Origin of the sequence: Marinibaculum pumilum, assembly GCF_042646425.1 — a bacterium.
Classification (GTDB): Bacteria; Pseudomonadota; Alphaproteobacteria; order Ferrovibrionales; family Ferrovibrionaceae; genus Marinibaculum; species Marinibaculum pumilum.
On record NZ_JBHRTR010000004.1, the window covers coordinates 57322 to 111766 of the forward strand.

Sequence of the window (54445 nt, forward strand, 5' to 3'; positions counted from 1 at the left end):
GCATCCGGGCGGAGGTGATGGCCCCGGGCGACATCCTGCAGCAGGCGACGATCAACGCCGCCCGCCTGTTCAACCGGGAAGGCGATCTGGGCGAACTGGTGCCCGGCGCCCGCGCCGACATCCTGGCGATCGACGGCAACCCGCTGGAGGATCTGGGCCTGCTGGAGGGCCAGGGCCGCCACATGGCCCTGGTCATGAAGGACGGCGAAGCGGTGAAGAACGAGCTGAACTGAGCGCGGGTGATCGCGCCTACGTCATCCTCGCCCCCATCACATTCGTCACGCGCGGACTTGTTCCGCGCGTCCATGTTGCAGCCACTCAATCAGAGCCTGCCTTGATTGAGCCTGGCGGCACGGGGACCACCGCAACACGTGCGGTGGTGACGCGTTGGGGGAACATGACCGCATCCCGGTTCTGCATCGGCGATTGCCTCGCGAGCCCAACCGGCCCCTGGCATTCCGCCATTGTCAGCCATTCTGGACCTGACAGCCGTGAGTGAAGCCACAGAATGACCGGGCGCTTGGGGTGCGCGGCCCCTCAGTTCCCTGCCATCGCCCGGTGCATCGCCGCCCGCAGGCTGTCCTCGCTGATGCCGAGCTGGCGGGCGGCGGCGGCCAGGTCCGGCGGCGGCGGGCCGATGGCGCGGCGCAGGGTGTCGGCGGAAATCCCGAGCCCGGCCGCTGCGCGGGACAGGATTTCTTCGCCCCGTCCGCCCGGGCCACCCGGCCCCTGGAAGCCGGCCCGTCCCATGCCATCGCGCGGTCCCATGCCTTCACGGGGCTCCATGCCCTCCCGGGGCCCCATGCCCTCCCGGGGCCCCATGCCCGGCCGTCCCATGCCGTCGCGACCGCCGGCGCCCATGCCGGGTGGGCCGCGGCGCAGCAGCGCGGGGTCGACGCTGCCGCGGAAGCAGCCGATGGAATAGGGGTAATCCTCGGTGAAGTGATAGTGGTAGATCGCCCGCATCTGCCCGTCCCACAGCACCGGATGGCTGTGGCCGTGGCAGGCGTCGAGATCGGCGCTGCTCAGCTTCCGGCCATCCTCGCCATGCAGGCCGTAGAAGCCGAAGCCGTCCAGCGCATAGCCGACCAGGTTGCTATGGCCGCCGGCCGGGCCGGCGGTGTCGGTCAGGCAGGGGCTGTAGTTGTGGTAGTGGTACTGCCCCTGCTGCTGCGGATGGGCGTTGCAGGCATCCTGGATCTCATGCGCCGGCGCATCCTCGCCGCGCGCGTCGACCGCGTTGTAGATCGCGACCCCGGTCAGCGCGAAGCCGACCATGCCCATCGGCACGCAGGTCGGCATGCCCGCGACCTGCGGCACGGCGGGCAGGGTCAGCAGCACGTCCTGCCGGCGGATGCTGTTCGGGTTGCGGTCGTAGCGGAAGGCCTCCGAGCTGCGCGGGATCGGGAAGTCGCCGCTCGCATGCTTCGGCAGGTTGTTCGCCCGCACCACCCGGCGGTCTCCTTCAACCGTGACGCTGAGCCGCCAGTCCGGCCACTCGACCTGGCCGGGTACCACCGGCTTCAGCGCCGGGATCCAGGTGTCGCCCTGCAGCCAGTCGCCATAGGCCGACGCGCCCGGCGCGTTCGGGCTGAAGCGGGTCTGGCAGGACATCAGGTAACCCGCCTTCGGCGTCTCGCTGATGCGACCGTCGCCGAGGGGCAGCTTCTGGCGGCCGTGGTCATCGGTGCCGTGAGCCAGGACCGGGCCCGCCAGCAGCAGGAGGCCGAGGACAAACCCCGGCGCCGCGCCGAGGCCCCGGTACGGTCGAAGGAAGGACATAGCCGTCTCCGCATTCTCGATATCGCCGCCTGGCCCGGCACAAGGATAACACGCGAAGATGACGTTTCTTCCCGGCCGTCCCGGCGGTCGGCCGGTCAGCCGCGGCGGAGTGCGGCGGCGCGGCGGACGGCGCGCGGGCTCTGGTTGTAGCGCTGCCGGAAGGCGCGGGCGAAATGGCTGGAATCGCTGAAGCCGGAGTCCAGCGCGATCTCGGTGATCGGCCGGTCGGGCGCGGCCAGGATCGCCTGCAGGCTGCGTTCCAGCCGGCGGCGCAGCAGGTGGCGGCCGAAGCTCTCCCCCGAATGCGCGAACAGCTTGTGCAGGTGCCGGACCGAGATCCGGAAATGCGCTGCCACGGCATGCGGGGTCAGGCCGGGATCGCCGGCATGGGCCGCGACATGCTTCTGCAGCATGGCGAGATGCTCGTCCGCCAGCAGCGGCCGCCGCCCGCCCTCGCAGGCCAGCCGCAGCAGGTAGGCGAGGTGGCGGATGTCCGGCGCCTCCTGCCCGGCCAGCAGGGCCTGCAGCTGTTCCCTCAGCGCGGCGCCGAAAACGGTGTCGCCGTCGATCCGCCGCGCCAGCAGGCCGGCGCCGTCGAAGCGGCTTTCCTCGAACAGCTCCAGCGGCAGGTGCAGGCAGACCTGGCGGAACGGCCCTTCGAAACGCATGGCAAAGGGGCGGCGGGCATCCAGCAGGGTGAAGCTGCCGGGCTCCAGCCGGGTCTCGGTATCGCGCTGGCGGACCGTGCTGCGGCCCTCGACCTGCAGGTTGACGAACAGCGCGTCGCAGGGCTTCGCGGCGACATCGCGGGCGCGGCGGTGGACCAGCTGGCCGGTGGAGGTGATGCGGGAGATGGAGGCGCCGCCGGCGATCGGGCGCATGCGGATCTCGCCCGCGAAGGGGGTCTCGCCCAGGCGCTCCGGCGACAGCCGGGTATAGGTCTGGCAGACCACCTCGCGCCAGCGTTCGAAGCCCTCGTCGGCATGTCCGTCGGCGGCCGTCGCGGCGGACCAGGTCAACGACGCGCCTTCCGCCCCGGCCGCCCCGCCGCCACCCGCTGAGGGGGGCGCGAGGGCCGGGTCCGCTGCAGCACCGATATGCGCCTGACCGCCAAGCATCCGTGCAGCCTAGCACAGCCGGCCGGCGGGCGGCCTTCGGAGTGCACTCTCGGTCAAGTCCGTGCGGCCGCAGGCGCGACGGCAGCCGGGGGGCGGCGGAGACTGGCGGTTCCAGCAACACCCAACCCGGGAGGACAGGATGACCGTCTCGCTCGCCACCAGGCTGACCGAACGCTACGGCCTCGATACGCCGATCGCACAGGCCGGAATGGCCTTTGCCGGCATGACGCCGCCGCTCGGCGTGGCGGTCAGCGAGGCCGGCGCCATGGGCTCCATCGCCGGGGTCGGCATCATCCCGCCGGAAGGGGTCGAGCAGCTCGTCTCCGCCTTCCAGGCGGCCACGAAGCGGCCGTTCCACGTCAATTTCATCACCTGCTACACCACCGATGCGCATATCGAGGTTATGGCCCGGCTGAAGCCGGCCGCGGTCTCCTTCCACTGGGGGCATCCGGGCAAGGCCTGGATCGAGCAGCTCCACGGCGCCGGCATCGACGTCTGGGAGCAGGTCGGCTCTGTTGCCGATGCGCAGGCCGCCGCGGCCGGCGGGGTCGACGTGGTGGTCGCGCAGGGGGTGGATGCCGGCGGCCACAACTACGGCACCGCCGGCACCATGGCCCTGGTGCCGTCGATCGTCGACGCGGTCGGTGCCGGCACCATGGTCCTGGCCTCCGGCGGCATCGCCGACGGCCGCGGCCTGGCTGCGGCGCTGATGCTGGGCGCCGACGGTGCCTGGATCGGCACCCGCTTCGTCGCCACCCGCGAGGCATCGGTGGCGGACGAATACAAGGACCGGCTGGTCGCCGCCGGCGCCGGCGACACCCTGCGCACCCACCTGTTCGGCCGCCACCATCCGGAATTCAACCCGATCCGGGTGCTGCGCAACCGGGTCGTCTCGGAATGGGATGCGCGGGTGGCGGAGGTGCCGGCCGACAATTCCGGCGAGGCGCTGGTCGGCCAGATGGACCTGCTGGGCCAGCCGACGGAACTGCGGAAGTTCACGAACATGGTGCCGATGGCCGGCGCCACCGGCGATTTCGAGGAACTGCCCCTGCTGGCCGGCGAAGGGGTCGGGCTGATCCGCGACCTGCCTGGCGCGGCGGAGGTGGTCGCCCGCCTGACCGCGGAGGCGAAGGCCGCGATCGCGGCGCGGGCGGGCTGAGCGGGCCATGGCCCGGATCCTGGTCACCGGCGCCACCGGCCAGGTCGGCGCGGCGCTGCTGCCGCTGCTGGTCGGCCGCGGCGATGCGGTGCGGGCGCAGACCCGGCGGCCGGAGCGGGCGGCCGGCCTGGCCGCGCAGGGTGCGGAACCGGTGGTCGCCGATCTGCGGGCGCCGGAAAGCCTGACGGAACATCTGGCCTGGGCGGAGGCGCTGTTCCTGCTGACCGCCGATGCGCCCGACCAGGATGCCGTGGAGGCGGGGCTGATCGCCGCCGCCGCGGCCGCCGGCCGGCCGCATGTGGTGAAGCTGTCGGCACAGTCTGCCGGGCTGCAGCCGCCGCGCAGCTTCGGCATCCTGCACCGCCGGGCGGAACAGGCGCTGGCGGATTCCGGTCTGCCATGGACAATGCTGCGGCCGACCTTCTTCCAGCAGTCGCTGCTGCTGTTCGCCGGCGACATCGCCGCGAAGGGGAAGTTCGTCGCCCCCGCCGGGCGCGGGCGGATCGCCATGGTGGATGTGGCGGATATCGCCGCCGCCGCTGCGGCGGTGCTGGGCGTATCCGACCATCACGGCCGCATCCATATCCTGACCGGGCCGGTGGCGGTCAGCCTGCCGGAGGTGGCGGGCATGCTGTCCGCCATGCTGGGCCGGAAGATCGGCTTCACCAGCCCGCCGGCCTTCGTGGCGTGCCTGGTGCTGCCGCTCGTCACTGGCATGCCGCGCTGGCAGTCGAACCTGGTGGTCGACCTGTTCCAGGCGTTGAAGGCCGGCGCGCAGGCCGAGGTGCTGCCCGACCTGCCGGACCTGACCGGCCACCCGGCCGGCGACGTGGAGGGATTCCTGCGGCGGCACCTCGACCGTTTCGGCGGCGCGGCCGGCTAACCTCCGGGCGCTGCCGCCGCGGCCAGCACCGGGCGTTCGAATTCGGGGTTCCAGCGCCACTGCCGGGCCGTTCCGCCGGCCGGATCGGCCGCGGCGATCTCCACCCCGCCGACCCAGCGCTCGCGGGGGCCGCAAAGCAGCCAGTCGTTCCGCCCGTCCAGCAGGGCCTGCCCGGTTTCCGTCAGGGTCAGGCTGCGCTGCGGCCATGGCGTGCCTGCGGGCGCGGTCTGGCGGAACGGCGGGCGGGCGGCCGCCGACATCTGCGCCAGCATGTGCCAGAACATCAGGTCGCCCATGAAGGGCATCGGCTCCCGCCGGTTGTGGATCTCCCGGAACAGGGCCGCGCCGGAGCGCGGCCCGTCGGTCAGGACCTCCAGCACCAGCCGCTGGCTCAGGCTCAGGCCGTCTCCGGTCCAGGGCAGTTCCTGCAGATGGCGCAGGATCGCGCCGGCCATCTGCGGCAGTTCCGGTGTCCCGCCATGGGCCAAAGCATGCAGCCCCAGCGGCGAGGGCTCCTGCAATGCGGCCCAGACGGCACAGCCGAGGTCGATCATGTCCGCATCGACCGGCACCCGCTGCGGCCAGAGGCTGCGGAGCTGCGCCGGGTCGAGCTGCCCCAGGCCGACGAAGCGCTGCACGCCGGGAAAGCTGTCGATGCAGATCAGCGACAGTTCCGTCGCCGCGGGCAGTTCGGACAGTTCCGCCAGAATCCGGGCGAGAATCAGCTGGTCGTGACTGTCGTGTTCGAACCACAGCACGACGCGGGGGAATTCTCCCGCACGGCGCAGGCCCGTCAGTTCCTTGCGCAGGCGGTCCTGCAGGTCGGCCTCCGGATCGCCCGTGGCAGCGGCCAGGAAGGCGGCGCGCTGGTGCAGCAGGGAGCCGCTGTTGCGCACCGGACCCAGGCAGTAGGGATCGGAGAATTCGAGGAAGGCGCCGCCGAATCCGGCACGGCGCAGGCCGCCGCGGATGTCGGAGCCGCAGCGGATATGCAGGGTCCTGGTTCCGCCGTCAACGGTCCTGACCGGATTGGCGTCGGGCCGGTCGGTTTTCGACGCGGCGGGCCTGGGTTGGCCGGCGCCGTTCATGCCGGGTGGCCCCGGCGCCACGGTTGCGGAAACTGGCTATGCATCGGCAGGTCCTGTTCGATTTTGGTGCAGTGCAGCCACACACCGCCAAGCGAAGCAGAAACCGTGCCGCGTGTTCAGCCTTTGCCGTCGCCGGTGGCGACATGGTCGGCAACCCAGGCCTCGCGCCGTCCCATCGGCCGGTCGCGGCCGACCGTAGTGTCCTCCGCGGTCTCGAATTCCGCCTCCGCGTTCAGCGCGCCGCCCAGCAGCAGCGCATAGGCGCTGAGCCAGAACCAGGTGAGCAGCGCGGCGACGGCGCCGAGGGTGCCGTAGGTCTGGTTGTAGCTGCCGAAGAACGCCACATAGATCGAAAAGCCGAGCGAGAAGAGCAGCCACAGCAGGGTGGCGGCGAGGGCGCCGGGGCTGAGCCAGCGCATCTTGGCGCTGCGGCGGCTGGGGCCGAAGCGGTACAGCGCGCCGACGGCGAAGAGCACCACCGCCAGCAGCACCAGCCAGGGCAATACGGTGACCAGCAGCTCGCCCAGCCGGCCCAGCTGCAGCAGGTCGAGGACAATCGGTACGCCGACGATGACACCGAGGGAGAGCAGCCCGACCGCCATGACGCCGAGGGTGAACAGGATCGCCGTGCCGTAGAAGCGGATCAGCCCGCGCTTCTCCCGTTCGCGATAGGTCGCGTTCAGCGCCGACATGGTCGCGCGAAGGCCGGCCCCCGCGCTCCACAGGGCGATGGCCAGGGAGAGCAGGCCGCCGACCCCGAGGCTGGAATTCTGCGCCCCCGAGACCCGCTGCATGTGGCGCTCCAGCAGGGTCCAGCCCTCGTCCGGCAGGAACGGCTGCAGCAGCGCGGCATGCTGCTGCACGCCCCCGGGTTCGGCGATGATGCCGTAGAACGAGATGAACGCCGTCAGGGCCGGAAAGACCGACAGCATCGCGAAGAAGCCGATGCCGGCCGCCAGCACGGCAAGATTCTCGCGCTGGTTGGCGGCGACCAGCCGCCTCGCGATCCGCCACCAGCCGCCGATGGTGATCGCGGTGGGGCTGTCCGCCTGCTGCGACCTGTGGTCCCGCTGCGGCGCGGTTTCGACCTGGGGCTTGACGCTGGATGCGCTCATGGTCTCTGAAACACGGATGTTCCGCTGCGGTTCCGGTGACAGGGCGGCATGCGGAGGCGGCGGCATCCGGACGGAGATGGGCGGACGGAGATGGGCGGACGGAGATGGAAGGGCCATGGTGATCGGGCTACAGGCGGCGCAGGCCGGCCTGCAACAGGGCGAGGAGCTGCTGCGTCGTGGCCGCAACGCGGAAGCGGCCGACCTGGCGCGGCGCGCCGTGGTCGCCATGCCCGGCGAGCCGCGCGCCCACTACCTGCTGGGCATGTCCCTGGCGCGCCAAGCCGCCGGCCAGCCGGACCTGAGGGACGAGGCGGCGTCCGCCTTCCAGGCGGTGCTGGACCGCGCGCCCGGCCATCCCGGCACCCTGCTGCATCTGGGCCTGCTGCTGGCGGAGAACGGGCGGGAGGCCGACAGCCTGCCGGTGCTCGACCGCTTCCTGGCGGGCCAGCCGGCGCATCCGCGGGCGCGCGTGGCGCGGGCCAACGCGCTGCAGCATCTGGGCCGGGTCGCGGACAGCCTGCCCGACTACGAGGCGGCGCTGGCGCAGGACCCGAAGCTGCGGGCCGCCCGCTCCAACTACCTGCTGGCGCTGTTGAAGGCCCGCCGGGTCGAGCCGGCGATGGCGCAGGGCCGCATGCTGCTGGAGGGGCATCCCGGCGATATCCGCGCGCTGGCCCTCTATGCCACGGCCGCGAGCGCGGCCGGCGCGGCGGATGTCTACGAGCATCTGGTGCGTCCCGACGACTGGCCGCGGGCGGCGACCCCGTTCGGCGCGGCGGGGCCGGAGCGCGACGCGCTGCACGAGCAGCTGATCGCCGACATCCGCAACCATCCGACCTTTACCCGCGAATGGGACGAGAACCGCCGCGCGATCCGTGGCGGCGCGGTTGCGCTGGACCTGCTGCAATCGCCGACCGAGACGGTACTGCGCTTCGAGGCGGCGATCCGCGCGGCGGTGGACGGGCTGATCGACAGCCTGGCGACCGACCCGGCCGATCCCTGGCGGTTCCGGCGGCCGAAGAGCTACGACTTCGTGATGTGGGGCAATATCCTGGACGGCCCCAGCCACCAGAGCTCCCACATCCACAATCTGGGCTGGCTGAGCGGCGTCTACTACGTCGCGATTCCGGACAGCATCGCCGCGGCGGACCCGGACCATGGCGGCTGGATCGAGTTCGGCCGTCCGGGCTACGGCCTGCCGGAGGACCTGGTTGCGCCGGAGCATTACCGCCTGCACCTGCCGGAGGTCGGCCGCGCGTTCTTCTTCCCCTCCCACTACTGGCACGGCACCCGGCCCTATCGCGGCACGGGGGAGCGGATCAGCATCGCCTACGACGTGCATGTGACCGAATGGCAGTCGTGACCGAAGGCATCGCGGCCGGCATGGCCTGCGCGGCATGACGGCGAAGAGGCACGGCCCTGCGAAGGCGCCGCCGCTGCGGATCGTGCTGGCGCGTGCGGCTGCGGCCGAGCGCGCCGGACGCGTGGCGGAGGCGGTGACCCATCTGGCCGGGCTGTCGGACGAAGCGCGCCGCAGCGCGGATGCCGCGCCGGTGGCCGCCCGGGTGCTGGACCGCGCTGGCCGGACCCTCGAGGCGCTGGACTATCACTGTGCGGCCTGGCAGGCGGCGCCGCTGGACCGCCGGCTGCGCCAGGCCCTCGCGACGGCTCTGGGCCGGGTGCAGCCGCCCTTCCCGGCGCCGGAGCTGGAGGCCGCCCTGCTGGACCTGGCGGCGGCGCGCGATGTGGAGATCCCGGCCACCGCGCCCCTGGGCATGCTGCAGAGCCGCTCGCCCTGGCGGGCGGCGCTGTCCGCCGCGGCGGAAGGCCGGGACGCCGACCTGCTGCGACTGGCCGGCAGGCCGGCACCGGCCGGGTTCGCCGACGACGGTTTCGTCCTCGGCGTGATGGAGCATCTTTCGCTGCCGGGGGAAGGGGCCGAACGGCTGCTGACCGGGCTGCGCCGGGCCGCGCTGCTGGCGGCCGATGCGGCGGAGGAAGCGGCGGAGGAAGCGGCGCTGCCGCCGCTGCGCCTGCTGGCCGCGCTCGCCCTGCAGGCCTGGTGGGCGGAGTATTGCTGGGCCGAGACGCCCGTGGAACTGGCCGCGCTGGAGCGGCTCGGGGCCGGCACGGCCGGCGAAATGCCGCTGCGCGCCTGTCTGCGGGCGCTCTACCGGGTGCCGGAGGTTCTGCCCGCGGCGGCGGAAGACGACGAACTGGCGCTGCTCCGCCGCGCCTGCCTGGAGGAGCCGGCGGCGGAGGCGGCGCTGGCCGCCGGCCTGCCGTGCCTGACCGGGGTGGCGGACGCGACCTCCCGCGCGGTGCAGGCGCAGTACGAGGAGAATCCCTATCCGCGCTGGCAGGGCCTGCGCCGGCAGAAGGCGCGGCCGCTGGCCGATGTGGTGACCGGCCTGTTCCCCTGGGTGAAGCCGAAATCGCTGCCGCGGGGGGCGGAACGCCCGCGGATCCTGGTCGCCGGCTGCGGCACCGGTGCGCATGCCGCCAAGGTCGCGGCGCGCTACCGCCAGGCCGATGTCCTGGCGGTCGACCTCAGTGCGCGGGCGCTGGGCTATGGGGTGCGCCGGGCATCCGAACTCGGTGCCGGCAACCTGCGCTTCGCGGTCGCCGACATCCTGGAGCTGGGGGTGCTGGAAGAGCGCTTCCACCTGATCGAATGTTCGGGCGTGCTGCACCACCTGGCCGACCCGCTGGCGGGTTGGCGGGTGCTGCGGGGCCTGCTGCGGCCGCGCGGGCTGATGAAGATCGGCCTCTATGCGACCGCCGGCCGGCGGGAGATCCAGGCCGCGCGCGACTTCGTGGCCGCCGGCGGCTACCCGGCCGACGCCGCGGGGATGCGCCGTGCCCGCGCCGACCTGCTGGCCCTGCCGTCGGACGCCCCGGCGCGGCAGGTCGCGCGGGAGCTGGACTTCTATGCGGCCAGCACCTGCCGCGACCTCCTGTTCCACGTGCAGGAGGTCGCGATCGACATCCCGCAGCTGGCCGCCTGGCTGGCGGCGCTGGACCTGGAATTCATCGGCTTCGAGATCGCCGACCCCGCCTTGTCGCGGCGCTTCCGCCAGGCCTTCCCGGCCGCCGGGGCGGCCGGCGACCTGGAGGCCTGGCGGCGCTTCGAGGAGATCGAGCCCGCGGCTTTCCGCACCATGTACCAGTTCTGGTGCCGGCCGCGGGATGGCTGATCCCGGCGCCTATTCGGCTGCCGGCACGCAGCAGGCGCGGGGCACCCCCGCCGTTTCGCGGACCTCGTCCGGGCTGCGCATCGTCTCGGTCAGCAGGTCGTCGCCATAGACCGTGCTTTCGCCGCTGGTGAAGAAGGTCTCCCAGGCGATCCCCTGGGGGTCGAAGACCCAGCTTTTCTCCGACTTTGCATAGCAGCAGGTGGTCTCGCCCTGCGGCACCACGCGGCCGCCGGTCGTGTCGAGCCGGCCCTGCACGTCGCGCAGTTCCTCCCGGCTCTCGGCCTGGATGCCCAGATGGTCCAGGCCCGGCGCCCGGCCGCGGGCGGAGAGGGCGAAATTCACCCGCGGATCGTCCAGCATCCACTTCGCATAGTCGGGCTTGCGGACCGTCGGGTCGGCACCGAACAGTCCGGCATAGAAGGCAATGGAGGCATCGAGATCCTGGACGTCCAGGCTGATGTGAAGGCGCTTCATGATCTGTCTCCGCAGGCGGGTTGGCAGTGGGTGGTGCAGTCGGGGCGAAGGAAGCGGTCGAGCAGGGCGTTGCACTGCTCCGCCGGCCCGCCGCAGCAATCCTTCATCAGGAAGCCGAGCAGGGCGCGGATGCCGTCGAAATCGGGCGCGTAGATTACCGAGCGCCCTTCCCGCCGGGCACGGGTCAGCCCGGCCCGTGACAGCTGCCCCAGCTGGCTGGACAGCGTGTTGTGCGGCACGTCCATGCGGCGGGCGATCTCCCCCGCCGGCAGGCCGTCGGGGCCGCATGTGACCAGCAGCCGGAACAGCCGCAGGCGGCTTTCCTGCGACAGGGCGGCGAGGGCGTCGAGGGCATCTGTTTCGTCCATATGTCGAAGATCGTCGACATATGGACGAATGTCAAGTGGCCGCCGCCTGCCGCCGGCCCGGCCGCATCAGGACCAGCAGGGCGGCGCCGGCGTTCAACGCCATGCACAGCACCAGCCCGGGCTCGTAGGCGCCGGCCAGGTCGCGCAGCAGGCCCTGCAGGCCGGGTCCGAAGGCATAGGTGAACTGTGCGATGGCGGTGACCATGCCGACGACCAGGGCATAGGCGGCCGGCGGATATTCCACCTGTACGATCAGCGCCGGCAGGGTGATGATATTGCCGACGTTCAGGCCGTAGAGGATGCAGGCGCCATAGAGGGCGAGCGCATCGCCGCTGGCCAGCATGATGCCGAGCGCGGCGATCTGCAGGGCGAAGGAGGCGGCGGTGACGGCGCGCTTGTCGAGCCGGTCGATCACCAGGCCCAGGGCGAGCCGTCCGGCGACCGCGGAGCCGGTGGTCAGCGCCACCGCCAGCGCGACCTGCGCGGCGCCGATCCGCCCTTCCAGAAACGCCACCTGGTGGGTCAGGAAGCCGACCTGCTGCAACAGCACGATGGCGAAGGGGGCGGCGACGCTCCAGAAGGCGAGGCTGCGCAGAAGCGGACCGCGCGCCGGCGGCGACACGGGTCCGGCCGCCTGCCCGGACAGAGGCGGGATCTCGCCGTCATGCGCCGGCGGCAGGTCGGCATGGCCCTGACGCCCCGGCGCCAGGCTGACCCAGAGCAGCGGTACCAGCAGCAGTGCCATCGCACCGGCCACCGCAGGCACCGCGGTCGCGAAGCCGGCCTCCCGGCTGAGCAGCAGGAGGACGGGGGAGACCGCCACGCCGGCGAAGCTGGCACCGTTCAGCGCCAGCGACAGTGCCAGCCCGCGCCGCCGGTCGAAGCTGTGCGCCAGGATCGTGGCGATGCCGGTGGTGCTCATCACCGCCCAGCCGAAGGCCATCACCGCATAGGCCGCGAACAGCTGCCACAGCGCGGTGAGGAAGGGCAGGGCGCCGGCCCCGGCCGCCATGCAGGCCAGGCCTGCCAGCACCGGCAGGCGCAGTCCGAAGCGGGCGAAGGCGGTGCCCGCGAACCACATCAACCCCGCCCCGGCCAGGTAATAGAAGGTCGTGCCGGCGGAGATCGCGCCGGTGCTCCAGCCGGGATGCGCGGCCTTCAGCTGCGGCAGGAACACCGCCAGTCCGTAGAAGCCGAGCCCCCAGGCGAAGGTCGCCATCAGGAAGCAGACGAAGACGAGGAACCAGGGGTTGCGCAGGACGGTCTCCCTTCGGGGCGGCAGGGGGCGAGCATGACGCCGCGCGGTCGTGCGGCAAGCACGATCGCTTCGACGGCTGTCGCAGCCGGGTGCGCCAGGATAGTGGTGGCGCCGGTCGCGGCGCGCGGAATCCGGACCCGGTCAGGTCGCCGCCCTATCCGTTCCCGCCATCACTGTCATCACTGCCATCGCCACCCTTGCGCCGCCCCCAGGCGGCCCCGAGCGCCACGCCGAGCCCCAGGCCGATCGCCAGGCCTATGGGGATGTCGTCCATCGCCACGCCAAGGGCGCTGCCCAGCCCGGCGCCGATCGCAATGCCGATGCCGATCGAGCTTGAGTCGGTCCTCATCGTTGCCGCCTTCCGCTGCACGCCGGGCCCGGCGTTGGTGCACAGCGTTCCGGCAGGCGGCAAGCGGAGCGGGGCAGGATCGTCGGCCCTGCACCCGGGACCGGTGACGGTCGCCGCCGCATGCACCAACGTTCCGACCCGGCCGGCTCAACCGTCCAGCAGCCGCTGCCACCAGCCGACATCGTGCCAGCGGTCGAACTTGAAACCGACCTCGCGGTAGATGCCGACGGGGGTGAAGCCGACCGCCTCGTGCAGGGCGACGCTGCCGGGGTTCGGCAGGGCGATGCCGGCGAAGGCGGCATGGAAGCCGCGCTCCGCCAGAGCCGGGAGCAAGGCCCGGTAGAGCGCCTGCCCGACACCCTGTCGTCGCGCGTCCGCCGCCACATAGACGGTGACGTCGACCGAGCGGGCATAGGCGGCCCGGGTGCGATGCTGGCTGCCATAGGCGAAGCCGAGCGGCCGGCCCTCTGCCTCCGCCACCAGATAGGGATGGGTCGGCAGGAGGGTCTCGATCCGCCCGGTCATCTCCGACAGGGTCGGTGGCCGGGCCTCGAACGAGATCGCCGTCGTTTCGACGATCGGAGCATAGATATCGAGGAGACCGGCCGCATCGGCCGGCGTCGCGCTGCGGATGGCTGGCGGCGGTATCGACATGCCGTCAATCGTAGCGGAGTGCCGGGCCGAGGGCGATTCCCCGGCGCAGCGGCCCGGCCCTCAGCCCCCGCCGGGCCCGCTCTCGACCTCGCCCTGCCGGCTGCGCCAGGCGCCCATCGAGCCCAGGAAGACGTCGACATCCTCGAAGCCGTTGGCCTTCAGCCATCCGGCAGCCACCGTCGCCCGCGCGCCTGAGGCGCACATGGTGGTGATTCGCCGCTCGGGGTCGAGCCGATCCGCCTGATCCGGCAATCGGCCGACATAGGCATGGACCGCGCCGGGGATATGGCCCTCCGTCCATTCGTCGATGTCGCGCACGTCCAGCAGGGTCCAGTCGCCGGCATTGCGCCGCCGCCGGCGGGCGACCTCCGCGGCGCCCACCACCGGCAGGTGGCCGAAGGCCTGGCCGCCGGCAGTGGCCGTGACCAGCCCGTCGAAATAGCCGGCGACCCGGTCGAAGCCGATCCGGCCCAGCCGGCGCGTGGCTTCCGCCGCCTGGCCGCCATCGTCGGCCACCAGAACGATCTCCGCCTCCGCCTCCAGGTACCAGCCCGCGAAGGCCGACAGCATGCCGACCGGCAGGCAGAGGGAACCCGGCCAGTGCGCGCCCTGGAAGGCGTTGACCGGACGCACGTCCACCACCGGCCCGTCATGGGCGGCGACCGCCGCGGCGGTGCATGGCGCCGGTGTCCCGGCCGGTCCGCTGTCCGCGGCACCCGCGATGTTGATCCGCTCCATCGCCCGGAAATAGGGCGGGTACTGGTGGTGTTCGCTGGTCTTGGCGCGGACAAACGTCTGCCGGTCGAGCTGCAGGCGCGGATTGTTCAGGCGCTCATGGCCGATGGTGGAGAACTCGCGGTCGGCCATGCCGGAACCGCAGACCGATCCGGCGCCATGCGCCGGGTAGATGATCGCCTGGTCGCCGAGCGCCAGCAGCTTCTGCAGGGAATCGAACAGCAGGGCGGCGACCTTCTCCGCCTCGTCCGGGTAGAAGTCTGTGCGGCCGACATCGCCCACGAACAGGGCATCGCCGGTGAAGACGCCGACATGGCCGTGCGGGCTGTCGCGGTCCTCGATCGCATAGGCCATGTGGTCGTAGGTGTGGCCCGGTGTCTCGATCGCGTGCAGCCGCAACGGTCCGGCTTCCACCGCCTCGCCGTCGCGGATCGTTTGCGCCCAGGCGATCGGCGCCTCCGGGTTCGGGCCGTGATGGACGGTCGCGCCGGTCATCTTCGCCAGGACCGGCGCACCGCTGACCAGGTCCTCGTTCCGGTGCGTCTCCAGGATATGGACGATGCGCGCGCCGCGGGACCGGGCGATCTCGACATAGACCTCGCAGTCGCGGCGGGGGTCCACGACGACCGCCTCGCCATCGGCGCCCAGGATGTAGGACAGATGCGCAAGGCCTTCGGACTTGACGGTTTCCAGAAACATGGGGTGCCCTTTCGTTCGGCTTTCCCCTCCAACATCGCCGCCGTCCCGACGGTTCCGGATCAGGGCCTGCGCGAACGCAGCGGCGCGAAAGGCCAAGAACTGGCAGACTTCGTCCGGGCCGGCAGCGGCCGGCCCCAGATCAATCATTCGGGCGGATCGGCACCATGGCGCTTTCACTCTACGACATCAGCATCCCCTCCTACCTGCAGGGCCTGGGGGCGGTGGCCGGCTTCCTGGAAAAGGGCCGCGCCCACTGCACGGAGCAGGGCGAGGATTCCGAGGCGCTGGTGGCGACCGCGATCCATGACGACATGCTGCCGCTGCGCTTCCAGCTGGGCTCCGTGCGCCAGCATTCGCTGGGCACCATCGAGGGGATCCGTTCGGGCCGCTTCGCACCCTGGCCGATGTCCGCCATGCCGGACAGCTTCGCCGGCCTGCAGGAGATGATCGCCGAGGCGGCGGCGGCGCTGGAGGCCGTCGACCGTGCGGAGATCGACGCGCTGGAGGGCGGCCGCCTGGTGTTCGAGGTGCAGGGGCGGGAGCTGCCGTTCTCGGCGGAGAACTTCGTGCTCTCCTTCTCCCTGCCGAACTTCTATTTCCACGCCGCCACCGCCTACGACATCCTGCGGATGAAGGGTGTGCCGCTGGGCAAGCGCGACTTCATGGGCCGCATGCGCATGGGGTGAGCGGCAGGGGCGGGCGGGTCGAGGCCGCCCCGGCAAGAAGGAAACTGGAAGGGAGGAGGCGATGAACGCCCTGCTGGACGATCGAGCCGTGGCCGCGCGGGTGCTGGCCCATGTGGAAAAGCGCAGCACCGACCTGGGCGAAACGGTCTGGCGCGAGCCGGTGGAGAACTACCGCTCCGAGGCGCGGCTGCAGGCGGAGATGGCGCTGCTGCGCCGCCTGCCGGTGCCGTTCTGCCCCGCCGCCGCGCTGGGCGGGGAGGGCGCCTTCGTGGCGCGGCCGGCGGCCGGCGTGCCGATCGTCGCGGTGCGCGGTCGCGACGGGCAGGTTCGCGCCTTCCGCAATGCCTGCCGCCATCGCGGGATGCCGGTGGCCGACGGTCGCGGCTGCACAAAGACCTTCGTCTGCCGCTATCACGGCTGGGGCTACGGCCTGGATGGCAGCCTGCGACATGTGCCGCACGAGGAAGGCTTTCCCGGCCTGGACAGGGGCAGCCACGGCCTGGTGCCGGTGCATGCGGAGGAACGGTCCGGCCTTGTCTTCGTCACCCAGGACGGTGCGGAGGAAGCGCCGGCGGACCTGCCGCCGATCCTGGCGCCCGGCCAGATGCTGTTCGACAGCGCCGAGCGCGAGGTGGCGGCGAACTGGAAGATCTTCGCGGAGAGCTTCCTGGAGGGCTATCACATCCGCCCGACCCACCGGGAGAGCTTCTACCCCTACGGCTTCGACAACCTGAACGTGATCGAGGCGTTCGGCCGCAACAGCCGGGTCACCTTCCCGTTCCGCCGCATCGCCAGGCTGGCCGAGGTGCCGGAGGCGGAGCGCCGGATCGACGGCCTGCTGACCTATGTCTACCACCTGTTCCCGAACGTGCTGGTGGCGGTGCTGTCGCGGCACACCATGGTGGTGGTGCTGGAGCCGCTGTCGACGGACCGCACCCGCATGGTCACCTACGGCCTGACCAACCCGCCGGCGGAAGGCGAGGATGACGAGCCGGAGCGGCTGCGGGCGGAGGCGGCGCGCGACGCCGCCTTCGCCGATATCGGCGGGCAGGAGGATCGCGACGTCACCTGCGCCATCCAGCGCGGCCTGTCGAGCGGCGCCAACGACCATTTCACCTTCGGCCGCTTCGAAGGCGCGATCGTGCATTTCCACCGCGTGCTGGATGCGGCGCTGATGGGCTGAGCGGGCGTTTCACACCAGCGCCCGGCCTGCCGGCGAGGCGTCCACCGATCGCTCCCGCAGGACGGCGAGCTGGTCAATCGCCGCTTGCAGGCTCTCGACGGCGGGGCTGCCCAGGCAGATCCGCAGACCTGTGGTTGCCGTCGTGTCGTCACCTGCGGCCGTCATGCTGTCGGGATCGCCGAGCAGCAGGCCGGCCGTCATTGCCGCCTCCCGCAGCCGTCTGGCGGCCGGTGCCGGCATGGGCAGCCAGAGATGGAAGCCCGGCCGCGCCGGGGCCGGCAGGTCCAGCGCGGCGGCGGCCAGGCCGGTGCGGTGCGCCGCCTCCCGCCGGACGGCGGCGCAGACCCCGTCGGCGGTGCCGTCCAGCAGCCAACGCTCCATGATCAGGCAGGACAGGGGGGCCGCCATGGTGCAGCTGGCCTGGAGCGCGGCGAGGCAGGCGCCGAGCATCGGCTGCGGTGCAAGCAGCGCGCCGATGCGCAGGCCCGGGCTGAGGCATTTCGACAGGCCGGTGACGTGGAGCACCCGTTCCGGCGCCAGCGCCGCCAGCGGCGGCGGCGCGTCCGGCGCCAGGGCGCCATAGACATCGTCCTCGACGATCGTCAGGTCATGCCGGCGGCAGAGGACGGCGATCTCGCGCCGACGGGCGGCGCCCATCGTCGCGGCCGTCGGGTTGTGCAGGGTTGGGGTGAGATAGAGCACCGGCTTCGGACCGCGGCCTGCCAGCGCGGCGAGGCGGTCGCGCAGCCCGTCCGGGCGCAGGCCCTGGCCGTCCACCGGCAGGCCGTGCAGCGGCCAGCCGTTCAGCCGCGCCAGCAGGACGGCGCCGGGATAGGTCAACGCCTCGGTCAGCAGCGGCGTGCCCGGCGGGCAGGAGGCGGCGAGCGCGATCGACAGGGCGTGCTGTGCGCCGTTGCACAGCAGCAGCCGGTCAGCATCGACGGCGAACCGCCCGGCGCCCAGCCACCGCGCCAGGGCGGCGCGATGTCCTGCTGATCCGGCCGGCGGCATGTAGGTGCCGAACCGCGCTGCGTCCAGGCGCTTCGCCAGGTCGGTCAGGGTGGCCGACAACAGGCGGTCGCTCAGCGCCAGCGGCGGCACGTTGGTGGCGAGGTCGACCATCTCGCGCGCGTGCGGCGGCGCATCGGCGACGAAGGTCGCCCGGCCGCGCATGCTCGCGACCAGGCCGCGGCGCTCCAGCTGGCGATAGGCCTTGGTCACCGTGGCGACCGCGATGCCCAGCCGCCAGGCGAGGTCGCGGTGGGCGGGCAGCCGCGCACCGGCGGGCAGCCGGCCGGCGACGATATCTTCCTCCAGCGCCGCGACCAGCCGTTCCGAGGCGGAGCCGTCGATATCGGCGAGGCGGGCCGTCCAGGGCGAGGTCAGGCGCATTGCCAATCCGCAAAAGTGTCATAGGACGCAAACGGTATGGCTGATAAAGTGTCCTAATTCTATCGTGCGGGCAAATGCTGACGCTGGAGCCGCCGATGACCCCGGAACTGTTGCTGGCATTTGCCGGCTATGCCTTCGCCACCTCGATCACACCGGGACCGAACAACGTGATGCTGCTGGCGTCTGGTGCCAATTTCGGCCTGGACCGCAGCCTGCCGCATATGGCCGGGATCAACCTGGGCTTCGGCGCGATGGTGCTGGCGATCGGGCTTGGCGCGGAGGCGTTGTTCGCGGCTTTTCCGGCGCTGGATATCGTGCTGCGGCTGGCCGGCGGCGGATACCTGCTCTGGCTTGCCTGGCGGATCGCAAATGCGGCGCCGCCGGAGACGGCCGGGCGGTCCGCGCCGCGACCGCTCTCCTTCCTGGGTGCCGCCGCCTTCCAGTGGGTTAACCCGAAGGCTTGGCTGATGGCGATGGGTGCTGTGACCGCCTACCTGCCGGCGACGGCTGAAGGCTGGCCCTGGCTGGCTGTGCTGGTGGCGCTGTTCATGCTGGTGAACGCGCCTTGCCTGGCAGTCTGGACGGTTGCCGGGACGGCTGTCAGTCGCCTGTTGGGGCGGTCGATCCGGTTCCGCATCTTCAACCTCGCCATGGCCCTGCTGCTCTGCCTGTCGCTTCTGCCGATGGTGCTTGAGTGAAGGCGGCCTGCCGCCGGCGGTCCGGTGGAGGGCGCCACCGGCCTTTGGGTGAGATTTTGGCAGACTTTGGCAACATTGCTGGCGAATTTTGCTATCTCATGGCAGGCTGTTCTGAACCGGAGGTGCCGATGGCGACCATGAATGTTTCCCTGCCGGAGCAGATGAAGGCCTGGGTCGAGCGTCAGGCGGAAGGCGGCCACTACGGCAATGCGAGCGACTATATCCGCGACCTGATCCGGAAGGATCAGGAGCGGAAGCAGGCCCTCGCCGCCCTGCAAGCCGCGATCACCGACGGGGTCGAGAGCGGCAAACCGCAACCCTTCGACGCGGAGGCGTTCAAGTTGCGGATGCGCGAACGGCATGTCGTCCGGTGACGGCGCGGGTTACCGGCTCACGCCCCGCGCAGTCCCGGATCTCGACGCGGCCTGGCGGTTCTCGGCGGAGAATTTGGGGATCGCGCAGGCGGACCGGCATATCGACGATCTTGTCCGGGTATTCGACCTGATCGCCGAAATGCCGACCCTGGCGCCGGAGCGGGGCGCCTTCGAACCGCCCGTCCGCATCCACGTGCACGGCAGCCACCTGGTCGTGTATCGCACGAGCGGCGGCCCTGTCTCGATCCTTCGCGTGCTGGGCGGGCAGCAGGACTGGCTCTCGATTTTGAGAATGGCCGATCTTTGATGCCGGTCCTGCGTGACGCTCGGGCCTGTCGCGGGGTTCGCTGCGCCGGCATCAACGCAACGCCGTCATGCAGCGTCGGCGCCCGTCACCAGGGCCTGGCCCGATGGTGTCCGCTCTAATTCGCCACGCTTCGGATCCTGCCGCCTGCCTTGCCTGCAATCGTCACCCGCGGACCCAGTGTTCCGCATCATCTGGCCGCGGGTCCATCGTGCCGCTGCCCAACGGAATGCAGGGCTGGCCGCTCATATTGAGGGCGGCTCTACGATGGACTGCCGGAACAAGTCCGGCAGTGACGACTGTTAGAGAACGTCATCGGGTTCGCATTCCCTGTCGGCCGATTGCAGCAGAACGTCAGCGGCACCGTCGCTTTGCGCACCAACCCTTCTCGCCCAAGGTGAAGCACCACCCACCCCGCCGTCATCCCAGGGCCTGACCCTGGGATCCCAACGCCGGCGTCGACGGAACGCCGGCATGCAGCATCGCTGTCCCGTCACGATCCCAGGGTCAGGCCCTGGGATGACGGATCAGGCGGGGGGTGCGGCACCAGTTGCGGCGCGACACCGCCCAGCTCCATCACTCCGCCGCCGGCTTGTCGACCTCCGTGTAGATCTCGCCGCCGCCGGCCCGGAATTCCGCGGCCTTCTCCGCCATGCCCTGTTCCGCCTCGGCAACCGCCTGTTCGCCGAATGGGGCCGAGTTGGACCGGGCATGCGCCCGCACCTCGTGGCTGATCTGCATGGAGCAGAACTTCGGCCCGCACATGGAGCAGAAATGCGCCACCTTGTGCGCCTCCTTCGGCAGGGTGCGGTCGTGAAAGTCGCGCGCCGTCTCCGGGTCCAGGGAGAGGTTGAACTGGTCCTCCCAGCGGAACTCGAAGCGCGCCCGGCTCAGGGCGTCGTCGCGCGCCTGCGCGGCGGGATGGCCCTTCGCCAGGTCGGCGGCATGGGCGGCGATCTTGTATGCCACCATGCCGGTCTTCACGTCGTTGCGGTCGGGCAGGCCCAGATGCTCCTTCGGGGTGACGTAGCAGAGCATCGCGGTGCCGAACCAGCCGATCATGCCGGCGCCGATGGCCGATGTGATGTGGTCGTAGCCCGGCGCGATGTCGGTGGTCAGCGGGCCCAGGGTGTAGAACGGCGCCTCGCCGCAGGTCGCCAGCTGCTTGTCCATGTTGGCCTTGATCTTGTGCATCGGCACATGGCCGGGGCCTTCGATCATCACCTGCACGTCCTGGTCCCAGGCCACCTTCGTCAACTCGCCCAGGGTCTCCAGCTCCGCGAACTGGGCGGCGTCGTTGGCATCGGCGATGGAGCCGGGGCGCAGCCCGTCGCCCAGGGAGAAAGAGATGTCGTAGGCCGCCATGATCTCGCAGATCTCGGCGAAGCGGGTGTAGAGGAAGCTCTCCCGGTGATGCGCCAGGCACCACTTCGCCATGATCGAGCCGCCGCGGGAGACGATGCCGGTGACCCGCTCCGCAGTCAGCGGGATGTAGGGCAGGCGCACGCCGGCGTGGATGGTGAAATAGTCCACCCCCTGCTCCGCCTGCTCGATCAGGGTGTCGCGATAGACTTCCCAGGTCAGCTCCTCGGCGATGCCGCCGACTTTCTCCAGCGCCTGGTAGATCGGCACCGTGCCGATCGGCACCGGGCTGTTGCGCAGGATCCATTCGCGGGTGGTGTGGATGTTCCGCCCGGTCGACAGGTCCATCACCGTGTCGGCGCCCCAGCGGATCGCCCAGACCATCTTGTCGACTTCCTCCGCCACCGAGGAGGTGACGGCGGAATTGCCGATATTGGCGTTCACCTTCACCAGGAAGTTGCGGCCGATGATCATCGGCTCCGCCTCCGGATGGTTGATGTTCGCCGGGATGATGGCGCGGCCGCGGGCGATCTCGTCGCGGACGAATTCCGAGGTCACCTGGTCGGGGATCTCTGCTCCGAAGGCTTCGCCGTCGCGCGCCTTGGCGGCGGCTTCTGCGCGGCCGAGATTCTCCCGGATCGCCACGAACTCCATCTCCGGCGTGACAATGCCGGCGCGCGCATAGGCGAGCTGGCTGACCCGGCGGCCCGGCTTCGCCCGGCGCGGGGTGGGGCAGGCGGCGAAGACCGGGGCGGCATGGCTGTCACCCACGTTTCCGTTGTCGACCGGCAGGACCGGGCGGCCGGCATAGCTTTCGGTGTCGCCGCGGGCGGCGATCCAGCCCTCCCGCAGGCGCGGCAGGCCGGCGGCGATGTCGATCCGCACCTCCGGGTCGGTATAGGGGCCGGAGGTGTCGTAGACCCGCAGCGGCGGCTCCTCGGCGGTCGGGTGCAGGTCGATCTCGCGGAACGGCACCCGGACGCCGTCCTGCGCGCCGTCCACCCAGACCTTGCGCGAGGCGGGCAGGGCGCCGGTGGTGACGGCGATGTCGGTGGCGGCTTTGCTGTCTGTGGCAGACATCTGGATCTCCTTTGCGTGGCGGTCAGGAGATCCGGGCGGATTGAGCGGGGGGAGAAAGGGTGCGGTTCTGGCGCACGCGGTTCCTGTCCCTTCGCCGGCATGACCCGGATCAGGTTCCCGGAGCCGCCCCGGCCTGCCGTGCATGCCGTGGCGCCTCCTGAGGGTCACCGCGTTGCCGGTACCCGCCATGTGGGCGGGATCGGCCGTCGGTCTCTCAGCCCCCTATCGGGACTCCCCTCGGAACGGGGGGAAGGTGGCGCGAAAGCGGTGCCGGGTCAATCGGCATCGATCTGTGACGGAACGCACAGACACCATGTGACATGAGGTTAGGATGCAACCTGTACTTGAAGTCGCGTTCCGTTCACCCTGCCGGCCAGCGGTCGCCGGTCCTGCCGATGATCGGGGCGCCATCGCGTCAGGAGAAGAACCATGTCACTCGTCGATCGTTTCGGCGCCCCCGTCTCCACCGACCGCCGCGCCTCCGTGGAGGCGCTGGACAAGGCGGCCCACCTGCTGCTCGGCTATTTCCAGGATCCGCTCTGGGAGATCGAGGCGGCGCTGGCCGAGGATCCGGACTTCGTGATGGGGCACTGCTTCCGCGCCGGCCTGCACCTGATCTCCAGCGAGAAGGCGGCGGTGCCGGTGCTGGAAGAGGAGCTGCGGGAGCTGGAGCGCCTGCGCGACCGCGCCAACGACCGCGAGCGCGGCCATATGGCGGCGATCCGCGCCTGGCTGGCGGAGGATTTCCACGGCGCGTCGGAGGCCTATGGCCGGGTCCTGTTCGACTGCCCGCGCGACCTGATCGCCCTGCAGCTGGCCCATCAGTGCGACTTCTTTCTGGGCCAGTCCGGCATGCTGCGCGACCGGGTCGCCCGGGTGCTGCCGGACTGGAGCGCAGACGATGCCGACTACGGCTTCCTGCAGGGCATGTATGCCTTCGGCCTGGAGGAATGCGGCCAGTACGAGCGGGCCGAGGCGATGGGGCGGGAGGCAGTTGCGCGCAACCCGGCCGATGCCTGGGCCGTGCATGCGGTCGCCCATGTGATGGAGATGCAGGGCCGGCCGGAGGACGGCATCGGCTGGATGAGCGAGGGCGCGGCCCGCTGGTCGCCGGGCAACATGTTCGCCTATCACAACTGGTGGCACCTGGCGCTCTACCACCTGGAGCGGCAGGAGGATGCCCGTGCGCTGGAACTGTACGACAGCGTGATCCGGCCGGTGCGCTCCGAGGTGGCGCTGGAGATGGTGGACGCCGCCTCCCTGCTGTGGCGGCTGCATCTGCGCGGCGTGGATGTCGGCGGGCGCTGGACGGAGCTGGCGGAGATCTACGAAGGCATGGCCGTCGACGCCTACTACCCGTTCAACGACATGCACGCGATGATGGCCTTCATCGCGACGGGGCGCGGCGACGACGCCCGCCGGCTGGTCACCGCCCTGCAGCAGAAGGCGGGCGAGGGCACGTCGAGCACTCGACTGATCCGCGATGTCGGCCTGCCCGTGGTCACCGCCCTGCAGGCCTTCGAAGAGGCGGACTTCGAGCGGTCGGCGCGGATCCTGCTGGAGGTTCGCAAGCGGGCGCAGGCGTTCGGCGGCAGCCATGCGCAGCGCGACATCCTGACCCTGACCCTGCTGGAGGCGGCGCGCCGCGGCGGCGACCAGGCGATGGTGCGCGGCCTGCTGAACGAGCGCGAGGCGGAGAAGGGGGCCAGCCCCTGGGTGACGGCGCAGCGCGGCAGGCAGGCGGCGGCGCCGATGGCCCTGGCCTGCTGACCGCCGCCGCGACCACAAGGGGGGCGCCCGGGGGCGGCGCCAGATGGGGCGCCAGCCGCTGCCCGGCGGCTGGCGCCCTTCGCATGTCCGGGGCCCGGTCCGGCCGCGAACGAGACGCCCGACCCTACGGCTTCCGCTTGCCCGGCGGCTGCCGGCCGTGTCATTGACCGAATGGTGGCTTGTCGCGGCCCTGCAGTGACGCCGATGATGCGCACCGAATGCGCACCGAATGCGCACCGAATGCGCACCGGCAATGCCGCGGCAGCCGCGCGCCCTCCACGACATGTCCTGAAGCGGTCCCGACAGATGATATCGAACCGTCCCGCCCGCCTGCGCCCGGCCCTGGCCGCGCTGCTGCTTTCGACATTCCTCACGGTCCTGGCTTGTCTCGTCCTGCCGGCGGGGGCGGTCGCGCAGGTGCAGGACTGGTCGGGGGTCTGGGATACGCGCTGGCTGAACGGCGGCACCCGGGTTGTGGTCCGGCAGGAGGGCAATGTGGTCACCGGCGAGTATCCGCTCTATGGCGGGGCGATCGCCGGCCGGGTCGACGGCAACCGCCTGGTCGGCAGCTGGACCGAGCCGGGCAATGGCGGGACCTTCGTCTGGGTGATGTCGCCGGATGGCCAGAGCTTCATGGGTCGGTTCAGCGACAACGAGTGGTGGACCGGCTCGCGGCTGGACCCCACCGATGCCGAGGACGGGGCGCTGATGACCCAGGACAGCCCCCGCAATGTCCTGCGTGCCTTCCTGCTGGCCGGCGAGGCAGTGCAGAACGGCGACCTGCAGTATCTCGACGACATCGTGCAGCTGCTGGCCTACCCCGAGAGCGACCAGGACAAGACCGACGAACTTCGCGAGGCCACCCTGCTGTGGCTGATCATCGACCAGTTTCAGTTCCGCCTGACCGAGGTGCCGCTGAACCCGAAGGCGGACAGCTACGACCTGCGCCTCAGCCGCTATGACGGCGAGGAATACATGCTGTCGTTCCTGCGCCGGGACGACCAGTGGCTGATTGCCGTGCCCAGCCAGAGGGAACTGGACCGCACGCTGGAGCGGCTGCTGGTCCGTACCAAGGGGCGGGTGCCGTCGCCGAGCCGTGTGTTTCGCCAGGAGAGCCCGCGCGATGCCATGGAAGCCTTCCTGGACAGCATGCGCGCGGGCCCCGGCGGTCTCGACAACGCGATCGACACCCTTGACCTGTCGGAGCTGAACGCGGTGACACGCCAGCAGGAAGGCGTCCTGCTGGCGCAGTACCTGGACCAGGTGCTGGCCCGCATCGGCGAGGTGGTGCTGCAGGAGATCCCCAACGACCCGGACAGCGAGACCCCCTACGTCCATTTCATGCATCCCGACGGCGACATCGTCATCGCGCCGGTGGAGAGTGACGACGGCCAGAAGTGGAAGTTCACGCCGGAGACCCTGCGGAGCATCCGCCACCTCTACGCCGCGGCGGAGGATCTGCCGCTGCCGCGGCACATGCTGCCCTACGATCCCGACGGCGGCCCGGTCTTCTTCCGCATCCGCAACCAGCTGCGCGACGTCCTGCCCGGGGGGCTGGAGAAGGTCGGTCCGCTGGAAGCCTGGCAGTGGATCGCCATGGTCGTTGTGTTCGTGTTGGCGCTCGTCCTCGCGGGGCTGATCAGCATCTCCGTCTTCCTGGTGGGGCGGGCGCTGCACCGGCGCAACCGGGCGGCCATCGGCCGAGTGCCGCAGTTGCTGATGTGGGGCGTGCGGCTGATGGTCTTTGGCCTTGTCGCCTATTTCGGCATCGGCCTGCTGGGCTTGCCCGACCGCTTCGCCGGCATTGCCCAGACCGTTGCCATGGTGGCGATGATCGCCGGCTCGATACCGATCGAGTTCTGGCTGATCGACGCGGTACGCCATATCCTTGACCGCTTCGGTGCGATCAGCCAGCGCGGCGATATCCTGGCCTCCCTGCTGGTCGGACTGATCAAGGTGGCGATCGTCCTGGGCAATTTCCTGCTGCTGGCGGAAGCGCTGCAGATCCCTTACGGCGCCGCGCTGGCCGGCCTGGGCATCGGCGGCCTGGCGGTGGCGCTGGCGGCCCGCTCCACCCTGGAAAACGTGATCGCCGGCTTCATCCTGTTCGCCGACCGTCCGCTGGCGGTCGGCGATTTCTGCCGCTTTGGCCAGAAGATGGGCACGGTGGAACGGATCGGCATCCGCTCCACCGAGCTGCGCACCCGCGACCGCACCGTGATCTCGGTGCCGAACGCGGAATTCGTGAACATGCACCTGGAGAATTTCGGCCGCCGCGACAAGATCCTGCTGCAGTTCACCATCGGCCTGCGCTACGAGACGCGGCCGGACCAGCTGCGCTACGTGCTGGCGGAAATCCGGCGCCTGCTGATCGCCCATGCCAAGGTCGACGAGGACCCGCTGCGGGTGCGCTTCTCCGGCTTCGGCAGCCATTCCCTGGATATCGAGGTCTATGCCTATGTCGTGTCGACCGACTGGTCGGACTTCCTGGGCATCCGCGAGGATCTCTACCTGCGCATCATGGAGCTGATCGAGGCGGCCGGCACCGGCATCGCGGTGCCGTCGCAGACCCTGTATCTGGGCCGCGACCGCGGCCTGGACGCCGAGCGCGGCGCCGCCGCGGAAGAACAGGTGAAGGCCTGGCGGGCGGAGACCCGGCTGCCCTTCCCCAACTTCACGGTGGAGGAGATCGATCAGGCGGCGAACACCATCCCCTACCCGCCGGAAGGCGCGCCCCGCTTCACCGAGCAGGTCGCCGAGGGGCAGCTGGCGGAGCGCCGGTCGCGGCGCATCTTCTGGCCCTTCGGCCGACAGGTCCGCGCGCCCTGATCCGGGCCGTGCCGCCGGCGGCCTGGTCCAACAGAGCGGGCGGTCCGGTCCAAGACGGGCCCGCCGGCTTCGGGCAGACTGGCGCGTGGTGAAATGCCATGTCCCAGCCAGATGCCTCAGCCACGTGCCTTAGGGGGAGGGAGCCGCCATGCCAGCCATGCCGCCCATGTTCGAGACCTCGGCCATCGTCCGCCGCTTCCGGGAAAGCAACCGCAAGTCGGCCGAACATGAGCAGCGCGCCCGCAAGGTGGTGCCCGGCGGCACCTCGCGCGCGACCATGCTGCAGAAACCTTTCCCGGTCTATCTGGCGGATGCGCGCGGCGCCTCGGTCTGGGACCTGGACGGCAACGAGCGGCTGGACTTCAACAACAATATGCTGGCGATGATCCACGGCCATGGCCATCCGGAGGTGGTCGCCGCGGTGAAGGCGCAGCTGGAGCGCACCTCGGCCTTCACCTCCGTCTCAGAGCGCGAGGCGGAGCTGGCGGAGACCCTGTGCGGCCGGGTCGCCAGCATCGACAAGGTGACCTTCGACAATTCCGGCACCGAGGCGGTGATGATGGCGATCCGCCTGGCGCGGGCCTATACCGGCCGCACCCGGATCCTGCGCTTCGAGGGCGGCTATCACGGCTTCTACGATCCGGTGATCACCGGCTCCTTCTCCAACCCGCCGGTCGATGCGCCGCACGACCCGCACCCGCCGGTGCGCGACATGGCCGGCATGCCGCCCGGCGTGACCGAGGATGCGGTCCTGGTGCCCTACAACGATGCCGAGGCGGTGCGCCGCGTCTTCCGCGAGCAGGGCGAGCGCCTGGCGGCGGTGATCGTGGAGCCGATGCTGGGCGGCGGCGGCATGATCCCGGGCCTGCCGGACTTCCTGCGCACGATCCGCGAGGAGAGCGCGAAGACCGGCACGGTGATGATCTGCGACGAGGTGATCACCCTGCGTTTCGCCACCGGCGGCGCGCAGGAGGTCTATGGCCTGGCCCCGGACCTGACCACGATGGGAAAGATCATCGGCGGCGGCTATCCGGTCGGCGCGGTCGGCGGCCGGGCCGAGATCATGGATCTCTGCCGGCCAGCGGACGAGGGCGGCGCCGTGATGACGATGGGCACGTTCAACTCCAACCCCGTCACGGTGACCGCAGGCCTGGCGACCCTGAAGCTGCTGGACAAGGCGGCGATCGACCGGCTGAACGGCCTGGGCGACCGGCTGCGCAAGGGGCTGTCCGACTGTATCGAGAAGCGCCAGGTACCGGCCCGGGTGACCGGCGCGGCCTCCTGCTTCGACATCCACTTCACCCGTCGCGAGATCAACAATGCCCGCGACGTCGCCACCGACGACGAGGCGCTGCAGCAGGTCTGCTCCCTGGGCCTCGCCAATCGCGGCATCCTGGTGTCGAAGTCGCGCAAGGGCGGTCTCTCCACCGTGATGGACGAGGGCATCATCGACCGCGCGGTCGAGGCGTTCGACGACACCCTGACGGAGATGACGGCCGAAGGCTGGTTCGACAGCGCCCGGCACTGAGGGCCCCCGGGCCCTCTCCCCCCCCTCCGGGCGCGGCGCCCCTTCGTCCTTTCCGCTGCCGGTCAGCGCCGCTCCTGCGGCGTGGTTGCGGCTGAGGCTCCGGCGCCGTCCGGCAGGTCGTCCGCATCGAGGTTCGCGGCAGCGGGCGCGCGCGGCAGGTGGACCGCGACCGTCGTGCCCTCGCAGGGCCGGCTCTCGATCTCCAGCCGGCCGCCATGGTCCTCGACGACGGTGCCGACCAGGGTGAGGCCGATCCCCAGCCCCGCGCCCTTGTTCCCCGAGTAGAATGGCTGGCGCGCACGCTCCAGCACGTCCGGGCTCATGCCGGCCCCGGTGTCGCGCACGATCAGTCTGACATCGCCGGCTGGACGGTCGTCTCTCACCTGCACGTCGATCCTGCCCTGGTTCGGACCGATTGCCTGGGCGGCATTGGTCAGCAGGTTGAGCAGCACCTGGTGGATTTCGGCCGGACCGCCCAGCACGACGGAATCGGCGTCGCCGTCCACCGTCACCGTGATTCCGGCTGGAAGGCCGGGCCGGATAAGCTCGATGCTGTCCCGCACCAGGGTCGAAAGCTCCAGCCGGTGCCGCCGCATGTCGGTGTCGCGGGCCCGGTCCAGTGCGCTCTGGGCCAGTGCGCGCACCGTCGTGCCCGAGCGGTGGATGCAGCCAGCCAGCCGGCGCGCGGGATCGGGAAGGGAGGCATCCTCCTCCAGCAGCTTCGACAGGGACAGGATGGGCACCAGGGCGTTCTTGATGTCATGGCCGACCCCGCCGACGAGCGCGGCGAGATGCTGCATGCGCTGCGCCTGCTCCAGCCTCTGCCGCAACAGCTGCCCGAGATTCTCGGCCTCGATCCGCTCGGTCACGTCGGCCATGACGCCGACGAAGTGGGTCGTCCTGCCGTCGTCCGCCTGCACGGGCGCGATCGACAGGCTGTTCCAGAAGCGGACGCCGTCCTGCCGGTAGTTGCGCAGCAGGACGCTGGCCGGCTCCCCGCTGCGGATGGCGTCCGCGAGGGTCGCGACCCCCGCCTGCTGACGGTCGCTGCCCTGCAGGAAGCGGCAGTTCCGTCCCAGCACGGCCGTCCGGCCGTAACCCGTGATGCGCTCGAAGCCCGCATTCACGAAGATCAGCGGCATGTCCGTCGCCAGGGCATCGACGATCAGGATGCCATCGGTGGTCGATTCCACAGCCCGTTCGAGCAGCAGCAGGCGGGCGTCGCGGCGACGTGCCCGGGTCCGGTCGACCGCCGATCCTGCGATCGCCGGCGGCCGTCCGGAGGCACGGGGCCATGCGGCGGCATTGAATTGCAGGTGGCGGATATCGCCGGCGCGCTCGCGGATCCGCACCTCGATGGCCTCGCCGGATGAGCCGCCCCGCTGCAGCCGCTCCAGGGCGCCGTCCAGCACGGGGCGGTCTTCGACCAGGACATGGTGGCGCAGGAGCGACATGGTCATCGTGTCCGCCTGGATCGCCAGGCCAGCGACATCCGGCATCTGCGCCGTGCTGGTCAGCCGGTCCGTCTCCGGATCCCAATGCCACAAGGCTTCGCGTGCCGTGCGGGTGCCTATGGCGTCCCAGGACAGATCCGGCTCGCTGCCCTGCGATCGCTCACGCGACGCTGCGCCCGCGCCTGCCACCGCGTTGCGGCAGGCCAGCAGCGCCAGGGCGAGAATTCCCATAGAAGCGAAAATGGCCGCGCCCAGGGCCAATCCCCCCGGCACCGGCACAATCCAGACTGGCAGCCAGGTCGCCACGACCGAGCAGAACGCGACCGTGGCGACAAGGCCGAGGGGAATGCCATGCCTGCCGGCGCCAGGCCACGCATTGGCGCGGGCACTTGCCGTCGCGGGCATGATATCGCGTAGCCATTGCATGCGGCGTCCCCTCCCAAATCCTGGAGACAGCTTTCCGCCGTGCGTGCCGCGGTCGGCCCCTTCTGCGGCCGGCCCGATCCTAGCCTGCCGCCCTGGATCCGAGCAGCGCGTCCAGGGTGGCGCCCAGTTCCGCCCGGTCGACCGGCTTCAGCAGGGTTGCATCGGCGCCGGCCAGCCGCGCGGAATCCAACGACCGCTGCAGGGGCCGCCTGGGTGCGCCACCGGAGATCGCGACCACCGGCAAGCCCGGGCGGTCGGCCTTCAGCGCCTCGATCAGTGCGATCCCGCCGGTTCCCGGCATCCAGACGTCGGTGACGACCGCGTCGAACCGCTCCGACCGCAGCGCCTGCAGCGCCTGTTCCGCGGCGGAGGTCTTCACCACGGTGTGACCCAGCCGCTGCAGCATGCGACCGAGGATGTAGAGCACGTCCTCGATATCCTCAACCAGCAGCACATGTGCCATTCATTGTCTCCCAGGAATGTGCGTCCTCCGGCCGGCCGACGGTGATCCGGGGAAGCCGGATCGTGAAGCGGGCGCCGGACCCTGGCAGGTTGTCGGCCAGGATATCGCCGCCCCAGCGCTTGACGATCCCGTAGACGACCGAGAGGCCCAGGCCGCTCCCCTCCTGGCTGTTGCTGCCGGAGAAGAAGGGCTCGAAGATCCGGCCGATTTCGGCGGTGCAGATGCCGGGGCCTGTGTCCGTGACCTCGATCTGCACGCCGCCGGCTTCGCCAAAGCCGGCATCGCAGCGCAGACCGATCGTGATCACGCCGCGCCCGCCCATCGCCCGGTCGGCGTTGCGCAGCAGGTTCACCAATATCTGCAGGAATTCCGGCTCGCTGCCGCGCACCAGGCACGGATCGGGCAGGACGGAGAGGGCGAGCTGGACCCCGCCGCCCAGGCTCCTGCGCAGCACCTCCTCGTTGCGCAGCAGGCATTCGCGGATGTCGATCTCCGGCAGGTCCTGCTGGTCGCCGCGGGCAAATGCCAGAACGTTCTGGACGATCGCACTGGCATCGCGCGCGCAGCGGCGGATCACGGTGGCATCCTCGTGCGTGGCGCTGCCCGGCGGAAGGTCGTCGATCAGGAATTCCGCCGCCCCGAGGATCGGCTGCAGCATGTTGTTGATCTCGTGGGCGAGCCCGCCGGACATCCTGGCGATCGCCTGCAGGCGCTCGCGCTGGTTCTCCAGGTCACGCAGGCGGAGCTCCAGGGCTGCGCTACGCCGGCGTTCCGCGGCCTCCTCCAGCGCCCGCTCGATGATGGGCCGCAGGCGCCCCAGGTTCGCCTTGGTCAGATAATCGGTGGCACCGGCGCGCATCGTCTCTACGGCGACCTCCTCGCCGCGGGCACCGGAGACCATGATGAACGGCACGCCAGGGGCATGACGCTTCGCCAGGTCCAGAGCCTCGGGCCCGCCGAAACCCGGCACGACATAGTCGGAGACGATGATGTCCCACTGCGCCTCGGCCAGCGCCGCTTCGAAATTGGCCCGGTTGTCGACCCGCCAGCTCGCCACCTCGAGCCCGTCGGTCCGCAACTGCCGGGTCAGGAAGAAGGCATCGTGCTCGCTGTCTTCGACGAGAAGCATGATGACAGGGCGACCCATCACTCCTCCGTCTCCGGCAGCCCGCGGTTCAGGACCAGCCAGTACACGCCGAGGCTCTCGATGGCGGTGGCGAACTTCGCGAAGTCCACCGGCTTCTGGATTTAGCTGTTGCAGCCGAAGGCATAGCTGTCGACGATGTCCTGCTCTTCGGCCGACGAGGTGAGAACCACGACCGGGATGTAGCGGGTGGCCGGGTTGCCACGCAGCGTCTCCAGCACCTCGATGCCGCTGAGCTTCGGCAGCTTCAGGTCGAGCAGAATCAGTTCCGGCAGGTCCTGACGCGACATGCCCTCGAAGCTGCCGCGCCGGAGCAGGTAGTCGACCGCTTCCTCCCCGTCGCGCACGACATCGACCCGGTTGCCGATGCGGCTCTTGGTCAAGGCACGCACCGTCATGAATTCGTCGTGCTGGTTGTCCTCCACCAGCAGGATCTTACGGTCGGTCGGGATCGCCATGGTCGGGTTCCTCCGCTTTTTCCGCGGGTTCCAGCGTGAAGCTGATGGTGGCGCCGGCATTCGGCTGTCCCTCGGCGCGCACCCATCCGCCGTGGCGGCGCACGATACGCTCGACTGTCGCAAGGCCGATGCCGTTGCCCGCGAACTCGGCATGCCGATGCAGACGGTGAAAGGGGCGGAACAGCTTGCCCACATACTGCATGTCGAAGCCCGCTCCATTGTCGGAGACCCGGTAGGTGGGGCCCGCCGGATCCTCGACGGCATCGAAGGTGATCCGGGCGTCCTGCGTCTGCGCCGTGAACTTCCAGGCATTGCCCAGCAGATTGTCGACGACGATCTGCAGCAGGCGCGCATCTCCGGTGGCGGTCAGGCCCGGGGCGATCGCGATCTTCACGTCGCGGCCGGGCTCCGCCGCTTGCAGCCGGGCCGCGGCATTCTCGGCCAGCAGGCTCAGGTCGACGGGAGCGCGGCGCAGAGCCCAGCGGGAAACCCGGGACAGGCTCAACAGATCGTCGATCAGGGTGCCCATCCGCTGGCTTTCGGTCACCAGGTAGCCGATATAGGTTCGCCCCACCTCGGGCAGAGCGTCGGCGCAATCCTCCTGCAAGGCCTGGCTGTAGCCCACGATGCTGCGCAGCGGCGCCTGCAGGTCGTGCGAGACGCTGTAGCAGAAGGCCTCCAGTTCCTCGTTGCTGGCCTTAAGTTCGGCAGTCCGCTCCGCCACCCGCCGTTCCAGCAACCGGTTGGCTTCTTCGAGCTGGCTGTGCTGTTCCAGGATCAGTTCCTCGCGGGCTGCGGCATAGGTTTCGAACGTCACCAGTCCCAGCGCGTCGAACAGCTGATCGATCCGCAGGATATGCTCCACGGTCTCCTGGGCGCGTCGCGCCGGATCCCGGGTCAGGAAACGGGTCAGGGTGGCCTTGATGCTGAAGACGAAGGTCGCCGTCTCGGTCGGCGAAAGGCCCTGTCGCGCGAAGCGCTGGGAAAGGCCGGCCAGCAGCTCCCGCAGCGGCCCATACTCGATCGCCCGGGTGTCGGAGAGGTTGTCGCCGGCGATCGCCGTCAGGATCTGCCGGCAGATCTCGCCGGTGGTCTCCCGCAGGTCCCGGTCGTCCAGCAGGTCGGTCCTGACCGCTCCGCTGCGTCGCAGGTCGTCCAGCCATTCCTGCCGGATGCCTTCGATGTTGCGGGACAGGAAGGCCGCCAGCGCCGGATGCTTTGCCGTCGCGATCATCACCGCATCCACTAGAACAGCTCGATCATGGCCGCCGGCGCCGCCGCCTGGCGGCCGGCATGGGTGTCGCGCTGTTCGGCGCGCACATAGTCGCCATAGAAGCTGTCGATCTTATCCTTAAGCGTCCCATGGTGGCCTGCCGTCTCGGGGTCTTGCAAGGCCACCCCCGCCAGATGGTCGTTCACCGTCCGCCAGCCGTTGCGCAGCTGGATCAGCTGCTGCCGGGCGATGTCCTGGAACTGGACGCAGGCGGCAAGCTCCATGATTGGCTGCGCGATCTCCTCGTTCTCGCGGCAGACCTTGACGATCGTATCCCGCTGGTGGGCGATCAGCCGTTCGAGATTGGCGGTCAGCTGGTTCATCGCCGTGCTGACATTGCCGAAGATGGCGCGCTCCTTCTCGACCCGTTCCTCCACCGTGGTTCGGAACGCCTGCTCCACGCCGCTGCGGAGTTCCTGCACGCCACGGCTGATCGACATCGCCGTACCGTCCACCGCTGCCGACAGGTCCTTGATCTCGCGCGCGATCACCGCGAAGCCGGCACCGGCCGCACCGGAATGGACCGCCTCGATGGCGGCGTTGATGGCCAGCATGTTGGTCTGACGAGAGATCTCGCGGACATCGCCGATCAGCCCTTCCAGGGAGGCGGCCAGGTCCTTCACCTCCTGCATGCGCTCGGCGATCGACGCGACGTCGCGCTCGCGTTCCGCCGCGATCCCGGCGAGTTCGTCGCGGCAGCGGTTCATGCTGCTCTCGCTCTGCTCGATCACCTGAACGACATGTGCGGAGCCGGTCGCCTCCCGCAGATAGGCCACGGTGGCGCGCATCGCCGCTTCCACGTCGTTGACCCGCTCCAGGATGTCGCCGGCGGCCTCCTCGGTCTCGCGGACGACGAGATCGATCTGGCGCTCGGCAATGCCGGTGAAGGCCTCCAGGTCGAGCACGTCGCGCCGCAGATCGTCGGGATGGCCGCAATGCGCCGCCGGTCCGGCATCGTTGGCGGGCAGGGGCGCGGCCGGTTCCGCCGCCTCCGGTGCCGGGGGAGCGGCGGCCGCATCCCCCTGTGGTTGCCGGCCGGAGGGCATCCCGCCGCCCGCCGCAAAGGCGGCAAGAAGCAGGGCCGGCACCACCCCCAGCCATATGACCAGCACCGTCAGGGTCCATGGCAGGACCAGGCCGCAGGCCAGCCAGGCGCAGGCGGCCGATGCGCCGATGACGGCGTCGCGTCGCGGCACAAGCGCGACCCGGAGGCGCCACGGCGTGGCGCCGGCGATATATGCAGATTCGTTCATGGTCAGCGCCTCCCCGCGTGCGGCCCGGTCTCGCCTGCGGCAGGCGCCGTCAGGCGGGCACCAACTGGTTCAGCACCTGGGCGAGCGCGTCGGGCGCCACCGGCTTGACCAGCCAGCCGGCGGCGCCGGCCGCCCTGGCCTGGTCGCGCTTGGCCTGCTGGCTCTCCGTGGTCAGCAGGATCATCGGCGTGAAGGCCATGCCCGGCAGGGTCTTGGCCTGCTTGATGAAGGCGATGCCGTCCATCTCGCCCATGTTGAAATCGGTGATCACCACGCGCGGCTTCAGGCCGCCTTTCAGCCGGGTGATCGCCTCTTCGCCGCTGGCCGCCTTCTCGACGGCATGGCCCAGCCGGGTCAGCACGCCCTCAAGGCTGGCGAGGAAGGTGCGTGAATCGTCCACAATCATGACCTGCATGGCGCTACTCCTTGTTGCGGTCGTCGGCCGTGCCCCGTGCCTCGCGGAGGAAGGGCAGGACGTGGCGGTTGAGGAAGGGGTCGGCCGGCGCCTGCCGGACCTCGACGCGTGCGGCGCGCAGCGCCTGCAGCACGGCCGTGTGGAGGTGGGTGCAGCGCGCAAGGTTGATGCGGGCGCGCCCGCACGTCTGCAGCCAGTCGAGCAGCGGCAGCACCTCCTCCGCGACGCATGCCCCTTCGAAGCGCGCAGTGGACTTTCCGAACGTGATCGGCATCAGACCAGCTCCTTGAGGTTCAGGATCAGCAGGATCTCGCCATTGCCGAGGACCGAGGTGCCCGACAGGCCGGGCATGCCGGCGAGGATGCCGTTCAACGGCTTCAGCACGACGTCCATGCCGACGTTGAAATCGTCGACCACGAGGCCGACCGGCGCGCCGTTCACCCGGCAGACCAGGACGGCCTCGGACTCGCGGGCCCGGCCGTCCGGCTCCATCGACAGCTTCTCGCGCAGCCGGACCAGCGGCACCAGTTCGTCGCGCAGCAGGAATGTCTCTGCATGCTTGAAGCGGCGCACCCGCTCCGGCATCAGGCGAAGGGTCTCGGAGACATACTCCACGGGGATGCCGAACAGGCCGCGGTCGATCTCGATCATCATCACCCGCGTGACCGCCATCGACAGCGGCAGGCGCAACCGCACCGTGGTGCCGCTGCCGGGCAGGGAATGCAGACCGACATCGCCGCCGAACCGTTCGACGGTGGAGCGGACCACGTCCATGCCGACGCCCCGACCGGACAGGTCGCTTGCCTCGTCGCGGGTCGAGAAGCCGGGCAGGAAGACCAGCTGCACCACCTCCTCGTCGGACATCGCCGCGGCACGGGTTTCGTCGACGAGGCCCTTCTGGACGGCCTTGGCCCGAACCCGGTCGGGCGCGATGCCGCCGCCATCGTCGGACACCTCGATGCAGACCCGGTCGCCTTCCTGGAAGGCCTTGACCGTCAGGGTGGCGCGCTCCGGCTTGCCCGCGGCGGCCCGCGCCTCCGGCAGTTCGACGCCGTGGTCCAGGGCATTGCGGATGATGTGGAGCAGGGGGTCGGCCAGCGCCTCGATGACGTTCTTGTCGGCCTCCGTGTCCTCGCCGTCGAGCCGCAGGTCGATCTGCTTGCCCAGCTTGCGGGCGGTATCCCGGACCAGCCGCGGATAACGCTGGAACAGGGTCCCGACCGGCATCATGCGGACTGCCATGATGGCGTTTTGCATGCCCTGTGAGATGCGGTCGAGCGCGCCGAACTGTGCCTTGATCTCGCGGGCCAGTTCGCGCGCGCCGATACCGGACTCCGCCCGCTTGGCGAGGTAGGGCAGGGCGTTCTTGGCGACGATCAGCTCGCCGACCAGGTCCATCAGCGTGTCGACCCGGTGCTGCTCCACTTTCAGGACCCGCTCGCCGGCCATCGCCTGCTCTGCGGGTTGCGGGCCCGGCGAAGGAGCAGCGGCATTCGCAGCGTCCGTCGCCGTCGCGGCCTGCTCCCTGGCTGCCGTGCGAGACCGCAGCAAGGCGTGGAGCGGGTCCGGCACGCCGCTGTCGAGCGCCTGGTCGCAGGCCCTGGCAAGATCGTCCCGGAGATCGATGTCATGCGCCTCGAAGACGCGTGCCAGCGTCTCCACGGCGGCCGGAAGCTGCGTCCGCCAGTCCGGCGAGCCCGGATCGCGGTCGAATGCCAGCAACTGCACGTCAGCGATCGCGCGACCTTCCGCGCTCAGGTTCGCGACCGGGTCCGCCACGCCGTTGCGCGCGGGGCCGGGCGACGGACAGCGCCCGCCGAGAAGCGAGTCGCCCGCCAGGGGCAGGAAGCTGACCTGTTCCCGCACGAAGCGGAACAGATGCTCCAGTTCCGGCATCGGTGCCGTCGTCAGCGCTTCGAAGTGCAGGCTGCAGGCGAACGGGTCCAGGCCGTTCAGGTCGGTGTCGCCGCCGGCCTGCAGGATCTTCAGGTCGTGCAGTTCCGGCACCTGACGGATCAGATGGAGCGGATCCTCACCCTTGTAGAAGCAGTCGCCTTCCGGCCGATATGTCAGCGCCACAGGCGCCGCAGCGCCGTCGCTGTCGCGCCAGGCGGCATGGGCCTCCCGGCGGCCCTCCTCGGAGAACAGGGCGGCCGGGTCGGCCTGCGCCGCGCCGTCGACCGGCGCCGACGGGCCTCCGGTCGGCGCGCCGGCAGCGCCGGCCGGCGCCAGCCGGCCGCGATAGATCCCGGCATAGTGCAGGCCGGCCTCGGCAGCGTCGGCCGGCAGGGCGCCATGCGCCTCCAGATGGCCGATCCAGCCGCCCAGCAGGTCGGCGCCGGCGAGCAGCGCATCGACCATCTCGGCGTCGAGCTGGACCTCGCGCTCGCGCACCGCACCCAGCAGGTCTTCCGCCGCATGGGCGAGCCGGATGAAGGCGGGGATGTCGAAGATCCCGGCGGTCCCCTTCAGGGTGTGGATGGCGCGGAACACGCGGTTGACCGCACCCTCGTCGGCCGGCTTGCGCTCGAGCTCGAGCAGCGCCGTCGTGGCGGTCTCCAGCAGTTCGTACGCCTCGGGCACGAACTGGCGCACCAGGTCGTCGGTCATCGCCGGCCTCCCGTCATGAGCCGGACCGTGTCGCGCAGGACATCGGGCTGGATCGGCTTGGTCAGGTAGAAGTTCGCGCCGGCGCCGAGCGCGATCTCGCGGTCGCGCGGCCGGCCCTCGGTGCTGACGACCAGGGCCGGCACCGCCCGCAGCGCCGGGTCCTGCCGGACCGCGCGCAGCATTTCGTGGCCGTCCATCTTCGGCATGTTCACGTCCACCAGCAGAAGGCGGCTGGGGAAGGCCAAGGCCTTTTCCAGCCCCTCCAGGCCGTTGGCGGCCTCTTCCACCTGGTAGCCGGCATCGCCCAGGATCTTGCAGTAGAACAGCCGGACGGTGATCGCGTCGTCGACCACCAGGATGCGCGGCTGTGACGCTTCGTCTTCGGCCGGTTCGGCCGCGTGCAGGTCAATGATTTCGCTCATTGGGATCTCGCTCATGGCTCCTCGGCTCACGACGGCTTCTGGTGAACCAGCGCTTCCTTGAACTGGCGCGGTCTGAACAGGCTGCTGATGCGGCTCATGCTTTCCGAATGGCCGAGGCAGACGAAGCCCCCCGGGTTCAGGGCCTCGTGGATATTGGCGGCCGCGATGCGCCGGGACGCGTCGTCGAAATAGATCAGCAGGTTGCGGCAGAAGATCAGGTCGATGCCGCGGAAACGGGCGGTCTGCACCGGGTCAAAGAGATTCGTCCGGCCGAACGCGATCGAGCCTCGCAGGGCGTCGATCACCTGCCAGCGGCGCTCGTCAAGCCGGCGGAAATACTTCGTCCTGTAGGCCGCCGGCAGCCGCGACAGGGCGCGCTCCTCGTAGATGCCTTCGGCAGCCCGCTTCAGCACCGCGCTGTCGATGTCGGAGGCGTAGAGTTCGATGTCGTAGCGGTCGGCGTGGCGCCAGTTCTCCAGGATCTGGATCGCGATGGTGTAGGGCTCCTCGCCGGTGGAGCATGGCACCGACCAGATGCGGATCCTGTCGCCGGGCCGCTTGTCGGCGGCGATCTCGTCCAGCAGCCGCCGGGTCATGCAGTCGAACTGGTAGTTCTCGCGCCAGAAATAGGTCTCGTTGACCGTCATCTCGTTGATGAGGGTTTCGAGCTCGCCGGCGGTGCGGCCGAACTTCAGGATCTGGAAGTATTCCGAGAAGCTCCGGGCATTGCAGGCAAGGGCGCGCTCGACCAGGCGCCGTTCCAGGAAGTAGCGCTTCTTGCGGTCCAGCCTTATGCCGGTCCGCCGGTAGAAGAACTCGCAGAACCGGTCCAGCTCGTCGTCGCTGACCGGCAGGGTCTCCGCCGCCGCTTCCATGTCATCGATCTCAACCATCACGCGCCGCCCAGGCGCTGGATCGCGGCGTCGACCGCGAAGCGCAGGAAGGCGTCGTCGGGAAACCGCGCGGCGACGGATTGCAGCGACGGAACGCAGCCGGGATCGCCGACCTCCGCCAGGGCATCGACCGCGGCAGCGCAGACATTCGGGTGACTGTCCCGCTCGGCGACCGCGCAAAGCCAGGCCGGGACCCCGGGATGCGGCAGCGACAGCAGCATGTTGCAGGTCAGCAGGCGGATGTCGGAATCGGCATCCTCCAGCAGCGCGTCGACAAGAGGCGCCGCCGCCTCGGGCATCGCCGACAGGGTTTCGATGGCGGCATTGCGCAGGCCGGCATCGTCGCTGTGCAGCACCTCGACCAGGCCGGCGGCGGCTTCGTCGGAGCCGAGGGCCAGCAATCCGAGCAGGATCGCCTCCCGTACCGCCGGGTCGCACTCGCCGTCCAGCTGCGTCAGGAGCAGGGCCTCGCTGTCCGGCCGCTGGCCGAGCAGGCGGGCGCCAAGGCACCGGTCGGCCGGTGCGGCGGAACACAGAAGCTCGGCCGGGTCCCGATCGGCAGGATCGGGGATGGCGTGACCCGAAGCGGCCGGCTCGGGTTCCGCCGCGATCAGCGGCTGGAAGCCGCTCGCCTTCATCAGTCCCATCTCGCTCTCCTCAGATCGCCATGCGGCCGGACTGGGCGGTGGCCCAGCGGCTGAGTTCGCGTCCGATGCGGCGGCTCGGCAGGATCGCGGTGGCGCCGCCACGGGCGATCACCTCCTTCGGCATGCCGAAGACCACGGCCGTCTCCTCCGCTTCCGCGATGGTGCGGCCGCCGCGCCGCTTCAGCTCGACCATCTCCGTCGCCCCGTCATCGCCCATGCCGGTCAGCTGCACGCCGATCAGGCGCTCCGGGGCGACATGGGCCATGGCGCTGGTCACAAGCCGGGTGACGGAGGGATGCCAGAGCAGGCCGGCGTCGATCGGCGCGCTGGTCACCGTCAGCGCCTGGCCGCGTCGGGCGACCACGACATCGGCATTGCCGCGGCCCAGATAGACCTGGCCGGGCCGGATCTCGGTCATCCCGGTAACCTCGGCGACGGTCAGGCTGCAGATCCGGTCGAGCCGCTCTGCCAGGGTGGCGGTGAAGCCGGCCGGCATGTGCTGGGCGATCACGATGGCGCCCGGGAAGTCCGCCGGCAGTGGCACGAGAACGTCTTCCAGGGTGGCCGGGCCACCTGTCGAGACACCGATCACCACCAGGCATTGCAGGCTGGTTGCGGCAGGGACCTTCCGTTCCGCGGCCGACTGCCGTGCGGTGGCAAGGCGCTGCCGAAGTCCGGTCGCCCGCCGCAGGCGCGCGCGGCTGGCGGCGCGCACCTTCTGCAGGATCTCGTCCTCGACCCGGTAGATGCTGTGGGAGACGGTGCCGTCGGGCTTGTGGATGAAATCCACCGCGCCCAGCTCCAGCGCCTCGAAGGTCGCGATCGCGCCCTGCTCCGTGAGCGAGGAGCACATCACCACCGGGACGGGGCATTCCTCCATCAGCCGGGCGAGGCAGGTCAGCCCGTCCATCTCCGGCATGTTGATATCCAGCGTCACCACGTCGGGACGGTGGCTCCGCATCATTTCCAGCGCATCGGCGCCGTTGCGCGCCACGATCGTCCGGAAGCCGCCCTCGGTGAGGATGCGGACCAGCAGCCGGCGCATCAGCGCGGAATCGTCGACAACCAGGACAGTTTTCATCGTTCCGAACGGGTTTCACTGGGTCTTCGGGGTGGAGGGGGCGGCCGCCGGACCTTTCGGGGGCGGGTCCGGCAGCCGCCGACCGCGTCAGGCAGCCTTTTCGAGCTGCCGGACCTCCTTGGTGTCCAGCAGCTGGTCGGTATCCAGCAGCAGGATCATCCGCTTCTGCGCCTCCAGGTTGGCAACCCGGCGGATCAGCTTCTGCTGCGCCTCGGAGATCTCCGGCGCAGGACCGATCGCCGAGCGGGCGATGCGGCGCACTTCGGTCACCGAGTCGACGATGAAGCCGGTCCGGATGCCGCGCACGGTGAACACCACGATGCGCTGACGCTCGTTGCGCTCCAGCCCCGGCAGGCCGAAGCGGCGGCGCTGGTCGACCAACGGGATCACCGTGCCGCGCAGGTTGATCACGCCTTCGATGAAGGCAGGCGTGTTGGGCACGCGGGTCAGGCTCTCCGGCACCCGCACGATCTCCTGCACGGCGTCGATCGCCACGCCGTACTCCTCGTCGGCCAGCTTGAAGACGACGAGCTGCTCCTCCTCGACCACGGCACCGTTTCGGTCGTCCTGCATGTCGATAGCCTCCTCGCTGCCGTTCTCTGCCCTGTCGTCATGTTCCGACACCGACGCGATCGCCTGCCGCATGGCGGAACGGTCGAACATCTTCTCGGCGGAGATGATGGAGACCAGGCGCTTGCCGTCGTTGAGGCGGCAGACGGCTGTCAGCTCTTCCATGTTGTGCTGCGCCGAGAGCATCGCCGGCATCGGGTCGATCACCGACGAGCCGATGCGCAGCACCTCCTTCACGGTGTCGGTCACCACGCCGACCGTGACCGAATGTCCGGTCGCGGCAGGCGAGACCACCACGACCCGGTCGTCCTCGCCGATTGGCTTCGGCTCCAGACCGAACAGCTCGCGCAGGCTGAGGATCGGCAGCACGCGGTTGCGCATGGTCACCATGCCGACCACGCTCGACGGTGCGTTCGGCACCCGGGCGATGTCGCTGGGGGCGTGCACGATCTCCTGCACGTCCTCGATCGGCAGGGCATATTCCTGGCCGTCGACCTCGAAGCTCACGAACTGGCGGATCACCTCGGCCTGGCCGCCGCGGACTTCCGCGCTCTGCGCCAGCATCTCGGTGACCGTGGCGGCCGCGCCGGCGGCGGCATCGACGCCGCGGACCGCGCATTCGCGGGCGACCAGGCGCTCGATGTCGAGCACCATGACCATGCGCTTGGTGCCGTCCTTGTCGGCGACATCCTTGATGACGCCGGTCAGGAGGTCGCTGTCCACCGAGCTGCTGATGCGGGAGGCATCCTCGATGCGCTCCTCGTCCACGGCTCGGACGGCGGACATGGAATCGACAACGATCCCGGCGGCGCGTCCGATGTCGAGGACCACCACCCGGGTGGCCTCGTCATGGGCACTGTCGCCGAAGCCGAAGACCCGGCGCAGCCCGATCACCGGCAGCACGCCGCCGCGCAGGTTGGCGATCCCCTCCACCGCCGGCGGCGCCAGCGGCAGCCGGGTCAGCGCCGGCATCCGGATGATCTCCTTCACCTGGCCGAGCGGCACGGCGAAGGCCTCCTGGCCGACATGAAACATCACGAACTCGCGGCCGGTCTCGCTGGCAGCCTCGCGGTGCCTGCCGGAGGCTTCTTTTTCCAGGACATCCATTTCGGATTCTCCTCAAACAAGGGGGCCGGCCCCGCGGCGCGGCGGCAAACGCTCCGCCGCGGGGCCGGCCGGACGGCCTGGTGTCAGGCGGCGGACTGCAGCTCGTCGGCCATCGCGGCGATTTCCTCGACCGCCTTGGCAAGCTCTTCCGTGCCCTGGCTCTGCTGGCCGGCCGCGGTGGAGGCCTGGGTGGTTGCCGCGCCGGCCTCGCCGGCCGCCTTGTTCAGCTGGTCGATGCCAGCCGCGACCTGCTCGGCCAGCGACAGCATGTCCTCGGCGCCGGTCAGCACGTCGCGGTTGCCCTTGACCACGAATGAGACATCCGACTTCACCTGCACGAAATCGTTGGAGAGAGACTTGTTCTTCTCCACCTCGACCTTGGTCTGGCTGGAGATCTCGTTCATGTCGGTGCTGACGGTGACGATCTGGTCCTGGATCTCGCGCACCAGGTCCTTGATCCGCTCGGCATTCTCCGAAGAATCCTGGGCCAGGTTGCGGATGTCGGTGCTCACCACCATGAAGCCCTTGCCGAACTCGCCGGCGCGGGCGGCCTCGACCGAGCCGTTGACGGCCAGCATGTTGGTCTGGACGGACACCATGGCGATGGAGTCGACGATCTTGTCGATCTTGCGGGCGACTTCGGCCAGCCGGCCGATCTGCTCGCGGGTCTTCGCGTTCGCGTCCAGCGAGCCGCTGACACCCACGACCAGCCGGTCCATGTTGTCCTTCGCCTCGCCGATCAGGGTCTCGATTTCCTGGCCGCGCTCCAGTGCGGTGCCGGCACGCTCACGGGTCACGTCGACCCCCTTGCGGATCTGCTCGATGGCGGCGCTGGACTGATCCGCCGCGGCGGACTGCGCCTCGGCACCCTTCCGGATCTGCTCGATGGCGGTCATGATCTGCGACGAGGCGCGGTTGATCTCCTCGATGGAGGCCGACAGTTCCTCGGCGGACGAGGCCACTTCCTCGGCGCTCTTGGCGATGTCGGTGGAGTTCTTCAGTTCCTCGGCCACCTCGCGCAGGCCGTCGGAGGCCTGTTCGGCCTCGCTCAGCGCCTGCGCCTGTTCCTTCAGCGCCGCCAGGCTCTCCTCGCAGGCGGCCGACTGCTGCTCGGCGCCGGAAGCGATCTGCTCCGAGCCCTTCTGCGCCTCCTTCGCGGCGGTGTCGGATTCCTGCGCGAAGCGCGCGATCTCGCGGCCGCCCTCGACGATCGACGACATGTCGTCGCGAATCTTCTCCAGCTGGCTGGAGACGGTCCGGCCGTTCTCCACCTCGCTCTTGACGCTCTCGTTCGCCGAGCGGATGCCCTCGGCGATCACGGTGACCTCCTTCTGGATCTGCTCGATCATGTCGGAGATCTCGCGGGCGCTCTTTTCCGACACCTCGGCCAGGGTGCGGACTTCGTCCGCCACGACGGCGAAGCCGCGACCATGCTCGCCGGCGCGGGCGGCCTCGATCGCGGCATTCAGCGCCAGCAGGTTGGTCTGGTCGGCAATATGGGCGACGGTCTTGACGATCTCGCCGATGGCGCCGGCCTGGCGCTCCAGTTCCTCGACGATGCGGACGGATTCGCCCTGCCGCTCGGACGAGGCGGAGATGCCGGCGATCGAGCCCTCGATCTGGCCGCGGAGCTCGACCAGCAGGGTCTGCAGGTTCTCCGTCTTGTCCACCGACTGGTCGGCGGTCGCCTTGCAGCGGTTGATCAGGTCGGCCAGGCCGACGGTCGCCTTCAGCGACTGCTGCGAGCTGCTGGACGCCTCTTCGGCTGCGGCGGCGATGGTGTCCATCGCCGTCTTCAGCTGCTCCGACGCGCTCGCGGACTCGGCGACACCGGCCGCCAGTTCTGAGGCCGCGCCGGCGATCCGCTCCGCGGCCTGCTGCTGCCGGGCGAAGGTGCGCGCCCGCTTGCGCTGGGCGTCGCTGGTGGACGCCGCCTGCTGCCGGCCGCTGCCGCTCCGCAGGCTGCGCTCGGCCATCATGCCGTCATGGGCGTGACCGTTGCCGCCGCCGTTCAGCTTCCCGTTCGGCTTCGTCTCGCCGATCTCCGTGCTTTTCACAAGTGCCATGTCAATCACTTCTCCGATGGGTGCCTCGATGGAGGTCCCGGGCGGTGATCAACACTTCCGGTCTCCATTTCCGATGAGAGAAAATGCAGCCTTGTGATGAATAAAAAATTAATGCAATAAACAACAGAAAGAATGAAAAAAATTAAGTATATGTAAAAACTGCGACTGCGACGGAAAAAATGTCAAAAAAAGTTGTCTGATTGCGTGCGGACAGATTTTTTGTCTCAAACTGTCGGACTGCCGCCGGACGTGTCACTGACGGACAAGCTGGCGAGAGGAGAAGGAGGGCGGCGGATTGGTACTGGTTCTGGTGGCTGACGACGATCAGCCTGTTCTTGAGGTTGTCGCAGCCTGCCTGGAAGCCCGGGGCCATGATGTGGTTGCATGCGGCAGCGGTCGCGCTGCCCGGTCAGCAATGACGGAGGTTGCGTTCGAGGTGGCGGTGCTGGACATTCTGCTGCCCGATCTTGACGGTTACGAGTTGCTGCGCGCTGCCGTGCGAATGGACTACGGGCCGCGGGTCCTTCTGATGTCGGCAGGTGGGTGGAGGTTCGCCATGGATATCCTGGAGGTCGGTCAGGCGCTCGGCGCGGATGCGGTGCTGGAGAAGCCCTTCCTGGGCGGGGCGCTGGAATCCGTCGTCGATCGCCTTGCAGGGCTGGGCCGTCGCACGATCCGGGAACGGTGATCTTGTCCGGGACGGGCGTCCTCGTTGTCGTCGACGACAACGAGGCGGTGCGGGCGACGGTCGCCATGCTCGGCGGGTCGGTCGGACTGGATGTTGTCGAGTTCGCCAGCGTCAGGCAGATGGACGAGGGCCTGCCGCGGGATGTGCGGGGATGTCTGCTGCTGGACATGCGTCTGCCGGGCCTGAGCGGGATCCCTGCGATCCACCATGTCGCCAGCAACTATCCCGGCCTGGTGATCATGGTGTTCAGCGGCCATGCCGATGCCCGCACCGTGGTGCGGGCGCTGCGCGCCGGTGCGGTCGACTTCTTCGACAAGCCCTTCTCCAACCAGGAGCTTCTGGAAGCGGTGCAGGCGGCCATTGCCGGCCAGGCGGAGGCGCCCTGGCATGGGCGGCCGGCGGTCACGGCCGACCTGTCCGTGCTGATGCGTACACTCACCCGGAAACAGCGCACCATCGTCGAGATGTATCGTGCCGGTCTCGGAGAGCGGACGATCGCGGCGAAGCTCGACCTGCATCCGCGCAGCGTGCAACGCCACCTGCAGAATGCCGTGGAGCGCCTGGGGGTGCCCGAGGAGACGCTCAGGGGAATGCAGGACGGGGACGCGGAGGGCCAATGACCATCGGCTCGCCGGCCTGACCGCAGGCATGACAGCGGGCCGGTCCCGCCTACCGCGGCTGCCCTTGACGATTGGCCGGGATTCGCCGTATTTCGCCATTCGACGAAATACGGAGGGATGCCGATGGCTGCTGCTGCACGACGGGAGGCCGCCGGCCCGCGGACCGCCCCCGCCGCCGACCCTTCCGACGACGTCGCCGCCCTGGCGCGGGCCCTGGGCCATCCGGCGCGGGTGCGCATCGTGCAGACCCTGCTGCGCCGGCAGACCTGCATCGGCTGCGACATCGTGGAGGAGATCGGCCTTGCCGCCTCCACAACTTCTGAGCATCTGCGGATTCTCAAGGCGGCCGGCATCATCACCGGCCGGATCGAGCGGCCGCGGGTCTGCTATTCCCTGAATCCGGAGGCGTTGGCGCCGCTGGCCGCCTTCCTGCAGGCCTGCGGCGGGCATCCCGCCGGCAATGGCTGCTGAGGGGCGGGCCGCGATGTCGCTGTTCGACCGCTGGCTGACCCTCTGGGTCGCGCTGTGCATCATCGCCGGCGTCGCCCTGGGAGAGGTCCTGCCGAGCCTCTTCGCCGCCCTGGCGGGGCTGGAATGGGCGAAGGTGAACCTGGTCGTCGCGGTGCTGATCTGGGCGATGGTCTACCCGATGATGGTCGGCGTGGACTTCGCCAGCCTGGGTCATGTCGGCCGTCGGCCGAAGGGCCTGGTGATCACCCTGGCGGTGAACTGGCTGGTGAAGCCCTTCACCATGGCGGGCCTCGGCGTCCTGTTCTTCACCTGGCTGTTCGCGGACTGGCTGCCGCCGGTGGAAGCGGAGAGCTATATCGCCGGGCTGATCCTGCTGGGCGCCGCGCCCTGCACGGCGATGGTCTTCGTCTGGTCGCACCTGACCCGTGGCGATTCCAACTACACCCTGGTGCAGGTCAGCGTGAACGACGCGATCATGGTGGTCGCCTATGCGCCGATCGTCGCGCTGCTGCTGGGCGTCACCGACATCGCGGTGCCCTGGGACACCCTGGTCCTGTCGGTCCTGCTGTACGTCGTGGTCCCGCTGGCTGCCGGCCTGGCCACCCGCCGGCAGCTCCACCGGCGGGGCGGGGATGCGGCAGTCACCGCCTTCACCGCGCGCCTCAAGCCGCTCTCCGTCCTTGCGCTGCTGGCGACGATCGTTCTGCTGTTCGGGTTCCAGGGCGGCGTGCTGCTGGCGCAGCCGCTGGTGATCGCGATGATCGCGGCACCGCTGCTGATCCAGTCCTACGGCATCTTCGCGATTGCCTATGGCGCCGCCTGGGCCTGGCGGGTGCCGCATCCGGTGGCGGCACCCTGCGCGCTGATCGGCACCTCGAACTTCTTCGAGCTGGCGGTCGCGGTGGCGATCAGCCTCTACGGCCTGCAATCGGGCGCGGCGCTCGCCACGGTGGTCGGCGTCCTGGTCGAGGTGCCGGTGATGCTGTCGCTCGTCGCCTTCGCCAATGCGACCCGCCGGCATTTCCCCGCCACGGCCGCGGAGCCGGGCGGCGGCTAAGGTCGCCAGCCGAAACGGTCGCGGGCCGCCGCCGGGATCGCGTCGTACATGGCGCGGGATTCGACCTCGGAGAAGGAGTCGCGATGGGCGCCCACGACACCCTTGCGGAAGTGCATCGTGTTCAAGGTCGCCGCACTGCCGTCCGGCGCACCGTAGCCGGTCGCCAGCCGCGCGACCATGTCCTCTGGCGCCTGGCAGAAGGACTCGTAGGTGGTGAACCGCACCAGCCCGGGCTGGCTGTCCGACAGCTTCAGCCAGCCGTCGATCCAGGCGAGATAGAGCGGATAGACGGTCCGGCGCAGCGCCGCCAGCCGTTCCGCCCGGTCCATCAGGGCATAGCCCGGCCGGCACCGCTCGAAGCGCAGGAGCTGCAGCGCGCCATAGGTCTCCCCCATCTCGAACAGCGAAACCAGCGCATCCCGCGGGTCGCGGACATGGACATTCAGGGGCACGCCCTGCGCGCGCAGATAGTCGACATTGTCCGGCAACGGCGCGGCGTGGGTCAGGAACATCACCTGCCGTCCTTCGAGCAGGCGGAGCAGGCCCGGATGAAGCCAGGGGGCGGGAAAGCCTGCCCAGCGCTCCAGGTCCACCCCGGCACCGGCGAACGGAAGTCCCAGGATTCGGGCAATGCTGCTGCACACGGTCGCGCCGCCGGATTTCGGCAGGGCGATGAAGTAGCGGGGCCGCCCGGTCTGCGCGTTCAGGGGCGGGGAAAGGGCAAGCAGCCGCTCGACAGTCTCCGCCTGGCCGAGCAGCATCGAGAGGCTGGACAGGTCGTTGATGGTGGTGAAATTGGTGCCGCGTTCACGCTCGTACATGCGTTGCAGCGCCGACTTGGCCTCATGGATCGCGCCCAGCCGGGACAGCGCCGTGTAGGTGTAGACGGTCACCTGAACGCTGTCGTCGAGCTGTTCTGCGGCGGCGGCATGGCTCAGGGCAAGGCTGTAGCGACGGGTGATCAACGCGCAGATTGCCGCGACAGTGAACGCCGTGGCATTCGGGCCGTGCTCGCGCAGATGCGCCATGGCCATCTGCTCCGCCTCCTGCAGCCGGCCGGTCATCGCAAGCGCCTTGGCATGTTCCAGGCGCTGGGCCGGTGTCAGGCCCTGCGGGACCGCATCGAAGGCCCTTGCGGCAGCTGCGAAATCGCCCCGGGCCAGGGCCCGGCTGGCGCTGTCCGGGTCGGCGGCTCCTTTCGACTGGCTGTCCAGTCCCAGGCTCATGCATGCCTCGTGAGGGTTGTGATTTGCGGCACCGGAGGCGGCGGGTGGAGGACGGTGCGCCGTCCGAACGGTTGCGGCCGGCGGTGCGGGGCGGCTGTACTGCCACGGCAGCAGGGCGGCCGCTCGGCCCGCCACGGATCCGAAAGCCACAAGGGGGTAGCATCATGGTCCACCGGAAGAAAGAACGCAGTGCGTCGGACGGCGAAGACCTGCTTCTGGCGCCGGCCTATGGCAGCCGGGTCGGCATCGAGCCGATCCCGAAGTTCGAGCTGCCCGCCGGGCAGCTGCCGGCGGAGATCGCCTATCGCCTGATCCACGACGAACTGATGCTGGACGGCAATTCGCGCCTGAACCTCGCCACCTTCGTCACCACCTGGATGGAGCCGCAGGCGGAGCGGCTGATGGCGGAGACGTTCGACAAGAACATGATCGACAAGGACGAATATCCGACCACCGCCAAGATCGAGGAGCGCTGCGTCAACATCGTCTCCAACCTGTTCCATGCGCCGGAGCAGGGGATCGGCTCGTCGGCCATCGGCTCGTCGGAGGCGGTGATGCTGGCCGGCATGGCGTTCAAGTGGAAATGGCGCCACCGCATGGCGGCCGCGGGCAAGGCCGCCGACCGGCCGAACATGGTGCTGGGCAGCAATGTCCAGGTGGTCTGGGAGAAGTTCTGCCGCTACTGGGACGTGGAGCCGCGCTACGTGCCGGTGACGAAGGGCCGCTACGTGATCGATCCGGAAGAGACGATGTCCTATGTGGACGAGAACACGATCGCGGTGATCGCCATCCTGGGCACCACCTATACCGGCGAGTTCGAGCCGATCGAGGCGGTGCACGACGCGCTGGTGGACCTGAACGGCCGCCAGGGCTGGGACGTGCCGCTGCATATCGACGCGGCTTCCGGCGGTTTCGTGGCGCCGTTCCTGCACCCGAACCTGAAATGGGACTTCCGCCTGCCGCAGGTGAAGTCGATCAACGTCTCCGGCCACAAATACGGGCTGGTCTATCCGGGCATCGGCTGGATCGTCTGGCGCGATCACGACGAACTGCCGGAAGAACTGATCTTCCACGTCAACTATCTGGGCGGCGACATGCCGACCTTCACCCTGAACTTCTCCCGCCCCGGCAACCAGGTGGTGGCACAGTACTACAACTTCCTGCGCCTGGGGACCGAGGGCTATACCCGGATCATGCGCAACCTGCAGGCCAACGCCACCTACCTGTCGGCGGAGCTGGCTCGCACGGGGCGCTTCGACCTGCTGAGCGACGGCAGCGAGACGCCGGTCTTCGCCTTCGCGCTGAAGGACTCGACGGCGTTCAGCGTCTTCGACCTGTCCGACAAGCTGCGCGAGCGCGGCTGGCAGGTGCCCGCCTACACGATGCCCGCCAATGCCGAGGAGGTGGAGGTGCTGCGGATCGTGATTCGGGAGGGGTTCAGCCGCGACATGGCGGACATGCTGCTGGACGACATCAACGCCGCGCTGGCGCATTTCGACAGCAATCCGCCGCGCAAGGCGAAGCATCCGTCGCCGAGCTTCGCACACTGACCGCCGCCGGCCCGGGCGGAGCGCCGCATCAGGCGGCGAACTCCGCCCGGATCCGGTCGGTATGCTCACCCAGTGCCGGCAGTGGCCCCGGCACCATGCGGGGGTGCAGCGGCGGCGCGGTGCAGGGAAAGTCCGACGCCGGCGCCCCGGCGGGCATCGGCACTGTGACCTGCCGGCGTGCCGGATGGCCGGGCATGTCGGCGACGGTGCTGACATTGCCGAACGGCAGGCCCGCCGCCTGCAGCCGCGCCAGCGCCTCTGCCCGGGTCAGCGCGCCGAACACCTCGTCCATGATCGCCTGCAGCGCGGCGCGGTTCTCCACCCGCGCCGGGTTGTCGGCGAAGCGCGGATCGGTCGCCAGCTCCGGCCGTTGCAGGACCTGCGCACAGAAGCGCGGCCATTCCGCCGGCGCCTGCACCGCGACGCAGACCTGGCCGTCGCGGCAGTCCACCGCGCCGTAGGGGTGGATGATGGCGTGCTGCAGGCCGCAGCGCGGCGTGTCGCGGCACTGCATCTGCCAGTACAGGGTCGGCACCGTCATCCAGTCCGCCATCACGTCGAACATGGCGATCTCGATCGCCTTGCCGCGGCCGGAGATGCCGCGGGCGATCAGCGCCTCCAGCACCGCCGCATGGGCCGTCATGCCGGTGCCCACGTCGGCGATCGAGACGCCGACCTTGGCCGGTGCCTCCGGGCTGCCGGTGACCGAGCAGATGCCGCTCTCCGCCTGCACCAGCAGGTCATAGGCCTTCATCTCGCGATAGGCGGTATCCTGGCCGTAGCCCACGATGTCGACGGCGATCAGGCGCGGGTGACGCGCCACCAGGTCGGCGGCGCCGAAGCCCATGCGGGCGCTGGCGCCCGGCGCCAGGTTCTGGATGAAGACATCGGCACGGGCGACCATCCGCTCCAGCAGGGCCAGGTCGGCCCCTGCCTTCAGGTCCAGCACCGCGCTCTCCTTGCCCCGGTTCAGCCAGGCGAAATAGGCGGAGGTGCCGTGCACGGCGCGGTCGTAGTGGCGCGCGGTCTCGCCACCCTCGCGCTCCACCTTGATCACCCGGGCGCCGGCATCGGCCAGCCGCACGGTGCAGGTCGGGGCCGCGACCGCCTGTTCGACGGCGATCACCAGCAATCCGCTGAGAGGCTTGTCCGGATCGCTCATGCCAGGTCCGCCGCGACGCGATAGCCGGCCAGCGCGCTCTGCCCGCCATCGACCGGCAGTTCGATGCCGGTGATGAAGCGCGCCTCGTCGGAGGCCAGGAAGACCGCCGCGTTGGCGACGTCCCAGGCGCTGCCCATGCCGCCCTTCAGGGGCACCTTGGCATCGCGCTCCGTCCGCACGGTGGCGCGGTCGATGCCCCGCTCGCGATGCCGCCGCTCGATGGAAAGCGGGGTGTCGATGAAGCCGGGCAGGATGACATTGGCGCGGATGCCGTAGCTCGCATTGGCCACCGCGATCTGCTTCGTCAGCATGTTCATGGCCGCCTTCGTGGTGCTGTAGACCGGCGCCTTCAGGTAGCTGACCGACGCGATCGACGAGATGCTGGTGATCACCCCGGATCCCGCCTGCCGCATATGGGGCAGGGCGGCCTGCGCGGTCAGGAAGACCGACCGGACGTTCAGGTCGACCAGCCGGTCCCAGACCGCAATGTCCAGTTCGGACAGTTCGCGCTCGCCCTCGGTCATGCCGATATTGTTGTGCAGGATGTCGATGCGGCCATGGGCGGCGATGCAGGCCGCGACCGGGTCGGTGCAGCCCGCCGGCTCCGTCACGTCGCAGCGGATCGCGGCGGCGCGCCCGCCCTCGGCCGCGATCAGGCGCGCGGTCTCCTCCGCCGCGTCCAGGTCCAGGTCGGCGACCAGTACCGCCGCGCCCTCCTGTGCATAGCGGATCGCCGCCGCCCGGCCATTGCCGACGGTCTCCCCCGCCTGCTGGCCGCCACCCATGACCAGGGCGGTCCGGCCTGCCAGGCGGCCCCGCGGTGTGCCCGGGTTGCTCATCGCATCCTCAGCCCTGCGGCAGCGCGTAGGTGCCAACCGCCTGGAAGGCAAGCGGGCCGTCGGCGCCGGCCGTGATCGACGCGTTCAGGAAGGCCATCGACTTCCCCGCCCGGATCACCTGGGCATGGCAGTGCATGTCGGCATTGGCGACCGGCCGCATGAAGGTGGAGTGGATGTCCACGCTGGCGCAGGGGACGAAGCTGCCGGCGCGGGCCAGCAGGGCGAAGACCATGGCCGTGTCTGCCAGGCACATCATCGCCTGGCCCGACATGATGCCGCCCTGGCGGACCAGCGCCTCGGCGAAGGGGGCGACCATCACCACCTCGCCATCGCCGATCCGTTCGAAGCGCATGTCCAGGGCGCGCACCCAGGGCGCGAAATTCTCGTTGAGGATCTTCTCCGCCGCGTCGCGCGTGAACTCGGTCATGCCCGCACTTCCCCTCTTCGTCGGTAGGCCGGGGCGAACCTTAATCGCTGCCGGCTGCGGCGCAATGGGCCGCGAACGCACGGCCGAGGCGCGCCAGGGCCGTCTCCGCCACCGCTTCCGGCACGCCGGCATAGCCGAACACCAGCCCGAAGGCCCGGCCGGCGGCCATCGGGCCGGCATGGCAGGCGGACAGCGGAAGCACAGTGAGGCCAAGCCCGGCGGCGAGGGTCGACAGGTCGGTATCGGAGCAGGCGCGCGGCAGGCCGGGACCGCGCCGGGCCACCAGGTGCATCCCGGCCGGTGCGGGGTCCACCAGAAGCCAGTTGCCCAAGTGGTGCCGGAAGGCCTGCAGGAAGGAGGCCTGGCGGACCTGGTAGAGACGGCGCATGCGGCGCAGATGGCGCGCGAAGCCGCCGCCCTCGATGAAGGCGGCCAGCGCCGGCTGCGGCACCAGCGACGGCGGGTCGGAATGCAGCGGCCGGAAGGCGGCGAGGCGGGCCACGATCCCGGTGCCGGCCACCAGATAGCCGAGCCGCAGCGACGGGAACATCACCTTCGAGAAGCTGCCCAGGTAGAGGACCCGGTCGGAGCGGTCGAGGGCGGCGAGCGGCGGCACCGGCTGGCCCTGGTAGCGGAACTCGCTGTCGTAATCGTCCTCCAGGATCCAGGCGCCGGTTGCCTCCGCCCAGTCGAGCAGGGCCAGGCGGCGGGCCAGCGGCAGGGTGATGCCCAGCGGATAGTGGCGGGACGGGGTGACGGTGACCGCGCATGCGGCGCCGGCCCGGCGGGCCAGTGCTCCGACCTGCAGCCCCTCCGAGTCCACCGTGCAGGGCAGGACGGGGCGCCCCTGCGCCTGCAGTGCCGAGCGCAGGGGCGGGAAGCCCGGCTCCTCGACCGCCACGGGACGGCCCGGCGGCAGCAGGCCATGCCCGACCAGGGCCAGCGCGTCCCGCAGCCCGGCGGTGATCAGGATATTGTCGGCATCGCAGTGCAGGCCCCGGAAACTGCGCAGATGGCCGGCGATCGCCGCCCGCAGCCCGGGCAGCCCGGCGCCATGCTGCGCGGTCAGCAGGGCCGGGCCCGGCGCCCGCCAGGACGCCTGCAGATGGCGCGCCCATTGCCGCGCCGGAAAAGCGGCCGTGTCGGGAATGCCGGGCCGGAACGGCTGGCCGGGATCCTCGGCCGGATCCGACGTCGCGGTCGATGCCGGGGGCGCGTCGGGGCGGTCCGCACTTGCGGGTCGCGCCGGCAGGGCAGCAACGAAGGTGCCGGCACCGCGGCGGCCTTCCAGATAGCCCTCGGCCGCCAGCTGGTCGATCGCCTGCAGCGCGGTGGTGCGGGAAATGCCCAGCCCCTCCGCCAGGGCACGGGAAGCGGGCAGTCGGGTGCCGGCGGGCAGCCGCCCGCCTTCGATCAGGCCGCGCAGCTGCGCGGTCAGCTGCCGGTAAAGCGGTCCCGCCGCATCGCGGTCCAGGCCAATCCCGGCCAGCACCGCATCGGCCGTTCCACGGTTGGAGATTGGCATTAGTTTTTCACGAGAAACTGGATCTGGTTTTCATACCAATCTAGCGGCAGAAGGGCCGCAGACACAATCGTCGCAAACAAGACGGAAAGGATCCGGAGATGAACGAGGCAAGTCCGCCGGCGGGGCCGGCCAGCGATCGGGTGCGGCTGCGGCGCGTGCATCACAGGGGCCATTACGACCGGGCCAGCCTGGATGCGGTGCTGGACGCGGGCCAGGTCTGCCATCTGGGCTTCGCCACCGCGGAGGGACCCTATGTGATCCCCACCCTGTACTGGCGGGAGGGCGACCATGTCTATTTCCACGGCTCGTCGGCGAGCCGCACCCTGCGTGGCCTGGCCGACGGGCTGCAGGTCTGCCTGACCGTCAGCCTGATCGACGGGCTGGTGCTGGCGCGCTCCGGCTTCCATTGCAGCGTGAACTACCGGGCGGCGATGCTGTTCGGCCATGCCGAACTGGTGACCGATGCGGCAGAGGTCACCGCCCGCATGAAGACCTTCGTGGACGGCCTGGTGC

51 protein-coding genes (2 of these 51 running past the window's edge) are annotated in these 54445 nt (G+C 70.1%); 19 read left to right on the forward strand and 32 right to left on the reverse strand.

Going from position 1 to position 54445, the window contains the following annotated elements; genetic code table 11:
- Positions 1–233, forward strand: the final stretch of a protein-coding gene (locus ACFOGJ_RS00720; RefSeq protein WP_379897465.1) for a metal-dependent hydrolase family protein. 1003 nt of this gene lie to the left of the window's left edge; 233 of the gene's 1236 nt are visible here — the last part of the coding sequence; the start codon falls outside the window, past its left edge; its stop codon occupies positions 231–233.
- Positions 234–537: 304 nt separating this feature from the next.
- Here the strand turns inward: ACFOGJ_RS00720 and ACFOGJ_RS00725 are convergent, their stop codons facing one another.
- A complete protein-coding gene (locus ACFOGJ_RS00725; RefSeq protein ID WP_379897466.1) occupies positions 538–1782 on the reverse strand; it encodes a YHYH protein in 1245 nt (414 codons plus the stop codon).
- A 95-nt stretch (positions 1783–1877) separates the two neighbouring features.
- Positions 1878–2801: an AraC-like ligand-binding domain-containing protein gene (locus ACFOGJ_RS00730; RefSeq protein ID WP_379897467.1), complete on the reverse strand. Its 924-nt coding sequence runs from the start codon at positions 2799–2801 to the stop codon at positions 1878–1880.
- Between the two features lie 238 nt (positions 2802–3039).
- On the opposite strand from ACFOGJ_RS00730, the gene ACFOGJ_RS00735 reads away from it, so the two are divergent.
- Both ACFOGJ_RS00735 and ACFOGJ_RS00740 read left to right on the forward strand, forming a co-directional pair.
- Positions 3040–4059, forward strand: a complete 1020-nt coding sequence (locus tag ACFOGJ_RS00735) for an NAD(P)H-dependent flavin oxidoreductase (protein WP_379897468.1) — start codon at positions 3040–3042, stop codon at positions 4057–4059.
- Positions 4060–4066: 7 nt separating this feature from the next.
- Positions 4067–4942, forward strand: coding sequence for an NAD(P)H-binding protein (locus ACFOGJ_RS00740; protein ID WP_379897469.1), 876 nt, complete (start codon positions 4067–4069; stop codon positions 4940–4942).
- Here ACFOGJ_RS00740 and ACFOGJ_RS00745 read toward each other — a convergent pair.
- Entirely contained in the window at positions 4939–6030 is a 1092-nt protein-coding gene (locus ACFOGJ_RS00745) for a DUF1835 domain-containing protein (protein ID WP_379897470.1), read from the reverse strand. The two genes, ACFOGJ_RS00740 and ACFOGJ_RS00745, sit on opposite strands and share 4 nt — an antisense overlap.
- Before the next feature lie 116 nt (positions 6031–6146).
- On the reverse strand, positions 6147–7145 hold the full coding sequence (locus ACFOGJ_RS00750) for a YihY/virulence factor BrkB family protein (protein WP_379897471.1): 999 nt from the start codon (positions 7143–7145) through the stop codon (positions 6147–6149).
- A gap of 115 nt (positions 7146–7260) precedes the next feature.
- On the opposite strand from ACFOGJ_RS00750, the gene ACFOGJ_RS00755 reads away from it, so the two are divergent.
- Positions 7261–8508 carry a putative 2OG-Fe(II) oxygenase gene (locus ACFOGJ_RS00755; protein WP_379897472.1) on the forward strand — a complete coding sequence of 416 codons (1248 nt, stop codon included), beginning with the start codon at positions 7261–7263 and terminating at the stop codon, positions 8506–8508.
- Positions 8509–8542: 34 nt separating this feature from the next.
- Positions 8543–10342 carry a class I SAM-dependent methyltransferase gene (locus tag ACFOGJ_RS00760; RefSeq protein ID WP_379897473.1) on the forward strand — a complete coding sequence of 600 codons (1800 nt, stop codon included), beginning with the start codon at positions 8543–8545 and terminating at the stop codon, positions 10340–10342.
- Positions 10343–10351: 9 nt separating this feature from the next.
- Here ACFOGJ_RS00760 and ACFOGJ_RS00765 read toward each other — a convergent pair whose 3' ends face one another.
- The 6 genes from ACFOGJ_RS00765 to ACFOGJ_RS00790 form a co-directional block, all read right to left on the reverse strand.
- A complete protein-coding gene (locus tag ACFOGJ_RS00765; RefSeq protein WP_379897474.1) occupies positions 10352–10816 on the reverse strand; it encodes an ArsI/CadI family heavy metal resistance metalloenzyme in 465 nt (154 codons plus the stop codon).
- Positions 10813–11184: an ArsR/SmtB family transcription factor gene (locus tag ACFOGJ_RS00770; RefSeq protein WP_379897475.1), complete on the reverse strand. Its 372-nt coding sequence runs from the start codon at positions 11182–11184 to the stop codon at positions 10813–10815. Before ACFOGJ_RS00770 ends, ACFOGJ_RS00765 begins: the two co-directional genes overlap by 4 nt.
- Before the next feature lie 31 nt (positions 11185–11215).
- Entirely contained in the window at positions 11216–12403 is a 1188-nt protein-coding gene (locus ACFOGJ_RS00775; protein WP_379897476.1) for an MFS transporter, read from the reverse strand.
- Positions 12404–12596: 193 nt separating this feature from the next.
- Positions 12597–12791: a hypothetical protein gene (locus tag ACFOGJ_RS00780; protein ID WP_379897477.1), complete on the reverse strand. Its 195-nt coding sequence runs from the start codon at positions 12789–12791 to the stop codon at positions 12597–12599.
- Positions 12792–12938: 147 nt separating this feature from the next.
- The gene (locus ACFOGJ_RS00785) at positions 12939–13445 is read right to left on the reverse strand and encodes an arsinothricin resistance N-acetyltransferase ArsN1 family B (RefSeq protein WP_379897478.1); all 507 of its coding nucleotides are present in this window, start codon (positions 13443–13445) and stop codon (positions 12939–12941) included.
- Between the two features lie 60 nt (positions 13446–13505).
- A complete protein-coding gene (locus ACFOGJ_RS00790; protein ID WP_379897479.1) occupies positions 13506–14879 on the reverse strand; it encodes an MBL fold metallo-hydrolase in 1374 nt (457 codons plus the stop codon).
- A gap of 164 nt (positions 14880–15043) precedes the next feature.
- On the opposite strand from ACFOGJ_RS00790, the gene ACFOGJ_RS00795 reads away from it, so the two are divergent.
- Complete coding sequence (locus ACFOGJ_RS00795) at positions 15044–15565, forward strand: DUF1993 domain-containing protein (RefSeq protein ID WP_379897480.1); 522 nt, start codon at positions 15044–15046, stop codon at positions 15563–15565.
- 61 nt (positions 15566–15626) lie between these two features.
- Entirely contained in the window at positions 15627–16748 is a 1122-nt protein-coding gene (locus ACFOGJ_RS00800) for an aromatic ring-hydroxylating oxygenase subunit alpha (RefSeq protein WP_379897481.1), read from the forward strand.
- 9 nt (positions 16749–16757) lie between these two features.
- On the opposite strand, the gene ACFOGJ_RS00805 is transcribed toward ACFOGJ_RS00800, so the two are convergent.
- The gene (locus tag ACFOGJ_RS00805; protein WP_379897482.1) at positions 16758–18140 is read right to left on the reverse strand and encodes an aminotransferase-like domain-containing protein; all 1383 of its coding nucleotides are present in this window, start codon (positions 18138–18140) and stop codon (positions 16758–16760) included.
- 95 nt (positions 18141–18235) lie between these two features.
- Here ACFOGJ_RS00805 and ACFOGJ_RS00810 point away from each other — a divergent pair, with 95 nt between their 5' ends.
- The 3 genes from ACFOGJ_RS00810 to ACFOGJ_RS00820 all read left to right on the forward strand — a co-directional run bounded on the left by ACFOGJ_RS00810 (position 18236) and on the right by ACFOGJ_RS00820 (position 19519).
- A complete protein-coding gene (locus ACFOGJ_RS00810) occupies positions 18236–18838 on the forward strand; it encodes a LysE family translocator (RefSeq protein ID WP_379897483.1) in 603 nt (200 codons plus the stop codon).
- A gap of 128 nt (positions 18839–18966) precedes the next feature.
- The gene (locus ACFOGJ_RS00815; protein WP_379897484.1) at positions 18967–19212 is read left to right on the forward strand and encodes a type II toxin-antitoxin system ParD family antitoxin; all 246 of its coding nucleotides are present in this window, start codon (positions 18967–18969) and stop codon (positions 19210–19212) included.
- Positions 19199–19519 (forward strand): type II toxin-antitoxin system RelE/ParE family toxin, encoded by a 321-nt coding sequence (locus tag ACFOGJ_RS00820; protein WP_379897485.1) that lies wholly within the window; start codon positions 19199–19201, stop codon positions 19517–19519. Before ACFOGJ_RS00815 ends, ACFOGJ_RS00820 begins: the two co-directional genes overlap by 14 nt.
- Positions 19520–20092: 573 nt before the next feature.
- On the opposite strand, the gene thiC is transcribed toward ACFOGJ_RS00820, so the two are convergent.
- On the reverse strand, positions 20093–21958 hold the full coding sequence (gene thiC, locus ACFOGJ_RS00825) for a phosphomethylpyrimidine synthase ThiC (protein ID WP_379897486.1): 1866 nt from the start codon (positions 21956–21958) through the stop codon (positions 20093–20095).
- 429 nt (positions 21959–22387) lie between these two features.
- Between thiC and ACFOGJ_RS00830 the strand changes: the two genes are divergently transcribed.
- The 3 genes from ACFOGJ_RS00830 to ACFOGJ_RS00840 all read left to right on the forward strand — a co-directional run bounded on the left by ACFOGJ_RS00830 (position 22388) and on the right by ACFOGJ_RS00840 (position 28085).
- A complete protein-coding gene (locus tag ACFOGJ_RS00830; protein WP_379897487.1) occupies positions 22388–23728 on the forward strand; it encodes a tetratricopeptide repeat protein in 1341 nt (446 codons plus the stop codon).
- 306 nt (positions 23729–24034) lie between these two features.
- Positions 24035–26557, forward strand: coding sequence for a mechanosensitive ion channel family protein (locus ACFOGJ_RS00835; RefSeq protein WP_379897524.1), 2523 nt, complete (start codon positions 24035–24037; stop codon positions 26555–26557).
- A 148-nt stretch (positions 26558–26705) separates the two neighbouring features.
- Entirely contained in the window at positions 26706–28085 is a 1380-nt protein-coding gene (locus ACFOGJ_RS00840) for an aspartate aminotransferase family protein (protein ID WP_379897488.1), read from the forward strand.
- Between the two features lie 62 nt (positions 28086–28147).
- Here ACFOGJ_RS00840 and ACFOGJ_RS00845 read toward each other — a convergent pair whose 3' ends face one another.
- The 15 genes from ACFOGJ_RS00845 to ACFOGJ_RS00915 form a co-directional block, all read right to left on the reverse strand.
- Positions 28148–29770 (reverse strand): two-component system sensor histidine kinase NtrB, encoded by a 1623-nt coding sequence (locus tag ACFOGJ_RS00845; RefSeq protein WP_379897489.1) that lies wholly within the window; start codon positions 29768–29770, stop codon positions 28148–28150.
- 274 nt (positions 29771–30044) lie between these two features.
- Positions 30045–30428, reverse strand: a complete 384-nt coding sequence (locus tag ACFOGJ_RS00850; RefSeq protein WP_379897490.1) for a response regulator — start codon at positions 30426–30428, stop codon at positions 30045–30047.
- Positions 30406–31557 (reverse strand): sensor histidine kinase, encoded by a 1152-nt coding sequence (locus ACFOGJ_RS00855; protein WP_379897491.1) that lies wholly within the window; start codon positions 31555–31557, stop codon positions 30406–30408. The genes ACFOGJ_RS00850 and ACFOGJ_RS00855 overlap by 23 nt, the downstream gene beginning before the upstream one ends.
- Positions 31558–31676: 119 nt before the next feature.
- Entirely contained in the window at positions 31677–32030 is a 354-nt protein-coding gene (locus ACFOGJ_RS00860) for a response regulator (RefSeq protein ID WP_379897492.1), read from the reverse strand.
- Positions 32008–33264 (reverse strand): sensor histidine kinase, encoded by a 1257-nt coding sequence (locus tag ACFOGJ_RS00865; RefSeq protein ID WP_379897493.1) that lies wholly within the window; start codon positions 33262–33264, stop codon positions 32008–32010. Before ACFOGJ_RS00865 ends, ACFOGJ_RS00860 begins: the two co-directional genes overlap by 23 nt.
- Positions 33265–33275: 11 nt before the next feature.
- Positions 33276–34556 carry a methyl-accepting chemotaxis protein gene (locus ACFOGJ_RS00870; protein ID WP_379897494.1) on the reverse strand — a complete coding sequence of 427 codons (1281 nt, stop codon included), beginning with the start codon at positions 34554–34556 and terminating at the stop codon, positions 33276–33278.
- 49 nt (positions 34557–34605) lie between these two features.
- A complete protein-coding gene (locus ACFOGJ_RS00875; RefSeq protein ID WP_379897495.1) occupies positions 34606–34971 on the reverse strand; it encodes a response regulator in 366 nt (121 codons plus the stop codon).
- A 4-nt stretch (positions 34972–34975) separates the two neighbouring features.
- On the reverse strand, positions 34976–35245 hold the full coding sequence (locus ACFOGJ_RS00880; RefSeq protein WP_379897496.1) for a hypothetical protein: 270 nt from the start codon (positions 35243–35245) through the stop codon (positions 34976–34978).
- The gene (locus tag ACFOGJ_RS00885; RefSeq protein WP_379897497.1) at positions 35245–37581 is read right to left on the reverse strand and encodes a chemotaxis protein CheA; all 2337 of its coding nucleotides are present in this window, start codon (positions 37579–37581) and stop codon (positions 35245–35247) included. Before ACFOGJ_RS00885 ends, ACFOGJ_RS00880 begins: the two co-directional genes overlap by 1 nt.
- Positions 37578–38003 carry a response regulator gene (locus ACFOGJ_RS00890; protein ID WP_379897498.1) on the reverse strand — a complete coding sequence of 142 codons (426 nt, stop codon included), beginning with the start codon at positions 38001–38003 and terminating at the stop codon, positions 37578–37580. The genes ACFOGJ_RS00885 and ACFOGJ_RS00890 overlap by 4 nt, the downstream gene beginning before the upstream one ends.
- A 26-nt stretch (positions 38004–38029) precedes the next feature.
- Positions 38030–38896 (reverse strand): CheR family methyltransferase, encoded by an 867-nt coding sequence (locus ACFOGJ_RS00895; RefSeq protein ID WP_379897499.1) that lies wholly within the window; start codon positions 38894–38896, stop codon positions 38030–38032.
- Entirely contained in the window at positions 38896–39543 is a 648-nt protein-coding gene (locus tag ACFOGJ_RS00900) for a HEAT repeat domain-containing protein (protein WP_379897500.1), read from the reverse strand. The genes ACFOGJ_RS00895 and ACFOGJ_RS00900 overlap by 1 nt, the downstream gene beginning before the upstream one ends.
- 10 nt (positions 39544–39553) lie before the next feature.
- A complete protein-coding gene (cheB, locus tag ACFOGJ_RS00905; RefSeq protein WP_379897501.1) occupies positions 39554–40624 on the reverse strand; it encodes a chemotaxis-specific protein-glutamate methyltransferase CheB in 1071 nt (356 codons plus the stop codon).
- A gap of 87 nt (positions 40625–40711) precedes the next feature.
- Positions 40712–42301, reverse strand: coding sequence for a chemotaxis protein CheW (locus tag ACFOGJ_RS00910; protein ID WP_379897502.1), 1590 nt, complete (start codon positions 42299–42301; stop codon positions 40712–40714).
- Positions 42302–42384: 83 nt separating this feature from the next.
- Positions 42385–44367 (reverse strand): methyl-accepting chemotaxis protein, encoded by a 1983-nt coding sequence (locus ACFOGJ_RS00915; RefSeq protein ID WP_379897503.1) that lies wholly within the window; start codon positions 44365–44367, stop codon positions 42385–42387.
- Positions 44368–44662: 295 nt separating this feature from the next.
- On the opposite strand from ACFOGJ_RS00915, the gene ACFOGJ_RS00920 reads away from it, so the two are divergent.
- From ACFOGJ_RS00920 to arsB, 4 genes are all read left to right on the forward strand, one after another.
- Entirely contained in the window at positions 44663–45055 is a 393-nt protein-coding gene (locus ACFOGJ_RS00920; protein ID WP_379897504.1) for a response regulator transcription factor, read from the forward strand.
- Between the two features lie 2 nt (positions 45056–45057).
- Positions 45058–45675, forward strand: coding sequence for a response regulator transcription factor (locus tag ACFOGJ_RS00925; RefSeq protein ID WP_379897505.1), 618 nt, complete (start codon positions 45058–45060; stop codon positions 45673–45675).
- Between the two features lie 123 nt (positions 45676–45798).
- On the forward strand, positions 45799–46146 hold the full coding sequence (locus ACFOGJ_RS00930; protein ID WP_379897506.1) for an ArsR/SmtB family transcription factor: 348 nt from the start codon (positions 45799–45801) through the stop codon (positions 46144–46146).
- 13 nt (positions 46147–46159) lie between these two features.
- Positions 46160–47203: an ACR3 family arsenite efflux transporter gene (arsB, locus tag ACFOGJ_RS00935; RefSeq protein WP_379897507.1), complete on the forward strand. Its 1044-nt coding sequence runs from the start codon at positions 46160–46162 to the stop codon at positions 47201–47203.
- Here arsB and ACFOGJ_RS00940 read toward each other — a convergent pair.
- Positions 47200–48429 (reverse strand): hypothetical protein, encoded by a 1230-nt coding sequence (locus ACFOGJ_RS00940; protein ID WP_379897508.1) that lies wholly within the window; start codon positions 48427–48429, stop codon positions 47200–47202. The genes arsB and ACFOGJ_RS00940 overlap by 4 nt on opposite strands.
- A gap of 164 nt (positions 48430–48593) precedes the next feature.
- Here ACFOGJ_RS00940 and ACFOGJ_RS00945 point away from each other — a divergent pair, with 164 nt between their 5' ends.
- On the forward strand, positions 48594–49979 hold the full coding sequence (locus ACFOGJ_RS00945; RefSeq protein WP_379897509.1) for a glutamate decarboxylase: 1386 nt from the start codon (positions 48594–48596) through the stop codon (positions 49977–49979).
- 28 nt (positions 49980–50007) lie between these two features.
- On the opposite strand, the gene ACFOGJ_RS00950 is transcribed toward ACFOGJ_RS00945, so the two are convergent.
- Genes ACFOGJ_RS00950 through pdxR form a run of 4 tightly spaced genes read right to left on the reverse strand, consistent with a single transcriptional unit; the run spans position 50008 to position 53932 of the window.
- Entirely contained in the window at positions 50008–51141 is a 1134-nt protein-coding gene (locus ACFOGJ_RS00950) for a CaiB/BaiF CoA transferase family protein (RefSeq protein WP_379897510.1), read from the reverse strand.
- Positions 51138–51980: an SDR family NAD(P)-dependent oxidoreductase gene (locus ACFOGJ_RS00955; protein WP_379897511.1), complete on the reverse strand. Its 843-nt coding sequence runs from the start codon at positions 51978–51980 to the stop codon at positions 51138–51140. The genes ACFOGJ_RS00950 and ACFOGJ_RS00955 overlap by 4 nt, the downstream gene beginning before the upstream one ends.
- A 7-nt stretch (positions 51981–51987) precedes the next feature.
- Positions 51988–52407 carry a PaaI family thioesterase gene (locus ACFOGJ_RS00960; RefSeq protein ID WP_379897512.1) on the reverse strand — a complete coding sequence of 140 codons (420 nt, stop codon included), beginning with the start codon at positions 52405–52407 and terminating at the stop codon, positions 51988–51990.
- A gap of 40 nt (positions 52408–52447) precedes the next feature.
- Complete coding sequence (pdxR, locus tag ACFOGJ_RS00965) at positions 52448–53932, reverse strand: MocR-like pyridoxine biosynthesis transcription factor PdxR (protein WP_379897513.1); 1485 nt, start codon at positions 53930–53932, stop codon at positions 52448–52450.
- Between the two features lie 98 nt (positions 53933–54030).
- On the opposite strand from pdxR, the gene ACFOGJ_RS00970 reads away from it, so the two are divergent.
- Positions 54031–54445, forward strand: partial view of a pyridoxamine 5'-phosphate oxidase family protein gene (locus ACFOGJ_RS00970; RefSeq protein ID WP_379897514.1) — the 5' portion only. It continues 329 nt past the right edge of the window; the window shows 415 of its 744 coding nt (coding positions 1–415); its start codon is at positions 54031–54033; its stop codon lies off the right edge, out of view.

What these genes read in the sequence shown, in the direction of transcription:
- ACFOGJ_RS00835 (WP_379897524.1), top strand. Translation starts at nt 24,035, where the DNA reads ATGATATCGAACCGTCCCGCCCGCCTGCGCCCGGCCCTGGCCGCGCTG.
- ACFOGJ_RS00775 (WP_379897476.1), bottom strand. Translation starts at nt 12,403, where the DNA reads ATGGCGACCTTCGCCTGGGGGCTCGGCTTCTACGGACTGGCGGTGTTC.
- ACFOGJ_RS00900 (WP_379897500.1), bottom strand. Translation starts at nt 39,543, where the DNA reads ATGGGACTGATGAAGGCGAGCGGCTTCCAGCCGCTGATCGCGGCGGAA.
- ACFOGJ_RS00865 (WP_379897493.1), bottom strand. Translation starts at nt 33,264, where the DNA reads ATGATCGCGACGGCAAAGCATCCGGCGCTGGCGGCCTTCCTGTCCCGC.
- ACFOGJ_RS00930 (WP_379897506.1), top strand. Translation starts at nt 45,799, where the DNA reads ATGGCTGCTGCTGCACGACGGGAGGCCGCCGGCCCGCGGACCGCCCCC.
- ACFOGJ_RS00915 (WP_379897503.1), bottom strand. Translation starts at nt 44,367, where the DNA reads ATGGCACTTGTGAAAAGCACGGAGATCGGCGAGACGAAGCCGAACGGG.
- pdxR (WP_379897513.1), bottom strand. Translation starts at nt 53,932, where the DNA reads ATGCCAATCTCCAACCGTGGAACGGCCGATGCGGTGCTGGCCGGGATT.
- ACFOGJ_RS00960 (WP_379897512.1), bottom strand. Translation starts at nt 52,407, where the DNA reads ATGACCGAGTTCACGCGCGACGCGGCGGAGAAGATCCTCAACGAGAAT.
- ACFOGJ_RS00845 (WP_379897489.1), bottom strand. Translation starts at nt 29,770, where the DNA reads ATGGGAATTCTCGCCCTGGCGCTGCTGGCCTGCCGCAACGCGGTGGCA.
- ACFOGJ_RS00850 (WP_379897490.1), bottom strand. Translation starts at nt 30,428, where the DNA reads ATGGCACATGTGCTGCTGGTTGAGGATATCGAGGACGTGCTCTACATC.
- ACFOGJ_RS00810 (WP_379897483.1), top strand. Translation starts at nt 18,236, where the DNA reads ATGACCCCGGAACTGTTGCTGGCATTTGCCGGCTATGCCTTCGCCACC.
- ACFOGJ_RS00755 (WP_379897472.1), top strand. Translation starts at nt 7,261, where the DNA reads ATGGTGATCGGGCTACAGGCGGCGCAGGCCGGCCTGCAACAGGGCGAG.
- ACFOGJ_RS00740 (WP_379897469.1), top strand. Translation starts at nt 4,067, where the DNA reads ATGGCCCGGATCCTGGTCACCGGCGCCACCGGCCAGGTCGGCGCGGCG.
- ACFOGJ_RS00890 (WP_379897498.1), bottom strand. Translation starts at nt 38,003, where the DNA reads ATGAGCGAAATCATTGACCTGCACGCGGCCGAACCGGCCGAAGACGAA.
- ACFOGJ_RS00875 (WP_379897495.1), bottom strand. Translation starts at nt 34,971, where the DNA reads ATGCAGGTCATGATTGTGGACGATTCACGCACCTTCCTCGCCAGCCTT.
- arsB (WP_379897507.1), top strand. Translation starts at nt 46,160, where the DNA reads ATGTCGCTGTTCGACCGCTGGCTGACCCTCTGGGTCGCGCTGTGCATC.
- ACFOGJ_RS00950 (WP_379897510.1), bottom strand. Translation starts at nt 51,141, where the DNA reads ATGAGCGATCCGGACAAGCCTCTCAGCGGATTGCTGGTGATCGCCGTC.
- ACFOGJ_RS00830 (WP_379897487.1), top strand. Translation starts at nt 22,388, where the DNA reads ATGTCACTCGTCGATCGTTTCGGCGCCCCCGTCTCCACCGACCGCCGC.
- ACFOGJ_RS00760 (WP_379897473.1), top strand. Translation starts at nt 8,543, where the DNA reads ATGACGGCGAAGAGGCACGGCCCTGCGAAGGCGCCGCCGCTGCGGATC.
- ACFOGJ_RS00790 (WP_379897479.1), bottom strand. Translation starts at nt 14,879, where the DNA reads ATGTTTCTGGAAACCGTCAAGTCCGAAGGCCTTGCGCATCTGTCCTAC.
- ACFOGJ_RS00765 (WP_379897474.1), bottom strand. Translation starts at nt 10,816, where the DNA reads ATGAAGCGCCTTCACATCAGCCTGGACGTCCAGGATCTCGATGCCTCC.
- ACFOGJ_RS00815 (WP_379897484.1), top strand. Translation starts at nt 18,967, where the DNA reads ATGGCGACCATGAATGTTTCCCTGCCGGAGCAGATGAAGGCCTGGGTC.
- ACFOGJ_RS00840 (WP_379897488.1), top strand. Translation starts at nt 26,706, where the DNA reads ATGCCAGCCATGCCGCCCATGTTCGAGACCTCGGCCATCGTCCGCCGC.
- ACFOGJ_RS00945 (WP_379897509.1), top strand. Translation starts at nt 48,594, where the DNA reads ATGGTCCACCGGAAGAAAGAACGCAGTGCGTCGGACGGCGAAGACCTG.
- ACFOGJ_RS00870 (WP_379897494.1), bottom strand. Translation starts at nt 34,556, where the DNA reads ATGAACGAATCTGCATATATCGCCGGCGCCACGCCGTGGCGCCTCCGG.
- ACFOGJ_RS00805 (WP_379897482.1), bottom strand. Translation starts at nt 18,140, where the DNA reads ATGCGCCTGACCTCGCCCTGGACGGCCCGCCTCGCCGATATCGACGGC.
- cheB (WP_379897501.1), bottom strand. Translation starts at nt 40,624, where the DNA reads ATGAAAACTGTCCTGGTTGTCGACGATTCCGCGCTGATGCGCCGGCTG.
- ACFOGJ_RS00895 (WP_379897499.1), bottom strand. Translation starts at nt 38,896, where the DNA reads ATGGTTGAGATCGATGACATGGAAGCGGCGGCGGAGACCCTGCCGGTC.
- ACFOGJ_RS00885 (WP_379897497.1), bottom strand. Translation starts at nt 37,581, where the DNA reads ATGACCGACGACCTGGTGCGCCAGTTCGTGCCCGAGGCGTACGAACTG.
- ACFOGJ_RS00955 (WP_379897511.1), bottom strand. Translation starts at nt 51,980, where the DNA reads ATGAGCAACCCGGGCACACCGCGGGGCCGCCTGGCAGGCCGGACCGCC.
- ACFOGJ_RS00745 (WP_379897470.1), bottom strand. Translation starts at nt 6,030, where the DNA reads ATGAACGGCGCCGGCCAACCCAGGCCCGCCGCGTCGAAAACCGACCGG.
- ACFOGJ_RS00795 (WP_379897480.1), top strand. Translation starts at nt 15,044, where the DNA reads ATGGCGCTTTCACTCTACGACATCAGCATCCCCTCCTACCTGCAGGGC.
- ACFOGJ_RS00855 (WP_379897491.1), bottom strand. Translation starts at nt 31,557, where the DNA reads ATGCTTCTCGTCGAAGACAGCGAGCACGATGCCTTCTTCCTGACCCGG.
- thiC (WP_379897486.1), bottom strand. Translation starts at nt 21,958, where the DNA reads ATGTCTGCCACAGACAGCAAAGCCGCCACCGACATCGCCGTCACCACC.
- ACFOGJ_RS00725 (WP_379897466.1), bottom strand. Translation starts at nt 1,782, where the DNA reads ATGTCCTTCCTTCGACCGTACCGGGGCCTCGGCGCGGCGCCGGGGTTT.
- ACFOGJ_RS00800 (WP_379897481.1), top strand. Translation starts at nt 15,627, where the DNA reads ATGAACGCCCTGCTGGACGATCGAGCCGTGGCCGCGCGGGTGCTGGCC.
- ACFOGJ_RS00750 (WP_379897471.1), bottom strand. Translation starts at nt 7,145, where the DNA reads ATGAGCGCATCCAGCGTCAAGCCCCAGGTCGAAACCGCGCCGCAGCGG.
- ACFOGJ_RS00910 (WP_379897502.1), bottom strand. Translation starts at nt 42,301, where the DNA reads ATGGATGTCCTGGAAAAAGAAGCCTCCGGCAGGCACCGCGAGGCTGCC.
- ACFOGJ_RS00780 (WP_379897477.1), bottom strand. Translation starts at nt 12,791, where the DNA reads ATGAGGACCGACTCAAGCTCGATCGGCATCGGCATTGCGATCGGCGCC.
- ACFOGJ_RS00940 (WP_379897508.1), bottom strand. Translation starts at nt 48,429, where the DNA reads ATGAGCCTGGGACTGGACAGCCAGTCGAAAGGAGCCGCCGACCCGGAC.
- ACFOGJ_RS00820 (WP_379897485.1), top strand. Translation starts at nt 19,199, where the DNA reads ATGTCGTCCGGTGACGGCGCGGGTTACCGGCTCACGCCCCGCGCAGTC.
- ACFOGJ_RS00860 (WP_379897492.1), bottom strand. Translation starts at nt 32,030, where the DNA reads ATGGCGATCCCGACCGACCGTAAGATCCTGCTGGTGGAGGACAACCAG.
- ACFOGJ_RS00785 (WP_379897478.1), bottom strand. Translation starts at nt 13,445, where the DNA reads ATGTCGATACCGCCGCCAGCCATCCGCAGCGCGACGCCGGCCGATGCG.
- ACFOGJ_RS00735 (WP_379897468.1), top strand. Translation starts at nt 3,040, where the DNA reads ATGACCGTCTCGCTCGCCACCAGGCTGACCGAACGCTACGGCCTCGAT.
- ACFOGJ_RS00880 (WP_379897496.1), bottom strand. Translation starts at nt 35,245, where the DNA reads ATGCCGATCACGTTCGGAAAGTCCACTGCGCGCTTCGAAGGGGCATGC.
- ACFOGJ_RS00770 (WP_379897475.1), bottom strand. Translation starts at nt 11,184, where the DNA reads ATGGACGAAACAGATGCCCTCGACGCCCTCGCCGCCCTGTCGCAGGAA.